The organism is Agrobacterium sp. SOY23, from assembly GCF_027212525.1.
GTDB classification, from domain to species: domain Bacteria; phylum Pseudomonadota; class Alphaproteobacteria; order Rhizobiales; family Rhizobiaceae; genus Agrobacterium; species Agrobacterium tumefaciens_I.
In genome coordinates, this window is sequence record NZ_JAPWDT010000002.1 from 1 (window position 1) to 57,671 (window position 57,671).

Annotated in this window: 50 protein-coding genes, 1 other RNA gene and 1 riboswitch (1 of these 52 running past the window's edge); of the genes, 25 read left to right on the top strand and 26 right to left on the bottom strand. The window is 59.6% G+C overall.

The window, feature by feature from the left end:
- Positions 1–149: 149 nt before the first annotated feature.
- Positions 150–1,958 carry a DNA helicase RecQ gene (gene recQ / locus O3S81_RS05195; protein WP_269341411.1) on the top strand — a complete coding sequence of 603 codons (1,809 nt, stop codon included), beginning with the start codon at positions 150–152 and terminating at the stop codon, positions 1,956–1,958.
- A 49-nt stretch (positions 1,959–2,007) separates the two neighbouring features.
- Here recQ and O3S81_RS05200 read toward each other — a convergent pair whose 3' ends face one another.
- A complete protein-coding gene (locus O3S81_RS05200; RefSeq protein ID WP_269341412.1) occupies positions 2,008–3,240 on the bottom strand; it encodes an ROK family transcriptional regulator in 1,233 nt (410 codons plus the stop codon).
- A gap of 265 nt (positions 3,241–3,505) precedes the next feature.
- On the opposite strand from O3S81_RS05200, the gene O3S81_RS05205 reads away from it, so the two are divergent.
- From O3S81_RS05205 to nrdF, 8 genes are all read left to right on the top strand, one after another.
- Positions 3,506–4,528 (top strand): sugar ABC transporter substrate-binding protein, encoded by a 1,023-nt coding sequence (locus O3S81_RS05205; protein WP_269341413.1) that lies wholly within the window; start codon positions 3,506–3,508, stop codon positions 4,526–4,528.
- 224 nt (positions 4,529–4,752) lie between these two features.
- Positions 4,753–5,835, top strand: coding sequence for an ABC transporter permease (locus O3S81_RS05210; RefSeq protein ID WP_269341414.1), 1,083 nt, complete (start codon positions 4,753–4,755; stop codon positions 5,833–5,835).
- Positions 5,835–6,617: an ATP-binding cassette domain-containing protein gene (locus O3S81_RS05215; RefSeq protein ID WP_269341415.1), complete on the top strand. Its 783-nt coding sequence runs from the start codon at positions 5,835–5,837 to the stop codon at positions 6,615–6,617. The genes O3S81_RS05210 and O3S81_RS05215 overlap by 1 nt, the downstream gene beginning before the upstream one ends.
- Entirely contained in the window at positions 6,614–7,243 is a 630-nt protein-coding gene (locus O3S81_RS05220) for a nucleoside triphosphate hydrolase (protein WP_269341416.1), read from the top strand. Before O3S81_RS05215 ends, O3S81_RS05220 begins: the two co-directional genes overlap by 4 nt.
- A 133-nt stretch (positions 7,244–7,376) precedes the next feature.
- A riboswitch (cobalamin riboswitch) is annotated at positions 7,377–7,600 on the top strand.
- A 312-nt stretch (positions 7,601–7,912) separates the two neighbouring features.
- Complete coding sequence (nrdH, locus tag O3S81_RS05225; protein ID WP_003524283.1) at positions 7,913–8,134, top strand: glutaredoxin-like protein NrdH; 222 nt, start codon at positions 7,913–7,915, stop codon at positions 8,132–8,134.
- 12 nt (positions 8,135–8,146) lie between these two features.
- Positions 8,147–8,545 (top strand): class Ib ribonucleoside-diphosphate reductase assembly flavoprotein NrdI, encoded by a 399-nt coding sequence (gene nrdI / locus O3S81_RS05230; RefSeq protein ID WP_269341417.1) that lies wholly within the window; start codon positions 8,147–8,149, stop codon positions 8,543–8,545.
- The gene (nrdE, locus tag O3S81_RS05235) at positions 8,533–10,719 is read left to right on the top strand and encodes a class 1b ribonucleoside-diphosphate reductase subunit alpha (protein ID WP_269341418.1); all 2,187 of its coding nucleotides are present in this window, start codon (positions 8,533–8,535) and stop codon (positions 10,717–10,719) included. Before nrdI ends, nrdE begins: the two co-directional genes overlap by 13 nt.
- A 16-nt stretch (positions 10,720–10,735) precedes the next feature.
- Positions 10,736–11,710 (top strand): class 1b ribonucleoside-diphosphate reductase subunit beta, encoded by a 975-nt coding sequence (gene nrdF, locus O3S81_RS05240; RefSeq protein WP_269341419.1) that lies wholly within the window; start codon positions 10,736–10,738, stop codon positions 11,708–11,710.
- 30 nt (positions 11,711–11,740) lie between these two features.
- Here the strand turns inward: nrdF and O3S81_RS05245 are convergent, their stop codons facing one another.
- Positions 11,741–12,844 (bottom strand): alpha/beta hydrolase, encoded by a 1,104-nt coding sequence (locus O3S81_RS05245; RefSeq protein ID WP_269341420.1) that lies wholly within the window; start codon positions 12,842–12,844, stop codon positions 11,741–11,743.
- Positions 12,845–12,983: 139 nt separating this feature from the next.
- Between O3S81_RS05245 and recF the strand changes: the two genes are divergently transcribed.
- Genes recF through O3S81_RS05260 form a run of 3 tightly spaced genes read left to right on the top strand, consistent with a single transcriptional unit; the run spans position 12,984 to position 15,374 of the window.
- Entirely contained in the window at positions 12,984–14,111 is a 1,128-nt protein-coding gene (gene recF / locus O3S81_RS05250; RefSeq protein WP_269341421.1) for a DNA replication/repair protein RecF, read from the top strand.
- Positions 14,112–14,133: 22 nt separating this feature from the next.
- A complete protein-coding gene (locus O3S81_RS05255; protein WP_269341422.1) occupies positions 14,134–14,901 on the top strand; it encodes a molybdopterin-synthase adenylyltransferase MoeB in 768 nt (255 codons plus the stop codon).
- Positions 14,898–15,374: a GNAT family N-acetyltransferase gene (locus O3S81_RS05260; RefSeq protein WP_269341423.1), complete on the top strand. Its 477-nt coding sequence runs from the start codon at positions 14,898–14,900 to the stop codon at positions 15,372–15,374. Before O3S81_RS05255 ends, O3S81_RS05260 begins: the two co-directional genes overlap by 4 nt.
- 21 nt (positions 15,375–15,395) lie before the next feature.
- Here the strand turns inward: O3S81_RS05260 and O3S81_RS05265 are convergent, their stop codons facing one another.
- Positions 15,396–16,085 carry a hypothetical protein gene (locus O3S81_RS05265; RefSeq protein WP_269341424.1) on the bottom strand — a complete coding sequence of 230 codons (690 nt, stop codon included), beginning with the start codon at positions 16,083–16,085 and terminating at the stop codon, positions 15,396–15,398.
- A gap of 47 nt (positions 16,086–16,132) precedes the next feature.
- Positions 16,133–17,137, bottom strand: a complete 1,005-nt coding sequence (locus O3S81_RS05270) for a 2-hydroxyacid dehydrogenase (protein ID WP_269341425.1) — start codon at positions 17,135–17,137, stop codon at positions 16,133–16,135.
- A gap of 180 nt (positions 17,138–17,317) precedes the next feature.
- Here O3S81_RS05270 and O3S81_RS05275 point away from each other — a divergent pair, with 180 nt between their 5' ends.
- Entirely contained in the window at positions 17,318–17,851 is a 534-nt protein-coding gene (locus O3S81_RS05275) for an SH3 domain-containing protein (RefSeq protein ID WP_269342384.1), read from the top strand.
- Here O3S81_RS05275 and O3S81_RS05280 read toward each other — a convergent pair.
- A complete protein-coding gene (locus O3S81_RS05280) occupies positions 17,844–18,836 on the bottom strand; it encodes an adenosine kinase (protein WP_269341426.1) in 993 nt (330 codons plus the stop codon). The genes O3S81_RS05275 and O3S81_RS05280 overlap by 8 nt on opposite strands.
- Before the next feature lie 480 nt (positions 18,837–19,316).
- Here O3S81_RS05280 and O3S81_RS05285 point away from each other — a divergent pair, with 480 nt between their 5' ends.
- Positions 19,317–20,261, top strand: a complete 945-nt coding sequence (locus O3S81_RS05285) for an AEC family transporter (RefSeq protein ID WP_269341427.1) — start codon at positions 19,317–19,319, stop codon at positions 20,259–20,261.
- 5 nt (positions 20,262–20,266) lie between these two features.
- On the opposite strand, the gene O3S81_RS05290 is transcribed toward O3S81_RS05285, so the two are convergent.
- From O3S81_RS05290 to rimP, 9 genes are all read right to left on the bottom strand, one after another.
- Positions 20,267–21,283 (bottom strand): class I SAM-dependent methyltransferase, encoded by a 1,017-nt coding sequence (locus tag O3S81_RS05290; RefSeq protein WP_269341428.1) that lies wholly within the window; start codon positions 21,281–21,283, stop codon positions 20,267–20,269.
- Positions 21,284–21,416: 133 nt separating this feature from the next.
- Positions 21,417–23,558, bottom strand: coding sequence for a polyribonucleotide nucleotidyltransferase (gene pnp / locus O3S81_RS05295; protein WP_269341429.1), 2,142 nt, complete (start codon positions 23,556–23,558; stop codon positions 21,417–21,419).
- A 280-nt stretch (positions 23,559–23,838) separates the two neighbouring features.
- A complete protein-coding gene (rpsO, locus tag O3S81_RS05300) occupies positions 23,839–24,108 on the bottom strand; it encodes a 30S ribosomal protein S15 (RefSeq protein WP_004439050.1) in 270 nt (89 codons plus the stop codon).
- Positions 24,109–24,271: 163 nt separating this feature from the next.
- Positions 24,272–25,219 (bottom strand): tRNA pseudouridine(55) synthase TruB, encoded by a 948-nt coding sequence (truB, locus tag O3S81_RS05305; protein WP_269341430.1) that lies wholly within the window; start codon positions 25,217–25,219, stop codon positions 24,272–24,274.
- A gap of 3 nt (positions 25,220–25,222) precedes the next feature.
- Positions 25,223–25,639, bottom strand: a complete 417-nt coding sequence (gene rbfA, locus O3S81_RS05310; protein ID WP_269341431.1) for a 30S ribosome-binding factor RbfA — start codon at positions 25,637–25,639, stop codon at positions 25,223–25,225.
- Between the two features lie 75 nt (positions 25,640–25,714).
- Positions 25,715–28,447 carry a translation initiation factor IF-2 gene (gene infB, locus O3S81_RS05315; RefSeq protein WP_269341432.1) on the bottom strand — a complete coding sequence of 911 codons (2,733 nt, stop codon included), beginning with the start codon at positions 28,445–28,447 and terminating at the stop codon, positions 25,715–25,717.
- A gap of 102 nt (positions 28,448–28,549) precedes the next feature.
- A complete protein-coding gene (locus O3S81_RS05320) occupies positions 28,550–29,251 on the bottom strand; it encodes an RNA-binding protein (protein ID WP_269341433.1) in 702 nt (233 codons plus the stop codon).
- Positions 29,248–30,864 (bottom strand): transcription termination factor NusA, encoded by a 1,617-nt coding sequence (nusA, locus tag O3S81_RS05325; protein WP_269341434.1) that lies wholly within the window; start codon positions 30,862–30,864, stop codon positions 29,248–29,250. Before nusA ends, O3S81_RS05320 begins: the two co-directional genes overlap by 4 nt.
- A gap of 63 nt (positions 30,865–30,927) precedes the next feature.
- On the bottom strand, positions 30,928–31,524 hold the full coding sequence (gene rimP, locus O3S81_RS05330; protein ID WP_269341435.1) for a ribosome maturation factor RimP: 597 nt from the start codon (positions 31,522–31,524) through the stop codon (positions 30,928–30,930).
- A gap of 288 nt (positions 31,525–31,812) precedes the next feature.
- Between rimP and O3S81_RS05335 the strand changes: the two genes are divergently transcribed.
- On the top strand, positions 31,813–33,441 hold the full coding sequence (locus O3S81_RS05335; protein ID WP_269341436.1) for an MFS transporter: 1,629 nt from the start codon (positions 31,813–31,815) through the stop codon (positions 33,439–33,441).
- 162 nt (positions 33,442–33,603) lie between these two features.
- Here the strand turns inward: O3S81_RS05335 and O3S81_RS05340 are convergent, their stop codons facing one another.
- Together O3S81_RS05340 and recR are read right to left on the bottom strand one after the other, a co-directional pair.
- Positions 33,604–34,869 carry a lytic murein transglycosylase gene (locus tag O3S81_RS05340; RefSeq protein ID WP_269341437.1) on the bottom strand — a complete coding sequence of 422 codons (1,266 nt, stop codon included), beginning with the start codon at positions 34,867–34,869 and terminating at the stop codon, positions 33,604–33,606.
- A gap of 38 nt (positions 34,870–34,907) precedes the next feature.
- A complete protein-coding gene (gene recR, locus O3S81_RS05345) occupies positions 34,908–35,513 on the bottom strand; it encodes a recombination mediator RecR (RefSeq protein ID WP_077983270.1) in 606 nt (201 codons plus the stop codon).
- 37 nt (positions 35,514–35,550) lie between these two features.
- Between recR and O3S81_RS05350 the strand changes: the two genes are divergently transcribed.
- A complete protein-coding gene (locus O3S81_RS05350; RefSeq protein ID WP_269341438.1) occupies positions 35,551–36,186 on the top strand; it encodes an MOSC domain-containing protein in 636 nt (211 codons plus the stop codon).
- Between the two features lie 88 nt (positions 36,187–36,274).
- On the opposite strand, the gene O3S81_RS05355 is transcribed toward O3S81_RS05350, so the two are convergent.
- The 3 genes from O3S81_RS05355 to ffs form a co-directional block, all read right to left on the bottom strand.
- Entirely contained in the window at positions 36,275–36,598 is a 324-nt protein-coding gene (locus O3S81_RS05355; RefSeq protein WP_269341439.1) for a YbaB/EbfC family nucleoid-associated protein, read from the bottom strand.
- A gap of 25 nt (positions 36,599–36,623) precedes the next feature.
- Positions 36,624–38,498 (bottom strand): DNA polymerase III subunit gamma/tau, encoded by a 1,875-nt coding sequence (locus O3S81_RS05360; RefSeq protein ID WP_269341440.1) that lies wholly within the window; start codon positions 38,496–38,498, stop codon positions 36,624–36,626.
- A 79-nt stretch (positions 38,499–38,577) separates the two neighbouring features.
- Positions 38,578–38,674: signal recognition particle sRNA small type (gene ffs / locus O3S81_RS05365), an RNA gene on the bottom strand.
- A gap of 65 nt (positions 38,675–38,739) precedes the next feature.
- Here ffs and O3S81_RS05370 point away from each other — a divergent pair.
- A complete protein-coding gene (locus O3S81_RS05370) occupies positions 38,740–39,168 on the top strand; it encodes an HIT domain-containing protein (protein ID WP_003524313.1) in 429 nt (142 codons plus the stop codon).
- Complete coding sequence (nudC, locus tag O3S81_RS05375; RefSeq protein WP_269341441.1) at positions 39,168–40,130, top strand: NAD(+) diphosphatase; 963 nt, start codon at positions 39,168–39,170, stop codon at positions 40,128–40,130. The genes O3S81_RS05370 and nudC overlap by 1 nt, the downstream gene beginning before the upstream one ends.
- 15 nt (positions 40,131–40,145) lie before the next feature.
- Here the strand turns inward: nudC and O3S81_RS05380 are convergent, their stop codons facing one another.
- Complete coding sequence (locus tag O3S81_RS05380; protein ID WP_269341442.1) at positions 40,146–41,009, bottom strand: prephenate dehydratase; 864 nt, start codon at positions 41,007–41,009, stop codon at positions 40,146–40,148.
- Between the two features lie 11 nt (positions 41,010–41,020).
- Positions 41,021–41,776, bottom strand: coding sequence for a 3-deoxy-manno-octulosonate cytidylyltransferase (locus tag O3S81_RS05385; RefSeq protein ID WP_269341443.1), 756 nt, complete (start codon positions 41,774–41,776; stop codon positions 41,021–41,023).
- A gap of 150 nt (positions 41,777–41,926) precedes the next feature.
- Here O3S81_RS05385 and O3S81_RS05390 point away from each other — a divergent pair, with 150 nt between their 5' ends.
- Positions 41,927–42,508 (top strand): c-type cytochrome, encoded by a 582-nt coding sequence (locus tag O3S81_RS05390; protein ID WP_269341444.1) that lies wholly within the window; start codon positions 41,927–41,929, stop codon positions 42,506–42,508.
- A 96-nt stretch (positions 42,509–42,604) separates the two neighbouring features.
- Here O3S81_RS05390 and O3S81_RS05395 read toward each other — a convergent pair whose 3' ends face one another.
- From O3S81_RS05395 to O3S81_RS05405, 3 genes are all read right to left on the bottom strand, one after another.
- A complete protein-coding gene (locus O3S81_RS05395) occupies positions 42,605–43,330 on the bottom strand; it encodes a sugar transferase (protein WP_269341445.1) in 726 nt (241 codons plus the stop codon).
- A gap of 290 nt (positions 43,331–43,620) precedes the next feature.
- Positions 43,621–45,921, bottom strand: coding sequence for a transglycosylase domain-containing protein (locus O3S81_RS05400; protein WP_269341446.1), 2,301 nt, complete (start codon positions 45,919–45,921; stop codon positions 43,621–43,623).
- A gap of 146 nt (positions 45,922–46,067) precedes the next feature.
- Complete coding sequence (locus tag O3S81_RS05405; RefSeq protein WP_269341447.1) at positions 46,068–46,526, bottom strand: YbaK/EbsC family protein; 459 nt, start codon at positions 46,524–46,526, stop codon at positions 46,068–46,070.
- Positions 46,527–46,994: 468 nt separating this feature from the next.
- Between O3S81_RS05405 and O3S81_RS05410 the strand changes: the two genes are divergently transcribed.
- Complete coding sequence (locus O3S81_RS05410; RefSeq protein WP_003492998.1) at positions 46,995–47,204, top strand: cold-shock protein; 210 nt, start codon at positions 46,995–46,997, stop codon at positions 47,202–47,204.
- A gap of 405 nt (positions 47,205–47,609) precedes the next feature.
- On the opposite strand, the gene O3S81_RS05415 is transcribed toward O3S81_RS05410, so the two are convergent.
- Positions 47,610–49,001: a dipeptidase gene (locus tag O3S81_RS05415; RefSeq protein WP_269341448.1), complete on the bottom strand. Its 1,392-nt coding sequence runs from the start codon at positions 48,999–49,001 to the stop codon at positions 47,610–47,612.
- Between the two features lie 227 nt (positions 49,002–49,228).
- Positions 49,229–49,663: a MarR family winged helix-turn-helix transcriptional regulator gene (locus tag O3S81_RS05420; RefSeq protein ID WP_269341449.1), complete on the bottom strand. Its 435-nt coding sequence runs from the start codon at positions 49,661–49,663 to the stop codon at positions 49,229–49,231.
- Positions 49,664–50,079: 416 nt separating this feature from the next.
- On the opposite strand from O3S81_RS05420, the gene polA reads away from it, so the two are divergent.
- From polA to O3S81_RS05445, 5 genes are all read left to right on the top strand, one after another.
- Positions 50,080–53,076, top strand: coding sequence for a DNA polymerase I (gene polA, locus O3S81_RS05425; RefSeq protein ID WP_269341450.1), 2,997 nt, complete (start codon positions 50,080–50,082; stop codon positions 53,074–53,076).
- Between the two features lie 266 nt (positions 53,077–53,342).
- Positions 53,343–53,528 carry a 50S ribosomal protein L32 gene (rpmF, locus tag O3S81_RS05430; RefSeq protein ID WP_003507205.1) on the top strand — a complete coding sequence of 62 codons (186 nt, stop codon included), beginning with the start codon at positions 53,343–53,345 and terminating at the stop codon, positions 53,526–53,528.
- A 186-nt stretch (positions 53,529–53,714) separates the two neighbouring features.
- On the top strand, positions 53,715–55,517 hold the full coding sequence (locus tag O3S81_RS05435; protein WP_269342386.1) for a sensor histidine kinase: 1,803 nt from the start codon (positions 53,715–53,717) through the stop codon (positions 55,515–55,517).
- A complete protein-coding gene (locus O3S81_RS05440) occupies positions 55,514–56,860 on the top strand; it encodes a sigma-54-dependent transcriptional regulator (RefSeq protein WP_269341451.1) in 1,347 nt (448 codons plus the stop codon). The genes O3S81_RS05435 and O3S81_RS05440 overlap by 4 nt, the downstream gene beginning before the upstream one ends.
- A gap of 198 nt (positions 56,861–57,058) precedes the next feature.
- Positions 57,059–57,671 carry the 5' portion of a tripartite tricarboxylate transporter substrate-binding protein gene (locus tag O3S81_RS05445; protein ID WP_269341452.1) on the top strand. The gene runs 371 nt beyond the window's last position, so 613 of the gene's 984 nt are visible here — the first part of the coding sequence; its start codon is at positions 57,059–57,061; the stop codon falls past the right edge of the window.

The following is a 57,671-nucleotide window of genomic DNA, read 5'->3' on the forward strand; positions in this document are numbered from 1 at the left end:
AATTCTATCTAAAACCCCGCTCTTAAAACAGCGGGGTTTTTGCGTTCGGGCATTATCGGCAAAACAATCCTCTCAAATTCCACCCGCGGCATTGCCATAAATCCGAAAACGGACAAGATGCGCCATCATTCCAGCGCGGAAAAAACAACGTGAACGCCGACCCCTTAAATATCCTCAAGACTGTCTATGGCTATGATGCGTTTCGCAGACGGCAGGGCGAAATCATCCGGCATGTGGTGGCGGGCAACAATGCGTTCGTTCTGATGCCGACGGGAGGCGGAAAGTCGTTGTGCTACCAGATTCCGGCGCTTGCCAGAGAGGGCATGGGACTGATCGTCTCGCCGCTGATCGCGCTGATGGTCGATCAGGTTGCCGCCCTGCGTCAGGCCGGCGTCAGGGCCGAAGCCCTCAATTCTGACCTTTCGCCGGAAGAGCGGCGCGCGCTCTGGCGGGATATGCGGGCCGGCAATGTCGATATTCTCTACGCGGCGCCGGAGACCCTCCTCAAGCCGGATGTTCTTGACGCCCTTCAGTCCATCGACCTGTCCCTGATCGCCGTCGATGAGGCTCATTGCCTCTCGCAATGGGGGCATGATTTCCGGCCGCCTTATCGCCAGCTCGATATGTTGATCGAGCGTTTTCCGGACACACCGCGTATGGCGCTGACGGCGACGGCCGATGAGCCGACCCGTACCGAGATCCTAGGCCATCTCGCCATCGATGAAGGGGATGCCTTCATTGCCGGTTTCGACCGCCCCAATATCCGCTATGCGATCATGGAGAAAGACAATCCCCGCGCCCAGCTGAAGCGTTTTCTCAACGGCCGGGAGAATGAAAGCGGCATCGTTTATTGCCTGTCGAAACGCAAGGTGGATGAAACGGCAGCATGGCTTCGGGAAGAGGGGCGCGATGCGCTACCCTATCACGCCGGCATGGACAAGGCCGCCCGTGAGGAAAACCAGACCCGCTTCCAGCATGGTGAGGCGGTGATTGTCGTCGCTACCGTTGCCTTTGGCATGGGCATCGACAAGCCGGATGTGCGCTTTGTCGTCCATATCGATCTGCCCGGCAGCATCGAGGCCTATTATCAGGAAACGGGCAGGGCTGGTCGTGATGGTCTGCCGTCGGACGTGCTGATGCTCTATGGCTATGAAGATATTGCCCTGCGCAACCGCTTTATTGAGGAGTCGGACGCTGCGGACCAGCGCAAATATATGGAGCGCCAGAAGCTCGATGCGCTGCTTGGTCTCGCGGAAACTGCAAGCTGCCGCAGGCAGGTTCTGCTGTCCTATTTCGGCGACCGATGCGAGCCCTGCGGCAATTGCGATACCTGCGCGGCACCGCCCGCTTTATTTGATGGCGCCATCGCTGCCCAGAAATTGCTTTCCTGCATTTACCGCACGGGAGAGCGTTTCGGGCAGGCCTATGTCATCCGCGTGTTGCTGGGCCTGGAGGATGAGCGGATTTCCAGGTTCGGGCATGATCGCATCACCACTTACGGTATCGGCAAAGAACATGATAATCGCACCTGGCGCGCTATTCTGCGCCAGCTGGTTGCGTTGCGCCTGATCGACGTGGATCTGTCCGGACATGGCGGATTGTCCATTTCCGATGAGGGAAGACGGTTCCTGCGCGAAAAGCCCTCCCTGATGCTGAGGATTCCATCCGCGCCCCGCGCCGCACGACGGGAGACGCCGCGCAACACGACATCCACGGCTCTTCCGGAAACCGACCGTGGTCTCTTTGAGGCGCTGCGTGCAAAGCGGATGGAAATTGCGCGCTCGCAGAATGTTCCGCCCTATGTGATTTTCCACGACAGGACACTCATCGAGCTTGCCGCGGCAAGACCGACCTCGGCGAAGGAGATGGCGCAGATCCCCGGCGTTGGCGAGACCAAGCTGGAGCGGTACGGTCCCGCCTTTCTGGATGCAATAATGCAGCACATCGACGGGGAATGATCACCGAAGCAGATAATGAATAGCCGGGTAAGTAAAAGCCGTTAAAGCCTCAGCCTGTCGTGTCCTTGAACAGAACATTCTGATCGATGAGATAACGGGAAAACAGAGGCAGGCTTGCTCCGCCAATTGCCCGGGCCTGGCTGCCGACCGCGCCTTCGATGATCTCCGGCAACGTGACGCCCTGAAGATCGTGGTGTTTGAGGGCAAGCCGGGTGGCGGTGACGATCCTCGTTCTGACCCAATCGGGAAAACCGCCATCGATGATAACGCTGGAAAAATCGATGATGGAGGCGGCCGCGATAACGGCCTGCGCCAGCGCGGCGGCGGTTTTTCTGATCCAGCTTTCCAGCGGTTCGCCGAAATCGATCCACTCATCCGGAGAAAACCACAGGGGGCGCGGATCGATGCCTCTTTCGCGCAGCATATTCTCCAGAACGAAGATCGAAGCGATCTTCAGAAGCTGAACCGTATTGCCGTCCTGCCCCTGCACCGGCAGCGGGCCGATGGCGCCGGCGGTGCCTGTCTTTCCGGAAAACAGTGCCGAATTCAGAACGACACCGCCACCGATGAAGGAGCCGATGAAGACATACAGAAAATCCGCATGGTTCTGTCCCGCGCCGAAAACCAGTTCGGCGCCGCAGGCGCTCGTGGCGTCGTTCTGCAGAAAAACCGGGTAGCTGACGCCTTCGGCAATTTCCGAACGGATATCGACGTCCCGCCACCGCTCCATCTCGATCTGCGGCGCACCCACTTCCTGGGCCCAGTTCCACAATTCGAATGGAGCAGCGATGCCGACACCGGCGATTTTTTGCCGCTCGGCCGGAGACAGCTTCGATTCGAGCTCCGCTATGCCGTCTATCACGAAGGGCAATATCCATTCCGGCAGGGGGTAGGGATAGGTTCTGCGAAGCTTGAGCCTGATTCGCCCGACAAAATCCATCAGCACGAGATCGACGCTGCGCCGACCGATCTTGACGCCAAAGGAAAATACGGCGTCGGGATTGAGGCGCATCGGGGTCGAGGGTTGCCCCACCTTGCCGCGCAGCCTTTCACCGCGAATGAGAAGCCCATCCTTTTCCAGAGAGCGCATGATGACCGAGACAGTCTGCGCCGAGAGGCCGCAAAGTCTTGATATTTCCGCTTTCGACAGTCCGCCATGGCGGCGGACGAGGGACAGCACGAGCCGCTCATTATAGGCGCGCACGCCGATCTGGTTGGCGCCGCCGCTTATATCCATGGTGGTGGGCGGCGCGGGCGGCGCCGTCTCGACAGATTGTCTCATAATGTCATCCTCCCGCCCCGTCATATCCGCCGCGACCGATACATGAGGCTTTATGGCAATCTTGCTATCGCAACGTTAAACGACGCGGCGATATTCCTCCCTGCCGCATATAAGAATGCCATACGGAATTAATAATTCAATCGGATTTATTTATTGACAGCCGTTTCCTTTGGTGGTTCCATCTGCATCAACGGTCGTCGATCTCGGAGGAGACGGGATCGTCGGGTAACCGTCACGGTGCTCAAATATCCATTGGGAGGATCTCATGAAGACCACTGTTTCCGCTCTTCTGGGCGCGCTTGCGCTTGGCGTTTCTTTCGCTTCCGCTGCATCTGCTGCCGACACGTCGGTTTGCCTCATCACCAAGACCGATACCAATCCCTTCTTCGTCAAGATGAAAGAAGGCGCGACCGCCAAGGCGAAAGAACTCGGCGTGACGCTGAAGTCCTATGCCGGCAAGATCGACGGTGATTCCGAAAGCCAGGTTGCTGCGATCGAGACCTGCATCGCCGATGGCGCCAAGGGTATCCTGATCACCGCATCGGACACCAAGGGCATCGTACCGGCCGTACAGAAGGCGCGTGACGCCGGCCTTCTGGTCATCGCCCTCGACACGCCTCTGGAGCCCGTCGACGCCGCCGATTCCACCTTCGCCACCGACAATCTTCTGGCCGGCGAGCTGATCGGCAAATGGGCCGCCGGCACGCTTGGCGACAAGGCCAAGGACGCAAAAATCGCCTTCCTCAACCTCACCCCCTCCCAGCCGACGGTTGACGTGCTGCGTAACCAGGGCTTCATGAAGGGCTTCGGCATCGACGTGAAGGACATCAACAAGATCGGCGATGAAGACGACAAGCGCATCGTCGGCCATGACGTTACCAACGGTAACGAAGAAGGCGGCCGCGCAGCGATGGAAAATCTGCTGCAGAAAGACCCGACCATCAACGTCGTCCACACCATCAACGAACCTGCAGCCGCCGGTGCTTATGAAGCGCTGAAGGCGGTCGGTCGTGAAAAGGATGTTCTGATCGTGTCCGTCGATGGCGGTTGCCCGGGCGTCAAGAACGTGGCGGAAGGCGTGATCGGCGCGACATCGCAGCAATATCCGCTGCTGATGGCGGCGCTCGGTGTCGAAGCCGTCAAGAAGTTCGCCGACACGGGTGAAAAGCCGAAGCCGACGGCAGGCAAGAGCTTCGTTGACACCGGCGTGACGCTGGTGACCGACAAGCCGGTCAAGGGTCTCGATTCCATCGACACGAAGGAAGGTCTCAACAAGTGCTGGGGCTGATGCCTCACCGTTGAAACCCGCGGGGGCAGTTTTGCCCCCGCCCTTGGACCAGAATGATTTCAGGCACGATCCGGGGGATCGGACAAAGGAACAAACGGGCGCGCCACACATTCCGCGGGGATGACATAGGCCGCTTCACAACACTTTGAATCCACGCATTACTCTCTTTGGAGAAAGAGCCCCGGTTTCGGGGCGTTGCGATGGAGCGATCGGGAGGAAAATCCATGAGCGATCAGCCGGTGCGGGCTCAGCCGCATAATGAATTTGAAAAAGTGCTTTCGGGAAGTTCGACGCAGGTCGCCGCTTTCGATACGCACGACAAGAGCGCGCTGGAAAAATTCCAGCACTTTCTCCATTCCAGCCCGGCGGCCGTGCCGCTTATCGTTCTGGTGCTGTCGCTGATCATTTTCGGCCTGCTCCTCGGCGGTAAGTTTTTCTCCGCCTTCTCGCTGACCCTCATCCTGCAGCAGGTCGCGATCGTTGGCATCGTCGGCGCGGCGCAGTCGCTGGTCATCCTGACGGCGGGCATCGATCTGTCGGTGGGTGCGATCATGGTTCTGTCCTCCGTCATCATGGGGCAGTTCACCTTCCGCTACGGTTTGCCGGCGGAACTTTCCATTCTCTGTGGCCTCGCCGTTGGCGCATTCTGCGGCTTCATCAATGGCGTTCTGGTCTCGCGTATGCGCCTGCCACCCTTCATTGTCACACTCGGTATGTGGCAGATCGTGCTGGCGACCAACTTCCTTTATTCCGCGAACGAGACGATCCGCGCCCAGGATATCGCCCAGCAGGCGCCGATCCTGCAGTTCTTCGGCGCCAATATCCGTTTCGGCAATGCGGTCTTCACCTATGGCGTAATCGCCATGGTCCTGCTCGTCGCTTTGCTCTGGTATGTGCTGAACCGAACCGCCTGGGGCCGCCATCTTTATGCGGTGGGTGACGATCCGGATGCCGCAGAACTTGCCGGTGTCAACGTCAAGCGAATGCTGACGACCGTTTACACGCTGTCCGGCCTCATCTGCGCCTTTGCCGGCTGGGCCTTGATCGGCCGTATCGGTTCGGTTTCGCCGACCGCGGGCCAGTTCGCCAATATCGAATCCATCACGGCAGTGGTTATCGGCGGTCTGTCGCTGTTCGGCGGACGCGGCTCCATCATGGGCATGATTTTCGGTGCCTTGATCGTCGGCGTGTTCTCGCTCGGCCTGAGACTCATCGGAACCGACCCGCAATGGACCTATCTGTTGATCGGTGTCCTCATCATCATGGCTGTCGCAATCGACCAGTGGATCAGAAAGGTAGCAGGCTGATGGTAAAAGAACCCATTCTCACAGCACGCAATCTCGTCAAGCGCTATGGTCGCGTGACCGCCCTCGATCATGCAGATTTCGACCTCTATCCGGGCGAAATTCTGGCCGTGATCGGCGACAACGGCGCCGGAAAGTCCTCGCTCATCAAGGCGATTTCCGGTGCGGTGACACCCGATGAGGGGGAAATTCGGCTGGAAGGCCAGCCCGTGCAGTTCCGCTCGCCCATTGAGGCGCGCAAGGCGGGCATCGAGACGGTCTATCAGAACCTGGCGCTCTCGCCGGCGCTTTCCATAGCCGACAATATGTTCCTCGGCCGCGAAATCCGCAAACCCGGTATTCAGGGCAGCCTGTTCCGGGCCCTGGACCGCCCCGCCATGGAAAAATTCGCCCGCGAGAAACTGTCCGAACTCGGACTGATGACGATCCAGAATATCAACCAAGCGGTGGAAACCCTTTCGGGCGGCCAGCGTCAGGGTGTCGCCGTGGCGCGTGCGGCGGCCTTCGGTTCAAAGGTCGTCATCCTCGATGAGCCGACGGCAGCACTTGGCGTCAAGGAAAGCCGGCGTGTTCTGGAGCTTATTCTCGATGTGCGCTCGCGCGGCCTGCCGATCGTCCTGATCTCGCATAACATGCCGCATGTGTTCGAAGTTGCGGATCGCATCCATATCCACCGGCTGGGCAAACGCCTTTGCGTCATCAATCCGAAGGACTATTCCATGTCGGATGCCGTCGCCTTCATGACCGGCGCGAAGGAAGCGCCGCAGGAAACGCTTGCCGCATGACACTGAAGCTCGAGACGATCGTTGAAGACGTTCTTCGGCGGGCAAAGGGTCAATCCCGTTTCATCATAGCCATTGCCGGTCCCCCTGGGGCCGGCAAATCCACGCTGGCGGATGCGCTTTGTGATGCTTTGCTGGCGCGGGGCGAAACGGCCGCCGTGCTGCCCATGGATGGCTTCCATATGGACAATGGCATTCTCGAAGAACGGGGGCTGCTGTCGCGAAAGGGCGCGCCCGAAACCTTCGACGTGCGTGGCTTCCTCGATATCGTCTCCGCCGTCCGCAAGGGCGGGCAGGAGGTTCTTGTTCCGGTTTTCGACCGCTCCCGCGAAATCGCCATCGCCTCGGCCCGCGCGATTGCGCCGGACACGCGCCTGATCCTTGCCGAAGGCAATTATCTGCTGCTCAACGAGACACCCTGGACGACACTGTCCGGCAGCTTCGATCTCACCATTTTTGTGGGTCCATCCGTCGCGGTGCTTGAAGAGAGGCTGCGTAACAGATGGCAGGGCTATGGTCTCGATGACGCTCAAATCCACGCCAAACTGTTTGAGAACGATCTTCCCAACGGAAAAAGGGTGATCGAAAACGCCCGTCCCGCCGATATCCACATCGATATCTGGGAATAGATTAACGCTTTCCCGTCCCTAAGCCACAAAGCGCATTTGTCGTTAAGTCTTTGTTGACCATGTGTTGAATCTTTTTGATCCACAGGGTGGGGCTTTTGTGTGTCTATTCATTGACGTGAAAATTTCCTCATATACTATATGTGGTGTTCGAGGTTCTTCCGATTCGCAAGGATTGGGAGCTAAGACGGGAATTCGGTGCGTGATGCCATCATGGCGGAGCAAGGCCGAAACTGCCCCCGCAACTGTAAGCGGTGAGCATCGTTCCAATTTGGGTCACTGGGGCTGAAAGCTCCGGGAAGGCCGGAATAGATGTTGTGACCCGCAAGTCAGGAGACCTGCCTTGAGCGCAAACGTCCACGGGCGGGGTGTCCGGAGGAAGGTGTATGACGCAAATGATTTGCGTACGCCCTTTTCTGCCCCCTCCAGAACAAGCTTCGGGGTGAAGTCATGCCAGTGTATTTCTTTAAGTTGCTACGCTCGTCGGCGTAGAGAGTGATTTTGCGCGGTTTGCAGCGTTTTCAGGAAAACCGGACCCCGGTTTTCATCCTGAAATGCGACAAGTCGCCTGGGCTGCGCGCCTCACCTGAATGACAGATCCACCGCCACCCGATTGCGATTGCAGTCGGCAATGTTGAGCCGTGTCCGAAACCGGCTTCGAGAGAGGAAATTATGACCGTCACCGTTTACAGCAAGCCCGCCTGCGTCCAATGCACCGCCACCTATCGTGCGCTCGACCGCATCGGCGTTCCCTATGAGATCGTCGATATTTCCGAAGATGCGGATGCGCTCGATCATGTTCGGGGTCTCGGTTACATGCAGGTTCCCGTCGTCGTCGCCGGCGAACGGCATTGGGCGGGTTTCCGGCCTGATATGATCGGCTCGATCAGCTGAGGCGGCAGGGCGATGGGTCTGATCGTCTATTATTCCAGCCGCTCTGAAAATACCCATCGTTTCCTTCTGAAACTGGGACGGCGTCTGTTTCGCCTGCCGCTCGGCGCCGAGGAGGACGTGCCTCAGGTGTCGGAGCCCTATGTGCTCGTTACCCCCACCTACGGGGGCGGCGGCACCAAAGGGGCCGTGCCGAAGCCGGTCATTCGGTTCTTGAACGAGCCCTCCAACCGAAATCTCATTCGCGGCGTCATCGCGGCGGGCAACACGAATTTTGGCGCAGCTTTCGCATCCGCCGGAGACATCGTCTCGCGCAAATGCGCAGTGCCGTTTCTCTATCGCTTCGAGCTTCTCGGCACGGAGGAAGATGTCGCCAACGTCAAACATGGATTGGAACGATTTTGGACACGCTGACCTCAAGCGCGCTGCGCAAGGACGCCAAACAGCCCGTAGCCGCAAGCCAGAAACCGGTTGAGACGGGACTGGATTATCACGCGCTGAATGCGATGCTGAACCTCTATGACGAAAACGGGAAGATCCAGCTCGACAAGGATCGCCTGGCTGCCCGGCAATATTTCCTCCAGCACGTCAACCAGAACACCGTATTTTTCCATAATCTCCGGGAAAAGCTCGATTATCTGGTGACGGAGGGATATTACGAGCAGGAGGTGCTGGACCAGTATTCCTTCAATTTCGTGCGTGACCTCTATGACGAGGCCTATGCCCGGAAGTTCCGTTTTCCGACCTTCCTCGGCGCTTTCAAATATTACACCTCCTACACGCTGAAGACCTTTGACGGAAAACGTTATCTCGAGCGTTACGAGGATCGCGTCTGCATGGTTGCGCTTGCGCTCGCGCGCGGTGATGAGCAGCTTGCCCGCGATCTGGTCGATGAGATCATTTCAGGCCGCTTCCAGCCGGCGACGCCGACCTTTCTCAACGCCGGCAAGAAGAGCCGCGGCGAGCTGGTGTCGTGTTTTCTGCTGCGCGTGGAAGACAATATGGAAAGCATCGGCCGCTCCATCAATTCGGCGCTGCAGCTTTCCAAGCGCGGTGGTGGCGTGGCGCTCTCCCTGACCAATATTCGCGAGGCCGGCGCGCCGATCAAGCAGATCGAAAACCAGTCTTCCGGCGTCATTCCGGTGATGAAGCTGTTGGAAGACAGTTTCTCCTACGCCAATCAGCTGGGGGCTCGCCAGGGTGCCGGCGCGGTCTATCTGCATGCTCATCACCCGGATATCATGCGCTTCCTCGACACGAAGCGCGAAAATGCCGATGAAAAAATCCGCATCAAAACCCTGTCGCTCGGTGTGGTGATCCCCGATATCACCTTCGAACTCGCCCGCAACAACGAGGATATGTACCTCTTCTCGCCCTATGATGTGGAGCGGGTCTATGGCGTGCCGTTGACGGAGATCTCGGTCACCGAAAAATATCATGAGATGGTCGCCGACAGTCGCATCCGCAAGAAGAAGATCAAGGCGCGCGAGTTTTTCCAGATCATCGCCGAAATCCAGTTCGAGAGCGGCTATCCCTACATCATGTTCGAGGACACGGTGAACCGCGCCAATCCGGTCGCCGGCCGTATCAGCATGAGCAATCTCTGCTCGGAAATCCTGCAGGTCAGTGAAGCGAGCGAGTTTGATGCCGATTTGTCCTATAGCCATATGGGCAAGGATATTTCCTGCAATCTCGGTTCACTGAACATTGCTTCTGCCATGGACTCCGCCGATTTCGGCAAGACCATCGAGACTTCGATCCGGGCACTGACGGCGGTGTCGGATATGAGCCATATCTCCTCCGTTCCCTCCGTGGAAAAGGGCAATGATGCGAGCCACGCCATCGGGCTCGGCCAGATGAACCTGCACGGCTATCTGGCGCGCGAGCGCATCTTCTACGGTTCGGAAGAAGGCATCGATTTCACCAATATCTATTTCTACACTGTGACCTATCACGCCATCCGCGCCAGCAATCGGCTCGCCGTGGAACGGGGACAGAGCTTCAAGGGCTTTGAAAACTCCAAATATGCCTCGGGCGAATATTTCGACAAATATACCGACCGGGAATGGTTGCCCGCGACGGAAAGGGTCCGTGAGCTGTTCGAAAAAGCCGGCATTGCCATTCCGACACAGGAGGACTGGGCGGCCTTGAAGCGGGAGGTCATGGCATCAGGCCTCTATAACCAGAACCTGCAGGCCGTGCCGCCGACGGGCTCGATCTCCTATATCAACCACTCCACTTCTTCCATTCACCCGATCGTTTCGAAAATCGAAATCCGCAAAGAGGGCAAGATCGGCCGCGTTTATTACCCGGCTTCCTATCTCTCGAACGACAATCTCGAATATTATCAGGATGCCTATGAGATCGGTCCTGAGAAGATCATCGACACCTATGCGGCAGCCACCCAGCATGTCGATCAGGGCCTGTCGCTGACGCTGTTCTTCCGCGATACGGCGACGACACGCGATATCAACCGGGCACAGATCTATGCCTGGAAGAAGGGCATCAAGACCATCTATTACATCCGTTTGCGCCAGATGGCGCTGGAAGGCACGCAGGTTCAGGGCTGCGTTTCCTGCACGCTCTGATTTGAGGGACAAGAGAATGAACATCGCCGTAAAACCCGCGTCCCGTATCCGCGCGGTCAACTGGAACCGCATCGAGGACGACAAGGACCTCGAAGTCTGGAACCGCCTGACCTCGAACTTCTGGCTGCCGGAAAAGGTGCCGCTTTCCAACGACATCCCGTCCTGGGGAACGCTGAAGCCGGAAGAGCAGAAATTGACGATCCGTGTCTTCACCGGGCTGACATTGCTCGACACGATCCAGAACGGCGTCGGTGCCGTGCGCCTGATGGCGGATGCGGCTACGCCGCATGAGGAGGCCGTGCTCTCCAACATCTCCTTCATGGAGGCCGTGCACGCCCGTTCCTATTCGTCGATCTTTTCAACGCTCTGCCTCACACCGGATGTTGACGACGCCTATCGCTGGTCGGAAGAAAACGAGTTCCTGCAGCGCAAATCCGCGCTCATCATGCGCGAATATGACAGCGGTGATCCGCTGAAGAAAAAGATCGCCAGCGTGTTTCTGGAAAGTTTCCTGTTCTATTCCGGCTTCTATTTGCCGATGTTCTGGTCAAGCCGCGCCAAGCTCACCAACACGGCAGACCTCATCCGTCTCATCATCCGCGATGAGGCCGTGCACGGCTATTATATCGGTTACAAGTTCCAGCGGGCGCTGGACCGCCTTGGCGAGGCGCAAAGACAGGAAATCAAGGATTTTGCCTTCGATCTGCTGCTCGAGCTTTACGACAACGAGGCGAAATATACCGAAGACCTCTATGACGGCGTTGGCCTGACGGAAGACGTCAAGCAGTTCCTGCATTACAATGCCAACAAGGCCCTGATGAATCTGGGTTATGAGGCGCTGTTTCCGGCCGAGGCTTGCCGGGTCAATCCGGCGATCCTCTCGGCGCTCTCGCCCAATGCCGATGAAAATCACGACTTCTTCTCAGGATCCGGCTCATCCTATGTCATCGGCAAGGCGGTCGCCACCGAGGATGAAGACTGGGATTTCTGAAACCGGTGTGCCGCCAAGAACCCGCAGAAGCTATTGCGGGTTCACCACCTGGCTTGCAAGGCGGAAGGGGCTGGAAACGGTCGCTCCGATAGCATCGAAAACGAAGGCTCCCGCACTGTTGATGTCGCCGCCGCGCCTGCTTGCCTCAAGTTGCGGCACCATGGAGGCCAGCGCCGCATAGCGGTCGTGATTGAGCGGGTCCGACGCTTCGAGATTAGAGATGTCGACGAATTGCACGCCTTCCTTCAGGGCAGCTTCCTGCACCTGTCGGTCGGTAACATCCAGCGCGCCGATGCGGGTGACATCGGCACCCAGGATGGAGGACGCTTTCAGGGCTCGGTCGTCCTTGGATACCAGCACCGTGAGCGGCGGGTCGAGCCGGCCGACCACCTCGATCTGCTTGCGGAAGACATCGGCGTCGATATCGGGCGCAGCCAACACCACCTGCAGCTTGGCGATGACATCGTTTTTGCCCTGGAAGCGTAGTTGCCGCAGTGCTTCCATGACCAGCCAGCCGCCCATGCTGTGGCCGAACAGGACGACGCTTTTCTTCGGGGTCTGGCGGGTTAGGTCGGTCAACAGCGCGGCGAGCGCATCGCGTGAAAAGGTCGCCGATTCCTTGTCGGCGACGTAGCCGGTGACATTGGCCTGCGACGGCCAGGAAAAGACCAGCGGCACGCCGTTCATATTGGCATCGGCAGCCATCTGCGCCGCGCGGAACAGGGCTTCCTGGTAGCTGTAATTGTAACCGTGCACAAAAAGCGCGATCTGCCTGCCGGAGCGGGCAATGTCGCCAAGATCGGCGTTGAGTTGCGGCTTCGTCAGCATATTGGCTCTGGTGACGACAAAGTCCCTGTTCGGATCCGGCTTGCCGCTGGCCCATTCGATTTTCCCGCTTTTATGGGTGGGCGGAATGGAAATGTCGAAGCGTGCATAGTTGGGCTCGACCGCGCGCCCTGTGCCGAAGCCTTTTTTCGCGTCCTTGTCCTTCTCCCGCGTGCTCGCCACATAGGCGGTCACTATTTTCGTGCCACGGGTCTTGGTGTTGACCGCTTGTAGCACATCTGCCCCCGGTCGGCCCGCGCAGGAGGAAATAAGACCGAGCGTGAGAAGGAGCGAAAGGATCAGGCGCATGAATGGCTACCGGTGACAGGGAACGGGCTCATAAATAACTTCCCGCTGGAAAAGTTGCTACTGGAGAATGGATTGGTCTTCGGCGCGGATGGGCATTCCCCTCCTTGCCATCCGGCCATGTTCGTTTTAGGCCGTACAGATGACGAACAAGGTGTCGCTTTTACGGCTGAAACTCACGGACTTCCGCAACTATGCGGCGGGGGCGCTCACGCTTGATGACAGGCATGTGGTGCTGACGGGCGATAATGGCTCCGGCAAGACCAATCTGCTCGAGGCTGTTTCCTTTCTTTCGCCAGGACGCGGCCTGCGCCGGGCCACCTTGTCCGATGTGACACGGGTGGGGGCGGAAGCCACCGGTTTCTCGATCTTTGCCGATGTCGAGGGCATGGATGGTGAGGTCGCCATCGGCACAGGGATCGAAGGCGATGGCGAGGTGGTGTCGCGTCGCCTGCGCCTGAACGGCACGCCCGTCAAATCCGTCGATGAATTGACCGACCATCTGCGGGTTCTGTGGCTGACACCCGCCATGGATGGTCTCTTTACCGGCTCCTCATCGGACCGCCGGCGTTTTCTCGATCGGCTGGTGCTGTCGCTTGATCCCGCTCATGGTCGGCGGGCAAGCGATTTCGAAAAGGCCATGCGCGGCCGCAACCGTCTGCTTTCGGAAGGTCGCTTCGATCCGGTCTGGCTGGATGGCATCGAAAAACAGATGGCCGAACTCGGTATTTCCATGGCGGTTGCCCGTTATGAAATGCTCGGCCTGTTGAAGACCCTGATCGAGGGGCGGGCCGGCAATGCGGCCTTCCCGTCGGCGGCGCTGTCGCTCTCGGGTTTCATGGATGACGGGCTCAACCGCCCGGCTGTCGATCTGGAAGACGAATATGGCCTTATGCTGCGGGAAGGTCGGTACCGGGACGCGGCGGCAGGCCGCACGCTGGATGGGCCGCACCGAGTCGATCTTTTCGTGCGCCATGCGGAAAAGGACATGGAGGCCGAACGCTGTTCAACCGGGGAGCAGAAGGCGCTTCTGGTCGGGCTGGTGCTTGCCCATGCGCAGCTCACCGCCAATATGACCGGTTATGCGCCAATTCTGCTGCTGGATGAAATTGCCGCCCATCTGGATGAGGGCAGGCGGGCCGCCCTGTTTGATCTCATCCACGCGCTGGGCGGTCAGAGTTTCATGACCGGAACGGATGCGGCCATGTTCTCCGCCCTCGGCGAGCGGGCACAGTTCTTCAATGTTTCCCATGGGAGCATCACGGCATGACGGCAGAGAAATGGAGTGCGACATGGACCCGCTGAGCCCGGAAGAGATCGAACGTTACAAGCGCCACATATTGCTGCCGGAAATCGGCGGCGTCGGCCAGCAACGGCTGAAGGCGGCGCGGGTGCTGGTCATCGGGGCCGGCGGTCTAGGCGCGCCTGTCCTTCATTATCTTGCCGCCGCCGGTGTTGGCACGCTCGGCATGATCGATGACGATGTGGTCTCCCTGTCCAATCTCCAGCGGCAGGTGATCCACGATACCGGGACGGTCGGCGAGCTGAAAACGGAAAGCGCCCGCAAGGCCATCGCCCGGCTCAATCCGTATGTCCGCACGCTTGTTTATGAGGAGCGTTTTTCGCAGGTCTGGGCGCATGACCACCTGCCATCCTTCGATCTCCTGATCGATGGCTCGGACAATTTCGATACGCGTTATGCCGCGGCGGATGCTGCAGAGGCTGCGAAAAGGCCGTTGGTCACCGGTGCTGTCGGCCGTTTCGATGGATCGGTCACGGTTCTGAAACCCTACGAGACGAATGCGGAGGGCATTTTGCTGCCCGGTTATCGTGACCTGTTCCCGGAACCGCCGCCGCAGGGGCTGATACCGAATTGCGCGGAAACGGGCATTGTCGGCGCGCTGACCGGCGTGATCGGCACTCTGATGGCCATGGAGGCGATCAAGGTCATCACCGGTGCCGGCGAACCCCTCATAGGCCGCCTGCTTCTTTATGATGCCCTGTCGGCGCGTTTCGAAACGGTGCGATACAAGCGCCGGACAGCGGGAAAGAAACCATGATCGAGATTACGAGGATCGGCGAGGACTTCGACCGCTGGCAGGATTTGCTGGCGCTCATCATGGCGTCCTTCGCTTACATGGATGGCGTCATCGACCCGCCCTCTTCGGCTCATCGCCTGACAGCCGAAAATCTCGCCGAAAAGGCGAGGGTGGAGGTCGCTTTTGTGGTTCAGGACGGCGATGAGTTGCTGGGCTGCCTGTTTTGCCGGCCGGAGCCGCCGGCTTCGCTTTATGTCGGCAAGCTCTGTGTTTCCCCGAAAGCGCAGGGAAAGGGCATCGGCAAGCTGCTTCTGCAGCAAGCCGAAATGCTGGCACGAGAACTGGCGCTGCCGGCGCTCAGGCTGGAAACGCGCATCGAGCTTCTCGCCAACCATGCGAAATTTACCGGCTGGGGTTTCGTCAAGACCGCTGAAAATGCCCATGCGGGCTATGATCGTACGACCTCGATCGAAATGACCAAATTCCTGGACTGAAGCCGCTTTTTAAAGCCGCTCTTATTGCAAAAGGCCGGACTGCATCATCTGGGAGAGAAAGACGGAAGAAACGCGGTCGATACCCGCCTGCGGCTGGATTTCCGCCGTTCCCACCCGCCAGATGTCCTTGTCCGGCCCGCTGACGAGCTGGATTTCCGTCGTGACCTTGTGGCTCAGCGCCGCCGCCTTGGTGGCCTCCACCATCTGCTTCATGAGTTTTACGGAGGGCATGCGGGTCCTATCACCAATCTCATCCGGATTTGCGGCAGCCTTCAGCCGCTGGAAGGCTGGCCCGACATCCGGCAGAGAACAGTTCATCTTTATTCGCGCCACAAAAAGACCGGCAGGCGTTTTTGAACCGATACGTGCAGGCTCAGCCTTGCAGCGCACCCGCTCCGTGCTCGCCACCCAGAGCTTTGCGAACTGGTCCGATTGTTCACTCGTCGTCCCCTTGGGAGAATGCATGCCCCTGTATTTGCGCTGCCATGCGACAGGGTCCGCAACCAGTTCCATATCGGTGTAGCGCTGGCCGCTGCCCGAAGATCCCCATTCCTTGTTCAGGCGAGCCATGCTGGCGCGATCAAAATTCAGCCAGGCACGATAATAGAGTTCGGCGGTTTCCTCCGGTGAGGGCGACGCAGCCCGGGCCGGGACGCTGACCAGCATCAACAGGACGGAGATCAGCAATAAAAATTTCGCCTGGATTCCCATTGAACTCTTCCTCCCTGTGGTGATCGAACGATGTCTGCCCGACCGGCTCAGCTCCGCCCCGGCAGCACCCGATTCGGCGGGCGGTGCCCATCGAACAATGTGCGGATGTTGATGATGACCTTGTCGCCCATGTCGATCCGGCCTTCGATCGTTGCCGAACCCATATGGGGAAGCAGCACGACCTTGCCTTCCTTGGCGAGCTTGATGAGCTTGGGGTTTACGGCAGGCTCATTTTCATAGACATCGAGGCCGGCGCCGGCGATCTTGCCTTCGCGCAGGCACTGGATCATCGCTGCTTCGTCAATAATATCGCCGCGCGCGGTGTTGACGATGTAGCTGGTCGGCTGCATCAGCGCCAGCCGCCGTGCCGAGATCAGGTGATAGGTCGCGGGTGTCGAGGGGCAATTGACCGACACGATATCCACCCGCGCCAGCATCTGGTCGAGACTGTCCCAATAGGTCGCCTCAAGCTCCGCTTCCGTTGCCGGATTGACCCGTTTGCGATTGTGATAATGAATGGAAAGGCCGAAGGCCTTGGCGCGCCGCGCGACCGCCGTGCCGATGCGGCCCATGCCGACGATGCCAATGCGTTTGCCGGAAATGCGCCGTCCGAGCATCCAGGTCGGAGACCAGCCCAGCCACTCGTCGGTGCCGTTGGCGAGCACGCGCGTGCCCTCGATCATGCGGCGCGGCACGGCCAGCACCAGCGCCATGGTGATATCGGCGCTGTCTTCCGTCAGCACATTCGGCGTATTGGTAACGGTGATACCCTTTCGGGCGGCGGCATCGACATCCACATGGTCGATACCGTTGGAGAAGCTGGCGATCAGCTTCAGCTGCGGCCCGGCCTGCTCGATCATGGCGGCGGTGATGCGGTCGGTCACGGTCGGCACCAGCACGTCCACGCGCTGCATGGCGGCGACGAGCTCTTCCTCGCTGCGCGGCGTATCGTCGATATTGAGTTCCGCGTCGAAGAGTTCGCGCATTCTGGTTTCGACGACGTCAGGCAATTTGCGGGTGATATAGACTGTCGGTCTCTTCTTGTGGGTCATCGTTTGCCGCTGCCTTGTTCAGAAGTCATTAACCAGAAAGAGCGATAATTTCTTTCAATCAGGGCGTTTCTACCAGACCCGCCGGCGAAGACAAACAAAACTCGCCGTGGCTCGAGGCATGTGGAACCGAGCCTCCTCGAATATCATCCGGTTTGCAGAAGGCGGGAAACGGAAATGGGCATGCGCAGTGTGGTTTCTATCGTTTGCATTGCATTGTCTCTGGGCCTCCTCGGTGCGGCCAGCGAAGCCATGGCGCAGGGTGCCGCCAAGGGCGCAAGCGGCCTGCCGCTGCCGCGATTTGTCAGCCTGAAATCCAAGCGCGTCAATATGCGCATCGGCCCCAGCACGGATTATGCCGTGTCATGGATGTATCTGAAATCGGGAATGCCGGTCGAAATCATCCAGGAATATGAAAACTGGCGACGCATCCGCGATGCCGACGGCACGGAAGGCTGGGTCAATCAGGCCCTGCTGTCAGGCGAACGCACAGCCGTTGCCGCTCCGTGGATGCGCGGCAAGGGCAAGGAAGTCTATGTGAACATGCGCCGTGAGGCGCAGTCGGGCGCTGCCGTTACCGCCCGGCTGGAGCCGGGCGTCGTCTTCCGGATCGGCGAATGTAATGGCGACTGGTGCCGTGCCGAGGCCGGTCAGGCCTCGGGCTGGGTATCCCAGGGGGAAATCTGGGGTGCTTACCCCGGCGAAGCCTTTAAATAAGGCCGTGTTTTTCGCCCAGCGCCTTCAGCGATGACATGGGGCGCGGGCCGATCTGCTGAATGACGGCGGCAGCCGCAAGGCAGCCGAGCTTGCCACAATCTTCAAGCGAACGGTCCTGCGTATAACCGAACAGGAAACCGGCGGCGAAAAGATCGCCCGCACCCGTCGTGTCGACCACGTCATGCACGGGATAGGCTTCGACCTTCACGCGTTCCGTGCCGCGCAGGATGACGGCGCCTTCTTCGCTCATCGTCACCGCAGCAATCTTGCAATCGGCGGCAATTTTCGTCAGCGCCAGCTCGAAGTCGTCGGTTTCGTAAAGCGAAAGTGCTTCCTGCTTGTTGGCGAAAACGATGTCCACCGTGCCGGAGCGCATCAGGTCCAGAAACTCGTCGCGGTAGCGGCCGACGCAGAAGCTGTCGGAGAGCGTCATGGAAACTTCACGACCGTTTTCATGGGCAATGCGGGCGCATTCGCGAATGGCGTCCTTGGCGCGTGGCGGATCCCACAGGTAACCTTCGAAATAGGTGACCTTGGTCTGGGCAACGACGTCGTCTTCCACGTCTTCCGGGCCGAGATCGACGCAGGCGCCGAGATAGGTGTTCATCGAACGCTCGCCGTCTTCGGTCACGAAGATCATCGAACGTGCGGTTGGCGGAAATGTGCCTTCCGGCTTGGTTTCGAAATAGACGCCCTGCGCGCGGATATCGTGCTGGAAGATTTCGCCGAGCTGGTCTTCGGCAACCTTGCCAAAATAGGCGGCCCTGGCGCCGAAATTCGCAACGCCTGCCGCCGTATTGCCCGCGCTGCCGCCGGAGGCTTCGAGCGCCGGTCCCATCAGCGAATAAAGCAGTTCGGCGCGTTCCGCGTCGATAAGGTTCATCGCACCTTTGGTGATGGCATTGTCGTTGAGGAAGCGATCATCGCAGCGGGAGATGATGTCGACGATGGCATTGCCGACAGTCAGTACGTCGAATTTCGTCATAGGCCCTATCCGTTTCGCACGGGGGTGTGCGTTTTTTTCGAATGGTCTTAAACATTTCTGGCGGCAAGAAAAGCCCAAAGAGAAAATATGCGATTCTCCACGACAGGCGGAAGCACGTCATTTCTCTGTAATGTGGTTAAGCTATTACTCCCATCAGAGCAAAAGGTGTGTGAATGCGTACCGAAATAGAAGACATGAGGTCTTCTGGCTCAACCGTTATCTCCGCCACGGATGTACTGGCGGCATTTAACGGACATAAAAGGCGGGGGTAACCCCGCTTTTTCTTTTAAGGCACGTTCCGGCTTGCCGTATTGTGCGGGCACGGAGGCGCTTCGGCCCTAGCGACTCACCAAGTTCTTCCCCTCCCGACATACTTCATTTGGCGAAAACAAAGAGCGAAAGCGTATTCGCGATTCCATTCCCGCGGAAAAGGCTCTAAAGCGGAGTATCTCCCGCAAAAGCCGCGAAAGCTTTCCCTCCATGTCTGCCGTTGCCGCGAATGTCGCCCCGATTTTCATTCTCATCCTGATCGGTTGGCTGACCGTCAAGGCCGGCCTGTTCAGGGCGGATGCCGGTGATATCCTGAGTGATTTCGTGTTCAAGATCGCGGTGCCGACATTGATCTTCCGCACGCTAGCGGAAGCGAATTTTCACGGCGCATCGCCCTTCCGCCTCTGGATCACCTATTTCGCTGGCGTGGCCGTCACCTGGACGGTCGGGCATATCGTCACCCGGTATGTCTTCAAGCAGGATGTCCGCATCGCCGTTATCGCCGGCATTTCTTCGGCCTTTGCGAATAATATCTTCATCGGTCTGCCGCTGGTCGGGCGTTCCGTGGGAGATGAGGGGCTGGTCGCTCTCTCCATCCTTCTCGCCATCCATCTGCCGGTCATGATGATCGCCGGCACCATCCTGATGGAAAATGCCACGCACAAGGCGGTCGGCGGCGAAAAACGGAGCATGGCTGCGGTCTTCAAACAGGTGGGCCGCAATCTCGTCACCAATCCGCTGGTGATCGGTCTTGTCATCGGGCTTTCGACCAATGTTTCCGGCGTGGCGCTGACACCCATTTTGAAAACCGTGGTCGATCAGATCGCCTCGATGGCGGGGCCGGCTGCTCTCATCTCGCTCGGCATGGCGCTGACGAAATACACCATTCGCGGCAATATGGGCATTGCCGTCACCATGACCGTTTTCAAGCTGCTGCTTCTGCCTGCCTGCGTGTGGGCCATGGGCCACGTGCTCGGCCTCAGCCGTGAATGGACGGCGGCGCTGGTGCTCACCTCTTCGGTGCCGACGGGCGTGAATGCCTGGCTGATCGCCAACCGCTTCGGTATCGGCCACAGTGTCGCGGCCTCCACCATCAGCATTTCCACAGCGACCGGCGTTCTCTCCGTATCGCTATGGGCCTGGCTGCTGAGCTGATTTGATTATTTCTGGGCGCTCAGAATCTTGAAGCGGGCGTTGCGGCATACTTCGGCGGTCGTGCGGAATTCCGCCGCCAGAACCGGTTCATAGGGCAGGCCGCGATTGGCCACCATCAGCAGCTTGCCGCCGCTGCGCAACGCGCCCGCCGCAGCCTTGATGAAGGCCTGGCCAAGTGCAGGTTCCGCCGCCTGTCCGCCCGCATGGAAAGGCGGGTTCATGATGATGAGGTCGTATTTTTCCTTCGGCGGCTCGTTGGCCAGATCCTGCCAGAAGAAACGTGCCGTCAGGCGCGGATTGTTTTCGAGAAGATTGGTCTTGGCGAATTCCAGCGCATTCCAGTCCGCTTCGAAAAGATCGATACGGGCGGTGCGCGGTGATTTTTCCGCCAGCATGATGGAGAGATAACCCCAGCCCGCACCAAAATCGGCGGCATTGCCGTCAAAGTCGGTCGGCAGGCGCGAGGCAAGCAGTTCCGAACCGTCATCCACGCGATCATGGGAGAACATGCCGGGCAGGGCGGTGAAGCGGCCCTCGACCGTCGCCGGCTTCTGGGCAAGCTTGGAGACGGCGGCCGATACATCGTCCGGCCGTTGGAACCAGAGTGCGACACCGTGATATTTCGGCGTGGATTCCGCTTCGATGCCAAGCTTTGCAAGCGTCTTGCGCAGGGTTACGATCCCGTCTTCCTTGGAGCCCGCCGCGACGATCAGGCCGCCGGCCTTCACCCGCGAAAGCGCTTCGGCGACACGGTTTTCGTTTTCACCGCGATGTTTGCCGCAAAGCAGCAGCGCCGCATCGTAATCTTCGCCCGAAACATCCGGGGTGACTTCCGCGCCCTGGGCCTCGAGAGCCCGGTAAAGCGGCCGAAGATGCTGAACCGCGACGATCTCCGCGTCGAAACCATCCAGCCGCGGACCGGCTTCCGCTCCTAGAAACAGAACGCGTTCGCCTTCTTTCGGCATGGCAAGCATGTCCGAGGCAAAGGGATGGAAAAGGGTTTTCACGGCGTCACGGCTCATGGGAGCGTCCTTAAGGTAGGATGGAGTTTGTCAGGGAAAGTGGAAACCGGTTTTCCTGAACAGACAAACGATAACAAAACGAAAAAAAGGCGCGGGCAAAACCCGCGCCTCGATAGGGTCTGGCGACGCGGCCTTATTCGGCAGCGGCTTCGCCGTCTTTCTTGTCGGCGGCGACTTCCTTGCCGGTTGCCTGGTCGACAACCTTCATGGACAGGCGAACCTTGCCGCGCTCATCGAAGCCCATCAGCTTGACCCAGACCTTGTCGCCTTCCTTGACGACGTCGGAGGTCTTGGCAACGCGCTCGGAAGCGAGCTGCGAGATGTGGACGAGGCCATCACGGGCGCCGAAGAAGTTGACGAAAGCGCCGAAGTCAGCGGTCTTGACGACCGTGCCTTCGTAGATCTGGCCGACTTCCGGTTCCGCAACGATCGAGTGGATCCACTTGCGGGCCGCTTCGATTTCCTTGCCGGAAGAAGAGGCGATCTTGACGGTGCCGTCGTCTTCGATGTTGATCTTCGCGCCGGTCTTTTCGACGATTTCGCGAATGACCTTGCCGCCGGAACCGATGACTTCACGGATCTTGTCGACCGGGATGTTCATCACTTCGATGCGCGGTGCGAATTCGCCGAGCTGGCCGCGGCTTTCGGTGATGGCGTTGGCCATTTCACCGAGGATGTGCTTGCGGCCGCCCTGTGCCTGCTCCAGAGCGATCTTCATGATCTCTTCGGTGATACCGGCAATCTTGATGTCCATCTGCAGCGAGGTGATGCCGTCGGCAGTACCCGCAACCTTGAAGTCCATGTCGCCGAGGTGGTCTTCGTCGCCGAGGATGTCGGAGAGGACTGCAAAGCGCTCGCCTTCGAGGATCAGGCCCATGGCGATACCGGCAACCGGCTTTGCCAGCGGAACGCCTGCATCCATCAGCGCGAGCGAGGTGCCGCAAACCGTTGCCATCGACGAGGAGCCGTTGGACTCGGTGATTTCGGAAACGACGCGCAGCGTGTAGGGGAACTGTTCGGCGGTCGGCAGCATCGGACGGATCGCGCGCCATGCGAGCTTGCCGTGACCGATTTCGCGACGGCCCGGGGAGCCCATGCGGCCTGTTTCACCGACTGAGTAGGGCGGGAAGTTGTAGTGCAGCAGGAAGCGTTCCTTGTACATGCCGGTGAGGCTGTCGACATACTGTTCGTCTTCGCCGGTGCCGAGCGTCGCAACAACGATTGCCTGGGTTTCACCGCGGGTGAACAGTGCCGAACCGTGCGTGCGCGGCAGCAGGCCGACTTCCGAGATGATCGGACGAACGGTCGACAGGTCGCGGCCGTCGATGCGGCTCTTGGTGTCGAGAACGTTCCAGCGAACGATCTTCGCCTGAAGGTGCTTGAAGACGGCGCCGATTTCTTCCGGCGTGTACTTGGCTTCGCCTTCTTCCGGCAGGAAGTGTGCCTTCACCTTCGCCTTCACGGCGTCGACGGCGGCGTAACGGGCAGCCTTTTCGGTGATCTTGTAGGCGTCGCGCAGTTCTGCTTCGGCGAGCGCCAGCATTTCGTTTTCGAGAGCGGAGAAATCTTCCGGTTCGAATTCGCGCGGTTCCTTGGCGGCAACTTCGGCGAGCTTGATGATCGCGTCGATAACCGGCTGGAAGCCGCGGTGACCGAACATGACGGCGCCGAGCATGATTTCTTCGTTGAGTTCCTTGGCCTCGGACTCAACCATCAAAACGGCGTCCTGCGTACCGGCAACGACGAGGTCGAGAACAGACTCGTCCATTTCGTCCAGATGCGGGTTAAGAACATATTCACCGTTGATGTAGCCAACGCGCGCGCCGCCAACCGGGCCCATGAAGGGAACGCCAGAGAGCGTAAGCGCTGCGGAAGCCGCAACCATCGACAGGACGTCCGGGTTGTTTTCCAGATCGTGCTGGATGACTGTGACGACGACCTGCGTGTCGTTCTTGTAGCCTTCAGGGAAAAGCGGGCGGATCGGGCGGTCGATCAGGCGCGAAACCAGCGTTTCGTTTTCGCTCGGGCGGCCTTCGCGCTTGAAATAGCCGCCGGGGATCTTGCCGGCTGCATAGGTCTTTTCCTGGTAGTTGACGGTGAGCGGGAAGAAATCCTGGCCCGGCTTCGGAGACTTTGCGGAAACCACGGTCGCGAGAACCATCGTCTCGCCGTAGGTTGCGATGACGGCGCCGTCAGCCTGACGGGCAACCTTGCCGGTCTCGAGCTTCAGCGGGCGGCCTGCCCATTCGATTTCCACGGAGTGTTGATTGAACATATCTTGTCCTTGGTTGTGGCTGCCGCTCCGGCATCGTGCCGGCGGTGGCAGCGCTGTGACTCAATCACGGGCAAGACAGCGGGAGGCTTTCGACAAGCAAGCATCCGGCAATCCTGCCCCATGACAGGTCTGCGGTTGAAAAAGGCGGCACCGGCCCATCCGGTTCACCCTAATCGTCCGGGGGCCACATCAGCGGCGAACGCCCGGAAATTCATGTGGCCTTCAAAAGGCCGGATATAAAAACCGGCGGGCATCGTTGCGAAACCCGCCGGAGAAGTTATTAGCGGCGAATGCCGAGAGCACCGATCAGCTTGGTGTAACGGGCTTCGTCCTTCTTCTTCAGATAGTCGAGAAGCGAACGACGGCTCGAAACCAGCGTCAGAAGGCCACGACGGGAGTGGTTGTCCTTCTTGTGGTCCTTGAAGTGACCGGTCAGGTTGTTGATCCGCTCGGTCAGGATAGCAACCTGAACTTCCGGCGAACCGGTGTCGCCTTCCTTCGTGGCATATTCCTTGATGAGGGCGGCTTTGCGCTCTGCAGTAATCGACATCGGACGATCCTTTCTGTTTTAAGGAAAAATGGGACGCCTAAAGCCGGGATGTCGTCCAGCTCTGGCCATTCAGCAGCATAGGCAAAGCCCAAGCTGGCGCTGCCTATAAACTATTCCGGGTGTAATTGAAAGAGGCGATTGACAGCGCCTCCCGAGCCTTGATTTAGCCGAAAACACGCTTCGGCCGGAATTCGCCTTCGCCGATCTCGCCGATGGCGACCAGTTTGCCATGCGCGGTGGCATAAGCTTCCGGATGATTAGCCGGCGCATCGCGCCCGCGCAGCAGGATGGGGTTGCCCATCTTCAGCCTGTGTGCCTGATCGTCGTTGATGATGAGGCGGGGAAGGGCGGACAGCGCCTCGGCCGTGTCGATCAGATAGGCGTCCAGCGCTTCCAGCCGTTCGTCGCGGTCTTCCATGGCTTCCAGCGCCGTTAGCGTTTCGAGCGGCACCATCATCTCTTCGTCGAAGGGGGCGACCATGGTGCGGCGCAGTTCGGAGATATGGCCAAAGCAGCCGAGATCGCGGCCCATGTCGCGCGCCAACGCCCGCACATAGGTGCCCTTGCCGCATTCCACTTCGAAATGCGCGGTATCGGCGTCGGGGCAGGCAAGCAGCGTCAGACGATGGATTTCCACCTCGCGTGCGGGAATTTCCACCGTCTCGCCGTCACGCGCCAGATCATAGGCGCGCTCGCCGGCGATCTTGATTGCGGAAAACTGCGGCGGGGTCTGCATGATCACGCCGGTATAGTTGGGCAGAATATCGCGGATCGCCTGCTCGTCCGGGCGCAGGTCGGAGGAATCGACCACCTCGCCTTCCAGATCATCGGTCGCGCGCTGTTCGCCCCAGGTCACGGTAAATTCGTAAATCTTCCGGCCATCCATGACATAGGGCACGGTCTTGGTGGCGTCACCAAGCGCGATCGGCAGCATGCCGGAAGCGAGCGGATCGAGCGTGCCGGCATGGCCGGCCTTCTGGGCGTTGAACAGCCACTTGATCTTGGAAACGGCCTCGGTGGAGCCGAAATCGAGCGGCTTGTCGAGGATGAGCCAACCCGAAATCGGACGGCCCTTGGGTTTGCGGTTCTGCTGTTTACGTGGTTTGGACATGCTTCAGTTCTGTTCGTCGTCTTTTTCGTTCGAAGGTCCAAGATCGCGCTGTACTTCCGGCGAACGCAGGAGCGCATCGATCTTCTGGTAATTGTCGAAACTCGTATCGTCGCGGAAACGCAGTTCCGGCATGTATTTCATCTGCCGAAGCTGCGGGCCGAGGCGGCCGCGCATGTATTTTGCATGGCGGTTGAGCGCGGTGATGATGCCGGTGTGATCGGCAACGCCGAGCGGCGTCACATAAGCGGTGGCGATCTTGAGATCGGGTGACATGCGCACTTCCGAGATGGAAATGACGGTGCTTTCGATCAGATCGTCGCGGACTTCACCGCGCTGGAGAATTTGGGTCAGGGCGGCGCGCACCTGTTCGCCGACGCGCAGCATGCGTTGCGAAGGGGCCGATGATGTAGCTTTTGCCATGGGTTATGCCTCAAACGGAGCGAGCGCCGGTAAGCCGGCGCCCGACAGTAAATTCCTGTTTTGCGGCGAGAACGCTTAGAGCGTTCTCGTGATGTGTTCGACGCGGAAGCACTCGATGGTGTCGCCGGCGCGGATGTCTTCGTAGTTTTCGAAGGCCATACCGCATTCCTGACCGACCGGCACTTCCGAGACTTCGTCCTTGAAGCGCTTGAGGGTCTTGAGCTTGCCTTCGTGGATGACGACGTTGTCGCGCACCAGACGGACACCCGCACCACGTTCCACCTTGCCCTCGACGACGCGGCAACCTGCGACCTTGCCGACCTTCGTGATGTTGAACACCTCGAGGATTTCGGCATTGCCGAGGAATGTCTCGCGACGTTCCGGCGAAAGCAGGCCAGACATCGCCGCCTTCACGTCATCCACCAGATCGTAGATGATGTTGTAGTAGCGGATCTCGATGCCGGCGCGTTCGGACGCCGTGCGTGCCTGTGCGTTGGCGCGAACGTTGAAGCCGATGATCGCGGCGTTGGAGGCCTCGGCAAGCGAGATATCCGATTCCGTGATGGCACCAGCGCCCGAGTGAACGATACGAGCACGGACTTCGTCGGTGCCGAGCTTGTCGAGCGAAGCGATAATGGCTTCGACCGAACCCTGCACGTCTGCCTTGATGACCAGCGGGAATTCCTTCATTCCCGAAGTCTGCAACTGGCTCATCATCTGTTCCAGCGAACCGCGCTGGCCCGTCTGACGTGCGACAGCCTTGTCGCGTGCCAGACGCTGGCGGTACTCGGAAATCTCGCGAGCACGGCTTTCGTTTTCGACAACCGCGAAACGGTCACCGGCAGATGGCGTGCCGGAAAGACCAAGAATCTCGACAGGCATAGCCGGACCGGCTTCCTTGACGTGTTCACCCTTGTCGTTGACGAGGGCGCGAACGCGGCCCCACTGGTCGCCGGCCACGATGATCTGACCAGGCTTCAGCGTACCCTTCTGTACGAGAACCGTAGCGACGGCACCACGGCCGCGATCGAGTTCCGCTTCGATGACGGTACCTTCTGCGGTACGGTTCGGATCTGCCTTGAGGTCGAGAATTTCAGCCTGCAGCAGGATCGCTTCAAGCAGTTTGTCGAGGCCAAGCTGTTTCTTGGCGGAGACTTCCACGTCAAGCACTTCACCGCCCATCGATTCCACGAAAACTTCGTGCTGCAAGAGCTGCTGGCGAACCTTTTCAGGGTTTGCTTCGTGCTTGTCGATCTTGTTGATCGCCACGACGATCGGAACACCCGCTGCCTTGGCATGGTTGATGGACTCGATCGTCTGCGGCATCACGCTGTCGTCAGCGGCGACCACCAGAACGGCGATATCCGTCGCCTGCGCACCACGGGCACGCATGGCCGTGAAGGCGGCGTGGCCGGGGGTGTCGATGAAGGTGATCTTCTGACCGTTCTTTTCGACCTGATAGGCACCGATATGCTGGGTGATACCACCGGCTTCGCCTGCGACCACATTCGCCTGGCGAATGGCGTCGAGCAGCGAGGTCTTGCCGTGGTCAACGTGGCCCATGATCGTGACAACCGGCGGACGCGGCAGCATTTCGCCTTCGTCGTCTGCCTGGTTGAAGATGCCTTCTTCCACGTCAGACTCGGAAACGCGCTTGACGGTGTGGCCGAATTCGACCGCGATCAGTTCCGCCAGATCGGCGTCGATCACGTCACCCGGCTTCATCATCTGGCCTTCCTTCATCAGGAACTTGATGACGTCGACGGCACGTTCGGACATGCGCTGCGACAGTTCCTGAATGGTGATGGTTTCCGGCAGGATCACTTCGCGCATAACCTTTTCACGGGTTTCCTGCATCTGGCTGCGGCGGAATTTTTCCTGCCGGCGACGCATGGATGCCATGGAGCGGCCGCGCGGCGTGCCGTCTTCATCCAGATTGGATGAGGTCACGGTCAGCTTGCCGCGACGGCGTTCTTCTTCCGTCTTCAGGCGTGCAGCGGGCTTTGCCGGCGCAGGTGCGGCGACCTTACCGCGAACCGGGAGATTGCCACGGCGCGCACCGCGATCATCCTCGTCGTCACCATCGGTACGGCGACCGCGCGGAGCTGCGGTTTCGGGAGTGGTGCGGGCAGGGGCGGCGGCGGGCTGAGGACGAGCCTCGGCGCGCGGCGCCGGCTGAGCGGCGGCAGCCGGCTTTTCAGCGGCTGGTTCGGATTTCGTTTCCACGGCCGGCTGGCTTGCCGCCACCTTGGCGGCTTCGGCCTCTTCGGCGGCACGGCGTGCAGCCTCTTCCTTTTCAGCGGCGATGCGGCGCTCTTCTTCCACCTTGCGGCGCGCTTCGTCTTCGGCACGCTGCTTGGCTTCGATCACGTCGCGAGCCTGCGCTTCCATCAGCGCGCGCCGGCGGGCTTCCATCTCGCCGGCGGACAGATCGTGCAGGACGTTGCCGCGCGGACGCTCAGGCTGGCGCTGCTGTGGCGCGGACGAGCCGGGACGCTGCTGCGACTGGGAGGAACCCGGACGCTGTTGCTGGCTGCTCGGCTGGTGGACGCGCGGCTGCGGAGCCTGCGGACGCGGTGCCACGGGGGCAGGGGCGGCCGGCTTCGAAGCGGGTGCTGCAACCGAATGAACCTGCTTCTCGTCTTCAGGTCGATGGGGGCGGCGCTTGCGTGTTTCCACGACAACCGCATTGGTGCGACCTCGACCCATATCCTGCCGCACGGTGCCCTGATTCATCCCGCCCGGTTTCAGGGTAAGAGTCTTCTTGGCCGGCGCATTGAGTGTCTTGTCGTCGTTGTTGTCGGTCATTCCGTTCCCGTTCCTTCGGACGAGAACCGGATGACGTCCATCAGGTCTCGTCGTTCAATTGCTGCATCGGAACGCGGCGACCGTTGATGTCGGTTAACCGCGTCATTGTTCTGTCCGGGCAGCGTCGCGTTCCGCCTGAGATTGGCCGCCAAGGCGGTACCGCTCAAGCATCGTTGCGCGCTTCACTACACCCTCACCCGCCTGCCCTGCAAGCGCGCAGGCATGGATAAAAGCATTCTGGCCCATCAACTCGTCCATTTCGGCTCCGCTGAAGAGCCGGAAGGACGGAATTTCATTGCCGGCATCGCTGCCGAGCGCCCAGGCCTTGCGAGCCTGGTCCAGTTTTCTCACGCCGTCGGCCGCAGCATCGGTCGCATGGAACACGGCGATCGCGTTCCCGGACCGGACGGCGGCATCGACTTTCATCGCGCCGCTGATGAACTGGCCGGCTTTTCGCGCCATGTTCATCATCCCGGCAAGCTGTTGCGCCATCAGCCGGTCGAGAAGAGCGAGAAGCTCCGGCCCGGCCTTGACGTCACGTTTGAGAGCCCGCGCGAAGAGCTTCTTCGCGATGGCCTTCTCGATCAGGGCGCGCTCGGGTGTCACCCAGCAGCCGCGCCCCGGCAATTGGCGTTTCAGATCCGGAACGACGCCGCCGTCCGGGCCTGCGACGAAGCGGATCAGCTCATCCGGCGATCCGCTCTGCCGTGTCACAATGCACATACGTCCATTGACGTCGCCCTTGATCCGCCCGTCGTCATCCGTCTCGGGCAGATCGTCCGGCTCATGCGCCTGCGATATCATTCCTGTTCGGCGGTATCCGCCTCCTCGGCAGCTTCCGCATCGGCTGCCTGTTCGGAAGCGAGCTCTTCAGCGGTGATCCAGCCTGCGAGAAGACGAGCCTGCACCACCATGTTCTCGGCTTCGACGCGCGAAACATCGAGCTTGGAGAAGATGCCTTCGAACTTCTTCGTCTCGCCGTCCTTGCGCTCGCTCCAGCCAACCAGATCGTCCGCTGCACAGCCGGCAAAGTCCTCGATGGTCTTGATGCCGTCTTCGCCGAGCGCGACCATCATCTGCGAGGTCAGGCCGTCGATCTGGCGCAGTTCGTCGGCAACGCCGAGTTCCTTGCGCTTGGCGTCCATTTCGGCTTCCAGGCGTTCCAGATATTCGCGGGCGCGGGTCTGGATTTCGTCGGCAGTGTCTTCGTCGAAGCCGTCGATCGAGGAAATCTCGTCGAGATCGACATAGGCCAGTTCTTCGACCTGCGCGAAGCCTTCCGAAGCCAGAACCTGGCCGACCATTTCGTCGACGTCGAGCGCTTCCATGAAGAGTGCCGTGCGCTCGTTGAATTCCTTCTGGCGACGCTCGGATTCTTCCTGCTCGGTCATGATGTCGATATCCCAGCCGGTCAGCTGCGATGCCAGACGCACGTTCTGACCTCGGCGGCCGATGGCGAGCGACAGCTGCTCGTCGGGAACAACCACTTCGATGCGCTCGGATTCTTCATCCAGAACGACCTTGGCGACTTCCGCCGGCTGCAGGGCGTTGACGATGAAGGAAGCCGGTTCCTGGCTCCACGGAATGATATCGATCTTTTCGCCCTGGAGTTCGCCGACAACGGCCTGAACGCGCGAACCACGCATACCGACGCAGGCGCCGACCGGATCGATCGACGAGTCGTTGGAGATGACCGCGATCTTGGCGCGCGAACCGGGGTCACGGGCAACCGACTTGATCTGGATGATACCGTCGTAGATTTCCGGAACTTCCATGGTGAAGAGCTTCACCATGAACTGCGGATGGGTACGCGACAGGAAAATCTGCGGGCCGCGCTGTTCGCGGCGAACGTCGTAGACATAGGCGCGAACGCGGTCGCCATAACGCATGTTTTCGCGCGGGATCATCTCGTCGCGACGGATGATGCCTTCGCCACGGCCGAGATCGACAATGACATTGCCATATTCGACGCGCTTGACGGTGCCGTTGACGATTTCGCCGATGCGGTCCTTGAACTCGTCATACTGGCGGTCGCGCTCGGCTTCGCGCACCTTCTGCACGATGACCTGCTTGGCGGACTGGGCGGCGATACGGCCGAAATCCATCGGCGGCAGCGGATCGGCGATGAAGTCGCCGAGCTTGGCGTCGGGGTTGCGGTCGCGGGCCAGCTCAAGCGGGATCTGGGTCGAATAGTCCTCAGCGGCCTCGACAACTTCCAGAAGACGCTGCAGGCGGATTTCGCCGGTCTTGGAGTTGATGTCGGCGCGGATGTTGGTTTCCGAACCATAGCGCGAGCGGGCGGCTTTCTGGATAGCGTCGGCCATTGCGGCAAGCACGATTTCGCGGTCGATGACCTTTTCGCGCGCCACAGCATCGGCGATCTGCAGAAGCTCAAGCCGGTTAGCACTCACTGCCATTTTTCTGTCTCCGTAAGTCGCAAGTTGCGTTGGTCGCCCTTATTTTCGGGCTTTACGTTGGAATTAGTCTTCGTCTGCTTCGTCTTCGTCGTTCTGGTTTGCGGCGGCGGCCTTTGCCGCCTTGTCTGCCCGCAGCGCATCACGAATAAGGTCGTCCGTCAGAATGAGCTTCGCATCGGAAAGCGCGCTGAACGGAATGATGACTGTCGGCTCTTCGCCATAGGCGATCTGGTCGCGTTCCAGCTTGAAGCCATCCGCATCGACCTCGACGATCTTGCCGCGAAACCGCTTGCGGTTCTCGACCAGAATGGAGGTCTCGACCTTCACCAGATGACCCTGCCAGCGGGTGAAATCCGATTTGCGAACCATCGGCCGGTCGATGCCGGGCGAGGAAACTTCGAGATGATACGCTTTATCGACCGGATCTTCCACATCAAGAACCGGTGAAATCGCCATCGAGATGGCTTCACAGTCCTGAACGGTCATCGTTCCGTCTTCCCGCTCGGCCATCACCTGCAGCGTCATGCCGTTCTGGTTGGAGAGCCGCACGCGCACCAGAAGATACCCCATGCCCGTCAGAACAGGCTCGATGATCTCGGCAATGCGCTGGTCGATGCCCGTTTCGGTTATCAGTCGCGGTTCATGTGCGGTGTCTGCCATCTGGCCTTCCGGTCTTTAGATTTTCACCGGGCACTCAGCCCGTGGTTTCCGGTTCGCCTAACGAAAAAGAGCGGAGCCTTGCGGCCCCACTCTTCATCAAGCGATCAAGAATTTCAGGGGTCATATAGACCCATCGGGGCAGGATTGCAAGGTTTTCGCGGGCGGTCTCGCCCGGGGCGTGGCTCCGGCCATATTTTCACCCTTACCGTGTCGGAAAGGCTGGCATGAATTCCGGCACTGTCTATAGTTGCCGTTTGATAGATCGCAGTTGCATCAAGTGGACAGAGCGTGCCTGACCGTAAATCGCCACTCGCGCCTTTAAGGCATTTGACTTACAGACGAATCTGGTTCGCGAGCCTTGCCTCGAATTTCGGCGGATTGATCCAGGCGGTGGGTGCCGCATGGATGATGACCTCGCTTTCCAGTTCGGAAAACATGATTGCGCTGGTGCAGGCTTCCACCTCTTTGCCGATCATGCTGTTCTCGCTGATCTCAGGCGCGCTGGCCGATAGTTTCGACCGCCGCCGCATCATGATTTCGGCACAGCTTCTGATGCTGACGGCCTCCGTGCTGCTCACCGTGTTTGCGTGGTCGGGCTGGCTCACGCCCTGGCTGCTGCTCTTCTTCACCTTCATGATCGGCTGCGGTACGGCGCTCAACAATCCGTCCTGGCAGGCTTCGGTCGGCGAAATGGTACCGCGCGAGGATTTGCCGGCCGCCGTGACGCTGAACAGCGTCGGCTTCAACATCACCCGCAGTGTCGGCCCGGCCATCGGCGGTATCATCGTTGCGGCCGCCGGTGCTGCGGCTGCGTTTTTCGTCAATGCGCTGAGCTATTTCACCTTGATCTACGCTTTGTTTCGCTGGCAGCCGCCCAAATATGCCTCGACCCTGCCGCGCGAGCAGCTTCCTGCCGCCATCTCGGCCGGCATGCGTTATGTGGCGATGTCGCCTAATATCGGCAAGGTTCTGGTGCGCGGCTTCCTCTTTGGCCTTTCCGCCAGCGCCATCCTTGCTCTCATGCCCATTGTCGCCCGCGATCTGGTCGAGGGTGGGCCCTTGACCTATGGCGTCATGCTCGGCGCCTTCGGCGTCGGTGCCATCGGCGGTGCGCTGGTCAGTGCGAGACTGCGTGAGGTCCTGTCCAGCGAATGGATTGTGCGGGTTGCCTTTTTAGGTTTTGCCTTTAGTGCCGGTGTAACGGCGGTCAGCACCAGTTCGATCATCACTTCGCTGGTTCTGACCATTGCCGGCGCCTGCTGGGTTCTGGCGCTTTCTCTTTTCAACACCATCGTCCAGCTTTCCACCCCGCGCTGGGTGGTGGGTCGAGCGCTTTCGCTTTACCAGACGCTGACCTTCGGCGGCATTGCGGTGGGTAGCTGGCTGTGGGGCGAGCTGGCGGAAGATTACGGCATTTCCTATTCGCTGCTTTGTTCCTGCGTGCTGATGCTGCTCGGTGTCGTCGTCGGCCTCAAGCTCGCCATGCCGGCCTTCGCTTCGCTCAATCTCGATCCGCTCAATCGTTTCGTGGAACCGCCGCTGAGGCTCGATATCAAGCCGCGCAGCGGGCCAATCGCCATTCTCATCGATTATGAAATCCATGACGAGGATCTGGGCGAATTCCTGCCGCTGATGGCCGAGCGCCGCCGCATCCGCCTCCGCGACGGCGCGCGCAACTGGAACCTGATGCGCGATCTCGAAAACCCCGATATCTGGACGGAAAGCTACCATGTGCCGACATGGGTGGAATATGTCCGCCACAACCACCGCCGCACTCAGGCGGATGCGGAGACCTGGGACCGGCTGCTCGAGCTTCACCGCGGCAACACGCGGCCGCGCGTGCACCGGATGATTGAACGGCAGACCATTCCACCGACCGATGATATTTTTCATAAGCCGCATACCGACCAGCATTGAGAGGTGATAGGCAAAAGGGGGCGATGGCTTGCAGCACCCCCGTCGTCATCCTCGGGCTTGTCCCGAGGATCCAATCACCTGTCGTAAATCAATCGGTTGCAGATGCTCGGGACAAGCCCGAGGATGACGACGGAGAGGTTTTCGGACTTTGCCGGCAACCTGCTATTTCAGCTTTGCCCTCAGTGTCGCATCGGGAAAACATGTCGGCGCGAGGCCGTTTTTCGCCTGCCAGTCGCCCAATGATCGGCGCGTCTTGAAGCCCGCCAGCCCGTCCGCCTTGCCGACATCGTAACCCTTGGCGACCAGCGCCTTCTGCATGGCCAGCACGTCGGAGCGCAGCATCGATCCGACATTGCCCCATTCCCCCTTGAACGGTCCTGCCCCATGGGCGATGCGGTCGGCGAGATTGCCGATGAAGAGGGCGTAGAGATCGGAATTATTATATTCCTTGATGACGTAGAAATTCGGCGTCACCACGAATTCCGGTCCGTGCCGTCCGGCTGGCACCAGCATCATGCCGTCGGCAGTGAGGTCATTGGCGGGAAAGGCTTTTCCAGAAATGCGGGTGATGCCCATCTTCGCCCAGTCGGCCACCGGTCGGGCCAGATCCGGCCCTTCCTGCGCGCAGGAAACATTGGCGGGGATGGAGACTTCGAAGCCCCAGTCGCGATTGCGTTGCCAGCCGCGCTGGGAAAGATAGTTCGCTATGGATGCCAATGCATCCGGCACGGAATTCCAGATATCGCGGTGGCCATCGCCATCGAAATCCACGGCGTATTTCAGATAGCTCGACGGCATGAATTGCGGCTGGCCAAGCGCGCCGGCCCAGGAGCCCATCATGCGTGAAGCCGCTATATCGCCGCTTTCGACGATCTTCAGCGCATCGATCAGCTCCGTTCGGAACATCTCCTTGCGGGTCGACATATAGGCTTTTGTGGCCAGCACATCGACCACCGAATGCGGCAACTTTGCCCGGCCGAAACCGGATTCGCGGCCCCAGATCGCAACGACGATATCTCCAGGCACACCATATTTTGCCTCGATCCTGCGCAGCGTCGTCGCATGCGCGGCCGCAAGCGAGCGGCCGGTGCCGGCAAGCCCCTGCAACCGCTTTTCGGAGAAATAGGCGCCCGGAGAGGAGAATTCCGCCTGGCTCTGGCTCTGTTCCTTCGGCGGCTTCTGGCCTGGAATGACGAGGTCGGGCAGGTTCCAGCTGATGGAGAGACCGCTGAGCGTGGCCTCAAGCGTCTTTTGCGAAATGCCGGCCTTGCGGGCTTCCGGCCAGATTTCCTTTTTCAGCCATGCATTGAAGTCTGCGTCATATTTGGCGGCAGCCGCACCTGTCGGGGTCGACTGTGCAAGAACTGCCGTTGCTGAAAAAACGGAAAGAAGGGCAGCGAGCGCCTTGGGGGCAAATCGGTTTCGCATTCGGTCTCCTCTTTGAGTGACGGGGAGGGAGGAAGGCTTCAGATCGTCGTTCGCGCCCGAAGCGCCGCCGTCAATGTGCCCTCGTCGAGATAATCAAGCTCGCCGCCCACCGGCACGCCATGCGCAAGCCGTGTGATCTTGATGCCTAGGTCGGAGAGGCGATCGGTGATGTAATGGGCGGTCGCCTGTCCTTCCACCGTCGCATTAACGGCGATGATGAGCTCGCGAATGCCGCCGGCGCTGACGCGATCGATCAGGCCCTTGATGTTCAGGTCCTCGGGCCCAACACCGTCGAGCGGCGACAGCGTGCCGCCCAGAACGTGATAGGCGGTGTTCATCGCGCCCGCCCGCTCCAGCGCCCAGAGATCCGACACGTCTTCCACCACGATGATGACGGACTGGTCGCGCCGGTCGTCGGCGCAGACGGTGCAGGGATCGATCGTATCGACATTGCCGCAGCAGGAGCAGATCTTCACCTTGTCATAGGCTTCACCCATGGCATGGCCCAGCGGCCCGAGAAGCTGTTCCTTCTTCTTGATGAGATGCAACGCCGCCCGCCGCGCCGAGCGGGGGCCAAGTCCCGGCACTTTGGCCAGAAGCTGGATCAGTTTTTCGATTTCGGGACCGGTGACTCGTTTTGCCATGAGCGCTTTCTACTGCATAAATCGGGAAACGGGAATCATGAAGCGCAAAGGGCAGTCCATGAAAATCAGGGCGGTGTGCCGGGGTGAGGCAAAAAACCTGCCGGGAAAGACGGCGAAGACGGGCATCTTCAAACACGCCGTGAATGGCCCGGTCATGGTCGACGCGGAAGGCATCGTCAGTGACGCCGTCTGCAATCGCAAACACCATGGCGGGCCGGATCAGGCGATTTACATCATGGGCTCCGTCGATCTCGACTTCTGGTCACGCTCCCTGGGCTTTGTGGTGGAACCCGGCTTTTTTGGTGAAAATCTCGTTCTGGAGAGCGTCGACAGCGCAAAACTTCATGTGGGCGACAGGTTCTCGACCAGCGATGTCGTGCTGGAGGTGACCGCTGCTCGCATCCCCTGCGCCACGCTGTCGGCTCGTATCGGCGATCCCGATTTCGCCCCGCGCTTCCGGCAGGCGGGCCAGCCGGGTTTTTATTGCCGGGTGCTGAAAGGCGGAATGCTCGCCGCCGGTGAGAATATCTCGTTCGAACCCTATCAGGGAACGAAGCTGCCCATACCGACTATTCTGCAGCGCTTCCGGCCGATGCAGCTCGATATGGCCGAACGCGCGACCTACCTCGAAACACCGCTGGCAAGCCGGTTTCGCGCCATGCTGGAAGCCTGAGAACTGGACCTATTTCCGCTGAGGCGGGAGATGTCCGCAATTTCCGTCATACCGGCTCGGGGCCGGAATGACGGATCGGAAATGTCTATCAGAACGGCAGCTTCATGCCGGGCGGTAGCGGCAAACCGGCGGTCAGGTTGGCCATCTTTTCCTGGGCCTGTGCTTCGCCTTTTTCCTTGGCGTCCTTGTGGGCGGCAACGATCAGGTCCTCGAGGATTTCCACCTCATCTTCCTTGAATAGGGAAGGATCGATTTTCAGGCCGCGCATTTCGCCCTTGCCGTTCAAAATGACGGTTACCAGACCGCCGCCAGCCCGGCCTTCGATTTCGAGGGCGGCAATTTCCTGCTGCACCTTTTCCATCTTGGACTGCATTTCCTTGACCTTGCCCATCATGCCCATGATGTCGCGCATGTGCCAATCTCCTGTTCTTTTTTGTTTAAAACTCGATGTCGTCGCCGGGAAGGATGTCGCCTTCGCTCGATTCGGCAACCGATGGCGGCGCGATGTCCTCCGCCTCATCCTGTATCGCAGCGCGGATACGCACGTCGGTGATCTTTGCGCCGGGAAACTGCGCCAGAATGGCGGCAACATCAGGGTCCTGACGCGCATCGACCAGACGGGCGTCGCGGGCATTGCCTTCAGCCTCGACCAGGGTCGGCTCACCCTGTTCCTTGCTGAGGCTGACGATCCAGTGGATGCCGGTCCATTCCTTGAGCTTGACGCCAAGTTCACCGGGCAGAGAGCCGGGCGCACCTTCGCCGAGGCGCATGTCGAGCCGGCCGGGCTCCAGCCGCACCAGCCGCACGAAGTTGCGCACCTTTGCCCGCATGACCGGGTCTCGGTGTTTCTGGCAGAGATCGGCAATATCCTGCACCGAATTGACGGGAACCTTGGGCTCTGGCCGTTCTTCGGTTCTTGGCGCCACGACCTGCATCTCCTGCGGGCGGCTATCGGGCACAGCGCGCAGCATGGCGGATGGTTGCGGACTTGCAGGCCTCTGGGCGGGAAGATCGACAGGTCTTCCGGCCGCCACGGTCTGCACCGACGAATAGGCACGCGCGCCGCCGCCGTTGCCGCCGCCTGAGGGCCCGCCATTGGCGTAACCGCCGTCGCCGCTGGAAAGCTCCAGCAGGCGCCGCGCCGCATCTTCCGGTGCCGGCAGGTTGGCGGCATGCGAAAGGCGGATCAGGATCATTTCGGCCGCACCCGCCGGGCGCGAGGCATTTTCCGTTTCCGGAATACCCTTCAGCAGCATCTGCCAGATGCGCGAAAGCGCCGTCACCGCGATGGTTTCGGCGAATTCCGCACCACGCACGCGTTCGATCTCGGAAAGCGAGGGGTCTTCCGCCGCGTCAGGCACATATTTCATGCGGGTGACGAGATGGGTGAAATCGGCAAGGTCGTTCAGGACCACAACCGGGTTCGCGCCAGCCTCATATTGTCCGTTGAATTCCGAAAGCGCAGCCGCCACGTCACCTTTGACGACATGCTGGAAGAGATCGACGATGCGCGCACGGTCGGCAAGGCCGAGCATGCCGCGCACCGCTTCGGCCTCCACCCGGCCGCTGCCGTGGGCAATCGCCTGGTCGAGCAGGGAAAGACCGTCACGGGCGGAACCCTCGGCGGCGCGGGCGATCATCGATAGCGCCTGCGGCTCGGCCTCGAAACCTTCCTTGCCGGCAATGGCGGTAAACAGGCCGACGAGATCGGCGGCGCTGATGCGACGCAGGTCGAAACGCTGGCAGCGCGACAGAACGGTGATCGGCACCTTGCGGATTTCAGTGGTCGCAAAGATGAATTTCACATGTTCCGGCGGCTCTTCAAGGGTCTTCAGAAGACCATTGAAAGCCTGCGTCGAAAGCATATGCACTTCGTCGATGATGTAGACCTTGTAGCGCGCCGAGACCGGGCGATAACGCACCTGCTCGATGATCTCGCGAATATCGTCGATACCGGTATGGGAGGCGGCGTCCATCTCGATCACGTCGACGTGCCGGCCTTCCATGATCGCCTGGCAATGTTCGCCGGGAATACGAAGGTCAATGGTCGGCTTGTCGATGGTGTCGGTCTTGTAATTCAGCGCGCGGGCGAGAATGCGGGCCGTGGTCGTCTTGCCCACGCCGCGAACGCCGGTCAGCATATAGGCCTGCGCGATGCGTCCGGTCTCAAACGCGTTGGTCAGCGTGCGGACCATCGGCTCCTGGCCGACCATCAGATCGGAAAAATCCTTGGGACGATATTTGCGCGCCAGCACCCGGTAGCCGGTCCCGACCTGGGATTCGCTTGATGTGGTGGGAACGGTATCGCTCATTGCCTCGCCAGTTTGTTTTGCCAGTTGTCTTGGGGCGCGGAACTGGCCCGGCGAAAGCTGAGCACGTCTTTTAAAAAAGGTGGGAGGCTGGCACGGCGACCCGTGCCGGGCTCGTTAGGGCTGCTTCCTTCCGGACCTGACCCGGTTGGCGAGTGGCTCGTCCACCACCAACCTCCCGGGGCCACATATCGGCAATATCGACAGCAAATGCAAGCCAAGCCTTCAAAAAACTGCTATCACGATGAAAACAAACATGGAGGACACCTTGGAGACATTCCGGCTGGACGACAGGCTGGCGCGCGACAGCGTGCTTGTGACGCGTTTGGGACTATGTGAACTGCGTTTGCAAAACGACAATCGCTGGCCGTGGCTGGTGCTGGTGCCGCAGCGAGATGGCGTCAGCGAATTGTTCGATCTTACCCCGCTCGATCAGGCCGTGCTGACATTCGAGACCAATCTCGTCGCGTCAGCCTTGAAAGAAATCACCGGGGCCACCAAGATCAATGTCGGTGCCTTGGGTAATATCGTCCGGCAGCTTCATGTCCATATTATCGCCCGCAACGAAGGGGACACCTGCTGGCCGGGTCCTATCTGGGGTCACGGAACGCCTGTGCCTTATGCTGCAGGCGAAAAGGAAACTTTGATGAAAAAAATCTCCGGCGCTCTCTGATGATTTCCATGAAAATTTTTGAAACCACTGCCCCCCATCCCGAAGCCAGCCTGCTGACGGCCTTTTCCAAAAATGCCCTCGACCGTTTCGCCGAAAAGCGGACGGAGGAGTGCGTTGCCGATGCGTTGAAAGTTGATGGCACCCATATTTTTGCCTTCTCGGGCAACCGGCTTGTCCTGAAGCACGACGAACAGGTCATCGATCCCCTGTTTTCCGCCTATGAGCTGGCCGAGTTGCTGCCGGATTTCGACAATGCCGTGCTGCTCGGATATCGCGAAACCGGCGAGCCGAGAATCGCGGTGCCGGTTGCCGTTGCCGAGGATCAGCTGGCGAGCCATTACAAGCTGGCCGATGCCCGCACCCTTTATCGCGACCATCTTCTCGATGAGGAATTGCTGAGCGAAGTTGCCCAGGCCGTCAGCCTCACCCACTGGAACGCCGACAATCGCTTTTGTGGAAAGTGCGGCGGCACCATGGAACTGCGCATCGGCGGTTACAAGCGTATCTGCGCCGCCTGCAACCACACTATTTTTCCCCGCACCGATCCCGTCGTTATCATGATGACGATCGATATCGAGCGTGATCTCTGCCTGCTTGGCCGCGGTGCGCATTTTGCGCCGGGCATGTATTCGTGCCTTGCCGGTTTTGTGGAGCCGGGCGAAACCATCGAGCAGGCCGTACGCCGAGAAACGCATGAGGAATCCGGCGTTGAAATCGGCCGCGTGCGTTATCATGCGTCGCAGCCCTGGCCGATGCCGCATACGCTGATGATCGGCTGTTATGCCGAGGCACTGTCTTTCGATATTGCGCGTGATGAGATCGAACTGGAGGATTGCCGCTGGTTCACACGGGCGGAAGTCGCCAAGATGCTGGAGACGGCGACGGGCGAAGGCTTTTCCGCGCCTCCCGGCGGCGCCATCGCGCATCGGCTGATGCGCGATTGGGTGGAATGGACAAAATAACCGCGTTCGGCAGGCTCAGCTCTGGTTGAGCTTGCCGCGCATCGCATGGCCCTTGTAGACGCCGAGAATGCGGACCTTTTCCGAGAAGAAGCGCAGCTCGTCCAGCGCGTGACGCACCGGTTCGTCATCGGGGTGACCTTCAATATCGGCATAAAACTGCGTCGCCACGAATTTTCCACCGAGCTGGTAACTTTCCAGCTTCGTCATATTGATGCCGTTCGTGGCAAAACCACCCATGGCCTTGTAGAGCGCGGCCGGAATGTTGCGAACGTTGAAGACGAAGGTCGTGACGACGATTTCGTCGCTCGACTGGCGCTTGGTCCAGTTCTCATCGCGGGAAAGCACCACGAAGCGCGTGACGTTGTTTTCCGAATCCTCGACATTTTCAGCGAGAATATCGAGACCGTAGAGATCCGCGGCAAGGCGTGGCGCAAGTGCCGCCATGCTGCGGTCGCCCTTTTCGGAAACGAGCCTTGCGGAGCCCGCCGTATCGCCGGCGATGACGGGCTTCCAGCCATTGGAACGGATGATCTTGCGGCACTGGCCCAGCGCATGGATGTGGCTGTGGACCGTGCGGATCTCGTCTTTCGTCACGCCGGGGATCACCATCAGCTGGAAACGGATCGGCATGAAATATTCGCCGATGATGTGCAGGCGTGATTCGGGCAACAGGTGATGGATGTCTGCGACGCGGCCGGCCAGCGTGTTTTCAATCGGGATCATGCCGAGATCGGCTTCGCCATTTTCAATAGCGTTGAAGGCATCCTCGAATGTCGGGCATGGCAATGGCTCCATATCCGGGAACATGTCACGGCAGGCCATGTCGGAATTCGCGCCGAACTCGCCCTGAAAGGCAATGCGATTTGTAATCAAGCTCATGGGTGTGTCCGTTAGAGGGTTCTGCTTGCGAGAATTTTGCGGGCTTTTTCGAGATCGTGCGGCGTGTCGACGCCGAGCGGCACGGAGCGGACGATTTCAGCATCGATGCGCATGCCCGCTTCCAGCGCACGTAGCTGTTCCAGCCGTTCGCGCAGTTCCAGCGGCGAGGGCGGCAGGCTGACGAATCTCTCAAGAGCCGCACGGCGATAGGTATAAAGCCCGATATGGTGATAGAGCGGCCCATCGCCGTAGGGCGCGGTCGCGCGGGTGAAATAAAGCGCGCGCAGCCGTGTTTCGGAAAGCGGGCTGCCCACCACTTTCACCACGTTCGGATTGGTTTTTTCGTCCTCGTCGATAATTTCGACCGTCAGTGTTGCAATATCGACGCTGGCATTTTCCAACGGACGCAGCGAGGCGCGGATCGTTTCCGCCTCGATGGTCGGAAGGTCGCCCTGGACGTTGATGACGTATTCTGCCGTGCCATAGGGATCGGCCTTTTGCAGCGCCTCGAAAATGCGATCCGAGCCGGACTGGTGGTCGTCGCGCGTCATCATCACGTCGAAACCGGCGTTTTTAACCGCTGAAAACACCTGTTCGTCGTCCACCGCGACGACGATTCGCTCCGCACCGGCTTCGCGTGCTCTCAGCGCAACCTGCACGATCATCGGCTTGCCGCCAATGTCGGCAAGTGGCTTGCCCGGCAGGCGCGTGGAGGCCATCCGCGCCGGTATGAGGACAACAGCTTTCTCGAAATCCCGATTCTTCATCCGACACCCTTCAAATCCCGCCCGAAAAGTGTCAAAACGTCACGGTGTGGGGAGCATTATTCAAGTTGCGCAGGCTGTGCAAAAGCCATAGCTTTCGAGCAATTTCAAGATGCCCGGTTATATGGAGCGGATGCGAGGGAGCGCATATAGATGAATTCTTATGTTAATATGGGCGTTGGGGCGTTGCTGGGCACGGTTTTCGTCCTGATGTCGGTGTCGATTGCCTCTGAGGGCATTTTCCATGCGCCCGCGCCCGAGAAGGAAGGTTACGTCATTGCCGCGGCAGAGAGTGGCGGCGGTGGCGAAGCCGGTGGTGGAGAAGCTGCTGCAGCCGCAACGCCAATCGCAAAATTGCTTGCGAGCGCCGATGCCACCAAGGGTGAAGCGGTCTTCAAGAAGTGTACGAGCTGTCATACCGGAGAGAGTGGTGGTGCAAACAAGGTCGGCCCCAATCTCTTCGATGTCGTCAACCGGCCGATCGCCAGCCACGAAGGTTTCAGCTACTCCGCTGGGATGAAGGATTTCTCCAAAGGCGCCTCCGTGCATTGGGATTACGATCATCTCAACTTCTTCCTCGAAGCCCCCAAGAAACACGTTCCCGGCACGGCCATGGGCTTTGCGGGTGTGAAGAAAGAAACGGAAAGAGCCGACCTCATCGCTTATCTGCGCTCACTTTCGGCAAACCCGGCTCCGCTTCCAGATCCGAATGCGGCTCCCGCACCGATGAACTGATGATCATGATGGTTTCATGATAAAAGCCCGGCATCGCTGCCGGGCTTTTATTTTTACCAAGAAGTGATCGAGGGTGCGGGCCCCGCTTTTGAGGAATCAGAAGCCCTTGCCGCCGCGCAATTCCGAAATCACCGTTCCGACCATGATCTTGATATCCAGCCAGACCGAAAAATTCTCGACGTAATACAGATCGGAGACGATTCGGGCGCGGGCCTTGTCGCTGCGATCCGTCGGGCCGCGTAGTCCCCGCATCTGGGCAAGGCCGGTAATGCCGGGCCGCATCCGGTGCCGCATGTGATAATGGGGAACCAGCTCCTCATAAAGGCGGCCGGCGGCCAGCATGCCGATGGCGTGGCAGCGAGGGCCCACCAACGACATGTCGCCTTTCAGTACATTGATCAGCTGCGGCAGTTCATCGATATTCGTGCGGCGGAGAATGGCGCCGATACGGGTGATCCGCGGATCATTCTTTACCGTTTGCGCGACCCCGGTGGCATCACCCAGTTCCGCCCGCATCGAGCGAAATTTATAGACGCGGATTTTTCGTCCATTCATGCCCCAGCGGACCTGCGAGAACAGGACCGGACCCTTGCTGTCGAGCTTCACCAATAATGCGACGGTCGCCAGAACGGGGGCAAGTGCGACAAGGGCGATAGACGCCCCTGTAATGTCGAGGGTTCTTTTGAGCGCAAACTGGCTGCGCAGAAAAGCAGATGGTTTCCTGTCAGAGATGGGAGATTGTATTTCCGCCGTTTCAAACGGGACGGCAGTATAGGGAGCGCCGTAAAAAACGGCATGCGATGAGCCTTTAGTACCCAGCATAATATGGAACCCTGAAAAGTTATTTTGAAACAAGAAAATTAATTTATATGAACGATTAATAATTCATTTACCCTAAAAAGTCACCCGAAATGTAGTCGTCTTTGCGCAAATGGCAATCTACGGTTAATGCGGCTGCACGCATATATTGCAGGGAAGGCGCGTTTTCCGCCCGTAGCTGCGGCTATGATGCCGCCGATGGAAACGAAATCTGCAAAATGGGATTGTTGGCGAGGGGATGGCGATATCGCACTTTACCCTGAAATCAGCGTCTGCCGGCCGTTCTCAGGCCATCAATTTCCCATCAGAATGTCGAGCAGGGTCGTCTGCTTCGGCCCGGAAGGCACGGATGCCTGACCGCCAATATCGGCGGGCGGCACGGGGCCGTTGCCGGCGGAATAGCCGGGTTCGATATCGCGGGAGGGGATATTTGCCGGCGGCATGGGCGCGCCCGGCTGATTCGGGTTCGGCGAAACGGGGGCTTCGGGATAGGCGCGGGTATCCGTCGTCCCGCCACCGAGCGCATTGGAGATGATATCGCCGATGGAGGAAGGCGCATTTTCAGGCGCCGGTTGTTGCATTTCCCCGAGTGGCGGCACGCCGCCCGCGCCTAGCCCGAAGAGCGGCGAGGGCGAGAGGCCGGAGTGGGCGGCGGTCATGAAATCTTTCCAGGCCTTTGCCGGAAGTCCGCCGCCGGTGACCTTTTTCATCGAGGTGCCGTCATCATTGCCGAACCAGACGCCCGTGGTCAGGTTGCTTGTGTAACCGACAAAAAGCGCATCGCGGAAGGACTGCGTCGTGCCGGATTTTCCGGCTGCCTGCCAGCCCTGCAGGCGCGCAGCCTTGCCGGTGCCTTCGGTGATGACGCGCGACAGCATGCTGTTCATGGTCGCGGCGATCTCTTCGCTCAGCACGCGCGGCGGGTTGTCGTATTTGTTTTCGTAAAGCACCTTGCCATCCGCATCGGTGATGCGTTTGACGATATGCGGCGTCGCCTTGTAGCCGCCATTCATGAAGGGGGCGTAGGAGGCGGTCAGCTCCATCAGCGACACTTCCGAGGTGCCGAGCGCGATGGAGGCGTTGTTCTGCAACTCGGATTCAATACCCATGCGATGTGCCACCTGGGTTACCCGGTCAGGACCCACTTCCATCACCAGCTGTGCCGCGATCGTGTTCAGCGAATTGGCGAGCGCGGTGGCGAGCGTCACTTCGCCGCGATATTTCTTCTCGTAGTTTTCGGGTGTCCAGTTGCCGATGCGAACCGGCCCGTCATTGCGGATCGTATAGGGGGTGAGCCCCGATTCGAGTGCGGCGACGTAAACGAAGGGCTTGAAGGCCGAGCCGGGTTGCCGTTTTGCCTTCACGGCGCGGTTGAACTGGCTTTCGGCATAATCCGCCCCGCCCACCACCGCCCGGATCGCACCGGTGCCGTCGATGGAAACGAGTGCGGCCTGCGAAGCGCCCTGCTTCTTGCCGTCGCCCTGCAGCACATGGGTCAGCGCCTTTTCGGCGCCTCGCTCGAGATTGGGGTCGATGGTCGTATCGACGACGATATCCTGCTTGACGTCGCCAACCAGGCCGCGGACCTCATCCAGAACCATATCGGCGGCGTAATGTTCGGCGCCGGACCAGAAACGTTTCGCCTTTGCCGGCGGCTGCGACATCGCGGTCTTGATCTCGTCATCGGTGATGAAGCCGACATCGCGCATGGATTGCAGCACCACCTGCGCCCGCTCTTCCGCCGCCTGCGGGTCGCGCGCCGGCGAAAGGCGCGAGGGGGCCTTGAGAAGCCCGGCAAGCGTCGCCGCCTCGCCCAGATTGACGTCGCGCGCGGATTTGTTGAAGTAGCGCCGCGAGGCCGCCTCGACGCCATAGGCGTTGGAGCCGAAATAGACGCGATTGAGATACATCGCGAGAATCTGGTCCTTGGTGAATTTGTGTTCGAGCCAGAAGGACAGCAGCACTTCCTGAACCTTGCGTTCCAGCGTGCGATCCGGCGAAAGGAACAGGTTTTTCGCCAGCTGCTGCGTCAGCGTCGAGCCGCCCTGTACGGTTCGTCCCGTCAGCACATTGGTCACGATGGCGCGCCCCAGCCCGAGCGGATCGACCCCGAAATGTGAATAAAACCGCCGGTCCTCGATCGCCATGACGGCCTGCGGAATATAGGGCGACATATCCTCCAGCGCGAGCGCCTCGCCGCCGGTGGTGCCGCGATTGGCCAGCACGCTGCCATTGACCGAAACAATCTTCACATTCGGCGGGCGTTCGGGAATGGACCAGCTGCTGGCGCTCGGCATGCGCGCGCCATAATAAAGGACAAGACCTGCAACGCCGATGCCGCCCCAGATACCGAGCACGATGCACCAGTAAACGAGGGAGCGGATGAAACCCGTCGCGCCACGGCCGGAATGGCGGCTGCGTTTTTCTTTCTTCTGGGCTTTGCTGCGGCCGGATGCCTGTTTTGGTTTTTTCGTTGGCTGTTTTGTCGTTCCGCTGATGCGCTCGCTGGCATCAAGGCGCAGATCATCGCCGGACTCGTGGAAATCCCCGAAAGAAGGTTCTACCCGTTCGCGTGATTTACCTTTGCCTGCCATCCAGCCGAAGTCGCTCCTATTCGCGAAACCGCGCCTACCCCGTTCGGGTTTCAGGCCTCTATGCCTGCGCGATCCTTAATCCAGGATGAAGAGTGTAAATGCGGCGATTTAAGGCGGGGTTAAGTCCTGGCCGGATCAAATCGGCGTCATTGGCAGACATCGACCCATTCCGCCCCCGTCAATTCGACCATCATATCCGGTGAAATCTTCACCGCTGCATTGGTGGCCCCGGCTGCCGGAACCACTTCGTGATAGTTTTTCAGCGATATGTCGCAAAATACAGGCAGAGCCGAAGGAAGGCCGAAAGGACACACGCCGCCGATGGGATGGCTGGTCACCGCGACTACTTCTTCCGGTCCGAGCATGCGCGGCTTTACGCCAAAATGATCGCGGAATTTGCGGTTGTCGAGGCGTCTGGTGCCAGCGGCAACGACGAGAAGAATGGTGTCGCCGGCCTTCAGGCAGATGGTTTTGGCAATCTGGTCGGGATCGACGCCATGCGCCTCGGCGGCCAGTGCGACCGTCGCCGAACTCGCTTGCGTTTCAATCACGGTCACTTCGGGTGACTTCTCGGTGAAAAAGGCTCTGACGGATTCGATAGACATGCGTATTTATTAGGCGTTGTGCGGAAGAGCTTCAAGTCGCCCTGAAGTAGCTATGCGTTTTTCGCAATGCTGCGCTGCGATGAAACGTCTGTTTTTTAAGCGATGATCCTGTATCTTCAAATCATCGAAGCGACGCACTCCTCCTCCCAGCGTCGCCCGATTGGACTGACAATACTCCTCCTCCCAATTGTCAGTCAGTTTCAAGAACCCGGCGCACCTCCTCCCGCGCCGGGTTTTTGCGTTTTGGCGATCCGGTTGCCTCCTTATCCATCTCCCCTCAAAGACCGCGCTGTTCAAAGAAACTTGACTTTGAGCCCCTTCCAACCTACGTACTTCGCCATCGATATTTGTTTGACGACCAGAGCTTCGGCGTCTTTCCAGACGCTCACGACGATCTTTTCCTTCAAATTCGACCCAAGTCCGCACTGTTCGCAGTGCAAATACAATTGCCAACGGAAGGAAATCGTTATGGCGACTGGTACAGTAAAGTGGTTCAACGCAACCAAGGGCTACGGCTTCATTCAGCCGGACGACGGTTCGCAGGACGTATTCGTGCACATCTCCGCTGTTGAGCGTGCGGGCCTCACCGCTCTCAACGACGGCCAGAAGCTCTCCTACGAGCTGATGCAGGACCGCCGCTCGGGCAAGATGTCCGCAGGCAACCTCGTTGCTGCCTGATAAGCGCTTTGGCCCGAAAGGGTCATTCGCATGAATGGAAAGGCCGGATTTTTCCGGCCTTTTTCTTTTGCGGGGTGGTGCTGAAATGGCCGCTCTTGAAAAAGCCGGACCGCACACCAATATAGGGTTCAACAGTGCTCCGGACCGGAACTGCCGGGAATGGCGCTTTACAAGAGCGCCGCTGCTGTTGTGTTAACCAAAGATTAACCAAAGCAGCCGATCCTGAGCCGGAAAGCAGCGTCAACCCTGTTGACGCGCTCTGGAGCATCAGACCGTTTGAACGCTTTGACCACGGATGTACTGGCATTGACGGAAAACGGATGGAAAGGTCGGGCTTGCCCGGCCTTTTTGTTTTTGGGCGGTTAAAAGAAGGAGGCGACGGTTCCGGCGCCTCCTTCTTTTCGATTATTTCGCCGCAAGCGCATCGAGAATGCGGACCCAGGAGCGGATGCCCTTGTGGAAGGATTGCAGGTCGTATTTCTCGTTCGGCGAATGAATACGGTCATCGGTCAGGCCGAAGCCGACCAGCAGCGAATCCATGCCCAGCATCTTCTGGAAATCGCCAACGATGGGGATCGAACCGCCCATGCCGATAACGACGGCGGGTTTCGGCCATTCTTCCGAAAGTGCGTTTTTGGCTTTGGTCAGCACGGGCGAGTCGTACGACAGCTGAATGGCCGGCGAGCCGCCATGCTCGTGAAATTCCACCGAGCAATCGGCCGGAATTTTCGAGCGTACATAGGCCCGGAAGCTCTCGCGAATGGCTGCCGGGTCCTGCTCGCCAACGAGGCGGAAGGAAACCTTGGCGGAGGCTTTTGCGGCGATCACGGTCTTGAAACCGTCGCCCGTGTAACCGCCGATAATGCCGTTGACTTCCGCCGTCGGCCGCGCCCAGGTCTGCTCAAGTACGGAGCGGCCCTTTTCACCCGAGGGAACGGAAAGCCCGACCTCGCCGAGGAAGGTCTCCGCCGTGCGCCCGAGCGTTTCCCAGGAGGCCTTTATATTGGCGGGGGTTTCCTCCACGCCGTTATAAAAGCCGGAAAGCGTCACGCGGCCGGTTTCGTCATGCAGTCCCGCAAGGATATCGGTGAGGATGTGGATCGGGTTTGCGGCGGCGCCACCAAAAAGGCCGGAATGGAGGTCGCGGTCGGCTGCGGTGATGACGATCTCTTCGCCAACCAGGCCGCGAAGGGCAGCGGCGATGGCGGGTGTATCCCGATCCCACATGCCGGTATCGCAGACCAGCGCGTAATCGGCCTTCAGTTCTGCCGCATTGGCATCGAGGAACGGCTTCAGCGAGGGTGAGCCGGATTCCTCTTCGCCTTCGAAAAGAATGGTGACGCGCACCGGCAGGCCACCATTGACCGCCTTGTAAGCGCGGCAGGCCTCCACGAAGGTCATCAGCTGGCCCTTGTCATCAGCCGTGCCGCGCCCGGTAATCACTTTCCGGCCGGCACCGACATCCTTGATGGCCGGCTCGAAGGGATCATTTTCCCACAGATCGAGCGGATCGACCGGCTGAACGTCATAATGGCCGTAAAAAAGCACATGCGGTGCATCCTTGGTGGCCGCATCGTGATGCGCAACCACCATCGGGTGACCGGCCGTATCGCGGACGGAAGCCGTAAAACCGAGCGCGGAAAGCGTCCTCATCAGCCACTCCGCCGCCTTGCGGCATTCTGCCTTATAGGCCGGGTCCGTGGAAATCGACGGAATGCGCACGAGTTCGAACAGCCGCTCGAGGCTGGAGGTCAGATTGTCGTCGGCGTTGGAAAGAATAGGGGAAACGTCTGTCATCGCTGATCCTGTCATGTCTGTCGTGACCCGGCGAAAAGACGAAATATCCGGGCATCGCACATCGCGGGAAACAAGGGGCGGGCTTGCCGTGAATCGGCAAGCGCGTGGCCGCGGGAACGATAGAGCAGTTCACGAAAACTGCGAAGCGCTTTTCCATCCGAAAATGCGTAGAAACAAAACTTGGAGTTTCAGCGCTCCGGTACGAAAGAGGTTCCGGGTTGTAGCTGTTATTTCGCTTTTTTGGCGCTTTCGATCGCCCGGCGCATATATTCCAGCAGGAGTTGCCGCTCAAAACGCCGGAAATCCGTAAGCAATGTGTCTTCGGTAGCTTCGGAAGCGGCAATGGCATTCGCTTCCAGATCCCTGCCGCGCTGGGTCAGTTCGATGATCTGGGCGCGGCGGTCGCTCGGATGGGATTTGCGGATAATCAGCCCGTCCCGTTCCATGCGTGAAAGCGTATTGGCGAGCGTTGCCTGCTCGATGTCTATTCGATCAAGCAATTGCCGTTGAGTCAGGCCTTCCTCGTGCCAAAGCTCGATGAGGATGGGAAATTGTCCCGGGGAGAAACCCAGTGCGGCGGCTCTCTTTTGCAGCGCCATGGTGAATTCCCGCGCCATTTTCGCGACGAGATAGATTGCCGATTCGTCCCGGGAAAAACCCATTATTCCGTCCGTAAAACAGCGTGGCCGGTGCGGACCGGCAATGTCGATAGTGCGATATATATCGCATGATATGCTTAGGCCAGCGCGAAACGAGGCGCAAAATAAAACCGCCATGGCCGGGAGGGGACGGCCATGGCGGTCATATTGGAGGACAAAGGCCCGGAGAGGGGGAAAGGCCTTTGTCCGGTCTGACGCGGCGGGGGACGAGCCAGCTATCAGACTACGGCGTGATCAGGCGCCGTCCCCTAAGAAATGTGTCTGCAAATGCGGCTTTTCAAGGGAAGGGCGGATTACAAATCGGTAACGTTCAGGTGAATTTTACGGGTCTCGCGATCAGCCGGATTCCCCGCGCTTTACGGTGTGTTGTGCGAAGTTTCGGTGGACGTCAAAACAGCCCCGCGCTATCCATGCTACCCATGAAAAAAGGCGATCATCTTTTCCTCGTTGACGGGTCCGGTTTCATTTTCCGGGCCTTCCATGCCATCCCGCCGCTGAACCGCAAGTCGGACGGGCTGCCGGTCAACGCCGTCTCCGGCTTCTGCAACATGTTGTGGAAGCTCCTGAAAGATGCGCGCAATACCGATGTCGGCGTCACGCCGACCCATTTCGCGGTGATTTTCGACTATTCGTCAAAAACCTTCCGCAACGAGCTTTACGATCTCTACAAGGCCAATCGTTCGGCGCCGCCGGAGGATCTGGTGCCGCAATTCGGCCTGATCCGCGAAGCGACGCGCGCCTTCAATCTTCCCTGCATCGAGACGGAAGGTTTCGAGGCGGACGATATCATTGCCACTTATGCCCGGCAGGCCGAGGCGATCGGCGCCGATGTCACCATCATCTCGTCCGACAAGGATCTGATGCAGCTCGTCACGACCAATGTGCATATGTACGATGCCATGAAGGACAAGCAGATCGGCATTCCCGACGTCATCGAAAAATGGGGCGTCGGCCCTGAAAAGATGATCGACCTGCAGGCTATGACCGGCGATTCCACCGACAACGTCCCCGGCATTCCCGGCATAGGCCCGAAAACGGCGGCGCAGTTGCTGGAGGAATATGGCGATCTCGATACGCTTCTGGCGCGGGCAGGGGAAATCAAGCAGCAGAAACGTCGGGAAAACATCATCGCCAATGCTGATCTTGCCCGTATTTCCAGGCAGCTGGTAGCGCTCAGAACCGATGTGCCGCTGGAACAGACTCTCGAAGAACTGGTGCTGGAACCGCAGAATGGCCCGAAGCTCATTGCCTTCCTGAAGGCGATGGAGTTCACGACGCTGACCCGCCGTGTTGCTGAAGCGACGGAAACGGATGCCTCGGCCGTCGACGCCGCCACCGTGCCGGTGCAATGGGGCGTCGATGCCCATGGCCCCGATCTCGATGCGCCCGCCGCCGCTGCGGCTGGTGACGTGTCTCCGGAGGCAAACAATACGCCGGCTTCGGCCGCCGCTCCCGCAAGAAAGATGGTGGGTGAAGGCAGCGCGCCCGCCGATCTCGCCACGGCCCGACAGGCGCTTTTTGCTGCCGCCAAGATCGATACCACCACCTACACGACCATCAGGGATCTCGCGACGCTGGATCGCTGGATTGCCGCCGCCCGGGAAACGGGTGTCGTCGCCTTCGATACGGAAACGACTTCGCTCGATCCGATGCAGGCCGAACTTGTCGGTTTTTCGCTGGCCGTTGCCGATAATGGCAAGGATGCCTCGGGTACGGATATCCGCGCCGCCTATGTTCCATTGACTCATAAGACCGGCTCCGGCGGCGATCTGTTCAGCGACGGCATCAAGCTTGCCGAAGGGCAGGTGCCCTTTGCCGAAGCGCTGGCGCGTCTGAAGGACCTGCTTGAGGACGAAGCTGTCCTCAAGGTCGCGCAAAACCTCAAATACGATTACCTGCTGATGAAACGCCAGGGCGTCGTCATGCAGAGCTTCGACGACACGATGCTGATTTCCTATGTGCTTGAGGCCGGCAAGGCCACACATGGCATGGATTCCCTGTCCGAACGCTGGCTCGGCCACACGCCCATTGCCTATAAGGATGTGGCAGGATCGGGCAAGTCGAGCGTCACCTTCGATTTTGTCGATATCGATAGGGCGACCGCTTACGCGGCGGAAGATGCGGATGTCACCCTGCGGCTGTGGATGGCGCTTAAGCCCCGGCTCGTCTCCGAACGGCTGACCAAGGTCTATGAACGGTTGGAACGCCCCCTCGTGCCGGTACTGGCGCATATGGAGGAGCGCGGCATCACCGTGGACCGGCAGATCCTGTCGCGCCTTTCCGGCGAACTCGCCCAGAAGGCTGCGAGCTTCGAAGAGGAAATCTACGAGCTGGCGGGTGAGCGTTTCAACATCGGCTCGCCGAAGCAGCTCGGCGATATCCTGTTCGGCAAGATGGGCTTGGCCGGCGGTTCCAAGACCAAGACCGGCCAATGGTCGACATCGGCGCAGGTGCTGGAGGATCTCGCAGCGGAAGGTGTGGAACTGCCGCGCAAGATCGTCGACTGGCGGCAGCTGACCAAGCTGAAATCCACCTATACGGATGCGCTGCCGGGTTATATCCATCCTGAAACGAAGCGGGTGCACACCTCCTACGCGCTCGCCTCCACCACCACGGGGCGTTTGTCCTCATCGGAGCCGAACCTTCAGAACATCCCGGTCCGCACGGCCGAAGGCCGCAAGATTCGCACGGCCTTCATCACCACGCCCGGACACAAGCTTCTGTCGGCAGACTACAGCCAGATCGAACTGCGTGTACTTGCCCATGTCGCCGATATCCCGCAGCTTAGAAACGCTTTCGAAAACGGCATCGACATTCATGCGATGACCGCATCGGAAATGTTCGGCGTGCCGGTGGAAGGCATGCCCTCGGAAGTGCGCCGCCGCGCCAAGGCCATTAACTTCGGTATCATTTACGGTATTTCCGCTTTTGGCCTCGCCAACCAGCTCAGCATCGCCCGCTCGGAGGCGGGGGACTATATCAAGAAATACTTCGAGCGTTTTCCCGGCATTCGCGATTACATGGAAGCGACCAAGGCGTTCGCGCGCGAAAACGGCTATGTCGAAACGATTTTCGGCCGCCGTGCGCATTATCCGGAAATCCGCTCTTCCAACCCGTCGGTGAAAGCCTTCAACGAACGCGCAGCCATCAATGCGCCGATCCAGGGCTCGGCTGCGGATATCATCCGCCGCGCCATGATCCGCATCGAACCGGCGCTGGAGGCGGAAAAGCTCTCCGCCCGTATGCTTTTGCAGGTGCATGACGAACTCATCTTCGAAGTCGAGGAAGCGGAAATCGAAAAGACCCTGCCCGTCGTCGTCTCGGTGATGGAAAACGCGGCCATGCCGGCCATTTCCATGAAGGTCCCGCTGAAAGTGGATGCCCGTGCGGCCGACAATTGGGACGAGGCGCATTGACCGGGGAAACGGGCTTTCTGTGAATTCAGGATATGGACGACTTCAAGGAGCACCTTGTTTTCGATAAGACGTCGGGCATGATTTGCGACGCCTGACGGTGGTTCTCTGCGCTGATTCCGCTGAATCGGAAAAAATGCGCATCAGGGCTGGTCAAAGCCCGTTTGGGCATGTATAAGCGCGCCAAATTTCCGATATCGAGACATCCGACATTCGGCCTTTGGTTCTGGCCGGTTCCGTTGTTTCGCCGCTTAAGTGGAGTAACAAAAATGGCTGTACCAAAAAGAAAAACAAGCCCGTCCAAGCGCGGTATGCGCCGCTCGGCTGACGGTCTCAAGTCTGCAACCTACGTTGAAGACAAGAACTCCGGCGAACTGCGCCGTCCGCACCATATCGATCTGAAGACCGGTATGTATCGCGGCCGTCAGGTTCTGACGCCGAAGGAAAGCGCATAAGCTTTTCTGAAATCATCTTTGCAAAAAACCGGTCCTTGTGGCCGGTTTTTTGTTTTCTGAACGTGGCGCCGGTTCAAAGCCGCTCACTTGGAAAATAAGATCACTCCTTTTACACTCTGTCCGGGAGAACAGGCTGGAGCCTGAAGTGGGAGAGGAGCTTCGGTGAAATATCGCTGGATTTTGTTGATGCTTCTCGGCCTCGGTCTCGGTTATGGCGCCGTGACGCGAGGTGGCGGCATCATTGCGGAAAGCTATTTCGGCGAAATGTCCGATCAGGGTCGCACGACGCTGCGGCTCGCCGTCTCGGCACTCGGCGGGCTCCTGAGCCGCTATGAGCCACTTCCTGCGCTGATTGCCGATCATGACGACATCGAGGAACTGGTCGCGCATCCCAAGGATGAAGCCCTGCGCCAGCGCGCTAATGTCTATCTCAAATCCATCAACACCCTGCTGGAATCTTCCGATATCTACATCATCACGCTGGATGGAGAGACCATCGCGGCCAGCAATTACGATGGGCCGACGAGCTTTGTCGGTGAGAATTTCAGTTATCGCCCCTATTTTCAGGATGCCGCCAAGGGCTTCAAGTCCCGCTTTTTTGCGCTCGGCACCACCTCCCACAAGCGCGGTTATTATTTCTCCGCGCCGATTCTCTTTAATGAAGAGATCAAGGGCGTCATCGTCTTCAAGGTGGATATTGAAGGCATAGAGGCGTCCTTCGGGGATGGTGAAAACCGCATTCTGGTTTCGGACCCGGAAGGCATCATCTTCATGACAGGCACGCCGCAATGGCTTTATTCCGGCCTGATGCCGCTGACACCGGAAAGGCTGGCGCGCACCGAAGCCTCCCGTCGCTACGCCAATGCGACCCTCACGGAACTGCCGCTTAAAAATGGCAATTTCGGCTCGCACCAGCTGATGACGATCGCCCAGAATGATGGTGACAGGGAATATATGGTCCTGTCGCAGCCGATGCCGGATGCGGGCTGGACCGTCAGCGTGCTGATGGATACGGGCTCGCTCCGCACGCAAGTCAAGACGGCGATGATTGCGATCATCCTCTGCCTGTGCCTCGCTGCGGCGCTGATTGCCGCCATGCTGCAAAGACGGCGGCGTCTGCGCGAACGCCTGACCCACCAGGCGGAGGCGCAGGCGGAACTGGAGCGCCGCGTGGAGGAGCGCACGGCCGATCTGGCACGGGTCAATCAGGAAATCGAGCACGAAATCGCCGAACGCCGCCAGACCGAAAAGCAGCTGCGCAAGATGCAGAACGATCTGGTGCAGGCAGGCAAGCTCGCGGCGCTTGGGCAGATGTCGGCGGCGCTGTCGCATGAGTTCAATCAGCCCCTCGCCGCCGCCAAGAACTATGCCGAAAACGCCTCGCTTCTTCTGGAGCGGGGACGACAGGAAGAGGTGACGGAAAACCTCAGGCGCATTTCGGGCCTGATCGATCGCATGGCGTCGATCAGCAAACATCTCAGGAACTTCGCCCGCAAGCCCAACGAGAAAACGGCAGCGGTGGGTCTGGAAACCGTCCTTCGCGATACGCTCGAAATCGTCGGTCCGCGGCTGAAGGCCGCCGATGCAATGCTGGATGTCGATCTTGGCCCGGTGCCGCTTGCGGTGAAGGCCGGGCCGGTGCGGTTGCAGCAGGTGCTCGTCAATATCATCTCCAATGCCGCCGATGCCGTGGAAGGGCGCGAAGATCGCCGCATTGCGCTGCAGGCAGTGCAGCATGGCCAGATGGTATCGATTTTCGTCCGCGACCGCGGTCCCGGCGTGCCTGCGGCAATTTCCGAACGCATCTTCGACCCCTTCTTCACCACCAAGGGTGTGGGCCGCGGCCTTGGTCTCGGCCTTTCCATCTCCTATAACATCATCAAGGATTTCGGCGGCCAGCTGCGGGTGAGAAATCATGAGGATGGCGGAGCGGAGTTCGAGATCGAATTGCCAGCCGCCGCCTGGCGTGTGGAGGCGGCTGCGGAATGACCATGTCGCGGGTTCTGTTGATCGATGATGAGGAGGAACTGCGCTTTTCCACCGCGCAGGCGCTGGAGCTTTCCGGTTTCGCCGTCACCATGCTGGCGAGCGCCGAACATGCGCTGGAACTCATCGGTTACAGCTTCGACGGCGTCGTGGTCAGCGATATCCGCATGCCCGGCATGGATGGCATGACGCTGCTGCAAAAGGTGCGGGAGCTTGACCCGGAAATACCCGTCATCCTGATGACGGGCCATGGCGATGTGCAGCTTGCCGTCAATGCCATGCGCAACGGCGCTTATGACTTCATCGAGAAGCCATTCACCCCGCAATATCTCGCCGGCATCATCAAAAGAGCAAACGACCGACGGGCGCTGGTGCTGGAAAATCGCCGCCTGAAGGCGGTGGCCGGCAAGCATGACGATCTTGAAACGCGTCTGCCCGGCAGAACCCAGGTCATGGTCGATCTGCGGTATCGCATCCGCGCCATCGGCGCGACGGACGCCGATACGCTGATCGTAGGTGATACCGGCGCGGGCAAGGAGGTGGTGGCGCGGGCGCTGCATGATATCAGCGCCAGAGCCAACCGGCCTTTCGTCGCGATCAATTGCGCCGCTCTTCCCCAGACGCTGATCGAAAGTGAATTGTTTGGCCATGAGGCCGGAGCTTTTCCCGGTGCGCTAAGACCGCGCTACGGCAAGTTCGAGCATGCCCGCGGCGGCACCATCCTGCTGGATGAGATCGGCTCCATGCCGTTCGAATTGCAGGGCCGGTTCCTGCGTGTGTTGCAGGAGCGAGTGATTACCCGCCTCGGCTCCAATGAGACGGTCGAGCTCGATGTCCGCTTCATCGCCACCAGCAAGGTCGATCTCGAACAGGAGGTCGCCGCCGGCCGGTTCCGCGCCGATCTGCTTTATCGCCTGAATGTAGCGACGCTTCTTGTGCCGTCGCTTTCGCAGCGCAGTGCGGACATACCGCTGCTCTTCCTGCATCTGGTGCGGGAAGCCGCCGCCCGTTACGGGCGGGAAGACATGGAGGTGCCGCAGCATCTGCTTTCCGCCGTTTCGCTCAGGGAATGGCCGGGCAACGTGCGGGAATTGCGCAATGCCGCGGATCGTTTCGTGCTCGGTCTGGAAAGCGATGTGTCCGAGGTGTCGCTGGCGCTTCATGATGACGGCACCTCGACGCTGGCGCCGCGGGTTGCCGCTTATGAAAAAAGCCTGATCGCACATGCCATTGCTGTGCATGGCGGAAATCTGAAATCCGTCTATGAAAGTCTCGGAATTTCACGCAAAACGCTTTATGAGAAAATGCAGAAATACGGGCTGCATCGGCACATGACCGAGGTCTGATGGGTGGATTTCCACCCATGAAAGACGCCCTATGGGTCGAAATCCACCCATTGTCCGTGATGAGGGCGATAAAAGTGGATGTTGCGGCAAGACCGCCGTTGCTGAACGGCAATCCCGGATCGCAAATATCGTCACCCCGGCCGCCATGGAGGAGCATGCGCGGCTGAAGTGGCGATCATTTTCATCCGGGAGGAATCGATGAAAATACTGAAGACAGTTACCGGCCTTGCCGCCGCCGCTGCCGTTTCCCTTTTTGCGCTGTCCGCATCCGCTCAGAATTATCCCGAGCGCAACATCACCATGGTCGTGCCCTTTGCCGCCGGCGGTCCGACGGATACGGTCGCGCGCCTTGTCGCCGAATCCATGTCGAAGGATCTCGGCCAGCAGATCATTGTTGAAAATGTCGGCGGCGCGGGCGGCACGCTCGGAGCCGGTCGCGTGGCGTCGGCCGATCCGGACGGTTACACCGTCCTTCTCCACCATATCGGCATGGCGACGAGTGCGACGCTCTATCGCAAGCTCGCCTATGACACGCTGAACGCCTTCGAATATGTGGGTCTCGTCACCGAAGTGCCGATGACCATCCTGTCGCGCAAGAACCTCGAGACGAAGGACCTCAAGGGCCTCATCGAATATGCCAAGGCGAACAAGGATAAGGTCACCGTCGCCAATGCCGGCATCGGTGCCGCTTCGCATCTGTGCGGCATGTTGTTCATGAGCGCCATCGAAACACCGCTGGTCACTGTTCCTTACAAGGGCACCGGCCCGGCCATGACCGATCTGCTCGGCGGTCAGGTCGATATCATGTGCG

Coding starts and splice junctions, on each gene's coding strand:
- O3S81_RS05200 (WP_269341412.1), bottom strand. CDS start 3,240: ATGAGACAATCTGTCGAGACGGCGCCGCCCGCGCCGCCCACCACCATG.
- O3S81_RS05205 (WP_269341413.1), top strand. CDS start 3,506: ATGAAGACCACTGTTTCCGCTCTTCTGGGCGCGCTTGCGCTTGGCGTT.
- O3S81_RS05210 (WP_269341414.1), top strand. CDS start 4,753: ATGAGCGATCAGCCGGTGCGGGCTCAGCCGCATAATGAATTTGAAAAA.
- O3S81_RS05215 (WP_269341415.1), top strand. CDS start 5,835: ATGGTAAAAGAACCCATTCTCACAGCACGCAATCTCGTCAAGCGCTAT.
- O3S81_RS05220 (WP_269341416.1), top strand. CDS start 6,614: ATGACACTGAAGCTCGAGACGATCGTTGAAGACGTTCTTCGGCGGGCA.
- nrdH (WP_003524283.1), top strand. CDS start 7,913: ATGACCGTCACCGTTTACAGCAAGCCCGCCTGCGTCCAATGCACCGCC.
- nrdI (WP_269341417.1), top strand. CDS start 8,147: ATGGGTCTGATCGTCTATTATTCCAGCCGCTCTGAAAATACCCATCGT.
- nrdF (WP_269341419.1), top strand. CDS start 10,736: ATGAACATCGCCGTAAAACCCGCGTCCCGTATCCGCGCGGTCAACTGG.
- O3S81_RS05245 (WP_269341420.1), bottom strand. CDS start 12,844: ATGCGCCTGATCCTTTCGCTCCTTCTCACGCTCGGTCTTATTTCCTCC.
- recF (WP_269341421.1), top strand. CDS start 12,984: ATGACGAACAAGGTGTCGCTTTTACGGCTGAAACTCACGGACTTCCGC.
- O3S81_RS05255 (WP_269341422.1), top strand. CDS start 14,134: ATGGACCCGCTGAGCCCGGAAGAGATCGAACGTTACAAGCGCCACATA.
- O3S81_RS05260 (WP_269341423.1), top strand. CDS start 14,898: ATGATCGAGATTACGAGGATCGGCGAGGACTTCGACCGCTGGCAGGAT.
- O3S81_RS05265 (WP_269341424.1), bottom strand. CDS start 16,085: ATGGGAATCCAGGCGAAATTTTTATTGCTGATCTCCGTCCTGTTGATG.
- O3S81_RS05270 (WP_269341425.1), bottom strand. CDS start 17,137: ATGACCCACAAGAAGAGACCGACAGTCTATATCACCCGCAAATTGCCT.
- O3S81_RS05275 (WP_269342384.1), top strand. CDS start 17,318: ATGCGCAGTGTGGTTTCTATCGTTTGCATTGCATTGTCTCTGGGCCTC.
- O3S81_RS05280 (WP_269341426.1), bottom strand. CDS start 18,836: ATGACGAAATTCGACGTACTGACTGTCGGCAATGCCATCGTCGACATC.
- O3S81_RS05285 (WP_269341427.1), top strand. CDS start 19,317: ATGTCTGCCGTTGCCGCGAATGTCGCCCCGATTTTCATTCTCATCCTG.
- O3S81_RS05290 (WP_269341428.1), bottom strand. CDS start 21,283: ATGAGCCGTGACGCCGTGAAAACCCTTTTCCATCCCTTTGCCTCGGAC.
- pnp (WP_269341429.1), bottom strand. CDS start 23,558: ATGTTCAATCAACACTCCGTGGAAATCGAATGGGCAGGCCGCCCGCTG.
- rpsO (WP_004439050.1), bottom strand. CDS start 24,108: ATGTCGATTACTGCAGAGCGCAAAGCCGCCCTCATCAAGGAATATGCC.
- truB (WP_269341430.1), bottom strand. CDS start 25,219: ATGTCCAAACCACGTAAACAGCAGAACCGCAAACCCAAGGGCCGTCCG.
- rbfA (WP_269341431.1), bottom strand. CDS start 25,639: ATGGCAAAAGCTACATCATCGGCCCCTTCGCAACGCATGCTGCGCGTC.
- infB (WP_269341432.1), bottom strand. CDS start 28,447: ATGACCGACAACAACGACGACAAGACACTCAATGCGCCGGCCAAGAAG.
- O3S81_RS05320 (WP_269341433.1), bottom strand. CDS start 29,251: ATGATATCGCAGGCGCATGAGCCGGACGATCTGCCCGAGACGGATGAC.
- nusA (WP_269341434.1), bottom strand. CDS start 30,864: ATGGCAGTGAGTGCTAACCGGCTTGAGCTTCTGCAGATCGCCGATGCT.
- rimP (WP_269341435.1), bottom strand. CDS start 31,524: ATGGCAGACACCGCACATGAACCGCGACTGATAACCGAAACGGGCATC.
- O3S81_RS05340 (WP_269341437.1), bottom strand. CDS start 34,869: ATGCGAAACCGATTTGCCCCCAAGGCGCTCGCTGCCCTTCTTTCCGTT.
- recR (WP_077983270.1), bottom strand. CDS start 35,513: ATGGCAAAACGAGTCACCGGTCCCGAAATCGAAAAACTGATCCAGCTT.
- O3S81_RS05350 (WP_269341438.1), top strand. CDS start 35,551: ATGAAGCGCAAAGGGCAGTCCATGAAAATCAGGGCGGTGTGCCGGGGT.
- O3S81_RS05355 (WP_269341439.1), bottom strand. CDS start 36,598: ATGCGCGACATCATGGGCATGATGGGCAAGGTCAAGGAAATGCAGTCC.
- O3S81_RS05360 (WP_269341440.1), bottom strand. CDS start 38,498: ATGAGCGATACCGTTCCCACCACATCAAGCGAATCCCAGGTCGGGACC.
- O3S81_RS05370 (WP_003524313.1), top strand. CDS start 38,740: ATGAAAACAAACATGGAGGACACCTTGGAGACATTCCGGCTGGACGAC.
- nudC (WP_269341441.1), top strand. CDS start 39,168: ATGATTTCCATGAAAATTTTTGAAACCACTGCCCCCCATCCCGAAGCC.
- O3S81_RS05380 (WP_269341442.1), bottom strand. CDS start 41,009: ATGAGCTTGATTACAAATCGCATTGCCTTTCAGGGCGAGTTCGGCGCG.
- O3S81_RS05385 (WP_269341443.1), bottom strand. CDS start 41,776: ATGAAGAATCGGGATTTCGAGAAAGCTGTTGTCCTCATACCGGCGCGG.
- O3S81_RS05390 (WP_269341444.1), top strand. CDS start 41,927: ATGAATTCTTATGTTAATATGGGCGTTGGGGCGTTGCTGGGCACGGTT.
- O3S81_RS05395 (WP_269341445.1), bottom strand. CDS start 43,330: ATGCTGGGTACTAAAGGCTCATCGCATGCCGTTTTTTACGGCGCTCCC.
- O3S81_RS05400 (WP_269341446.1), bottom strand. CDS start 45,921: ATGGCAGGCAAAGGTAAATCACGCGAACGGGTAGAACCTTCTTTCGGG.
- O3S81_RS05405 (WP_269341447.1), bottom strand. CDS start 46,526: ATGTCTATCGAATCCGTCAGAGCCTTTTTCACCGAGAAGTCACCCGAA.
- O3S81_RS05410 (WP_003492998.1), top strand. CDS start 46,995: ATGGCGACTGGTACAGTAAAGTGGTTCAACGCAACCAAGGGCTACGGC.
- O3S81_RS05415 (WP_269341448.1), bottom strand. CDS start 49,001: ATGACAGACGTTTCCCCTATTCTTTCCAACGCCGACGACAATCTGACC.
- O3S81_RS05420 (WP_269341449.1), bottom strand. CDS start 49,663: ATGGGTTTTTCCCGGGACGAATCGGCAATCTATCTCGTCGCGAAAATG.
- polA (WP_269341450.1), top strand. CDS start 50,080: ATGAAAAAAGGCGATCATCTTTTCCTCGTTGACGGGTCCGGTTTCATT.
- rpmF (WP_003507205.1), top strand. CDS start 53,343: ATGGCTGTACCAAAAAGAAAAACAAGCCCGTCCAAGCGCGGTATGCGC.
- O3S81_RS05435 (WP_269342386.1), top strand. CDS start 53,715: ATGCTTCTCGGCCTCGGTCTCGGTTATGGCGCCGTGACGCGAGGTGGC.
- O3S81_RS05440 (WP_269341451.1), top strand. CDS start 55,514: ATGACCATGTCGCGGGTTCTGTTGATCGATGATGAGGAGGAACTGCGC.